The following is a 57,671-nucleotide window of genomic DNA, read 5'->3' on the forward strand; positions in this document are numbered from 1 at the left end:
AAAAGCTCAAATGAATGTTCCCACGTTTTTTCTTGAATATCCCCAAAATTCAAAGAATAGATAATACACTCAGCGAAATTAAGTCCGCTTAGCTTTTCATTAATGCCTTCGTTTAAAAACTTGTAATAGTCCATCGTCGACACCCAACTTATTCCGCCTATCAGTCCAATTTTTTTCATATTATTATCACTAAAAAAAGGTTGTAATTTAAATTGATGACAAATCTTTTTACAAAAGTAATAAAGGCTTTACATTAATTACCGATTAAAATAAACTTGAAATAAATGGGTGAATACTGGTCAGTTTTTTGCCATTTATTTTAGATATTGTATTAAAAGCATCATTATCAGTTGAAAAGAAATGGTGATAGTAAAATATCATTATTGTATTGTAAAATCCTTATAATGAATCTGTTTATTATTTACAATAAGCGCTAGTATTTACGCTAACACATTAAAAAACTTCATCAAATATTCTATGAAATACAGACCTAAAAATAAGTATGTCTTTGGCGTATTGATGGCCATTTTAGTGTTGACTATTAATCAATTATTTATTCAATATTGGTTAAATCAGAAAAATGAAGATTCAAGAATAATTAATCTGTCGGGTAGACAACGGATGTTAAGTCAAAAAATAAATCTTGAATATTTTCAATTGTTAAATCAGGAAGTAAGTTATAATGAACTGATACAAACATTTAAAAATTGGCAAGCAGTTCATTTTGCCCTGTTGAATGGAAATAAAGCATTGTCCGTGCATCCACTTACTAATGGAGATACCAGAAAAATATTAATCGGGCTTTCTAAAAATATTGACTATATCCATCAGATTTTAAATGAAAAACCTGCTATAGACTTAAATATTATTCAAAAAATCAGCAAAAATCAAGCTGATTTTTTAGTGCAAATGGATGAGGTCGTGAAAAGTTTGGAAGAAGATTCGGATAGAAAATTGAGGTTTATTGTCATTATCGAAATTACTTTAGCCATCCTTTCTATTTTTATTATTGCCGCCGAAGTAATTTATGTGTATCAACCCATCGAAAAACAATTGCTTAAAACAATTGATGAACTTGAAAATTCAGAAAGTAAATTATTAGCCATTTTAGATAGCTCAACCGATATCAATATTTTTATTAGTCCAGACCTAAAAGTGCTTAATTTCAATAAATCGGCAGAAGAAAATGTTTTACTCTTGCATCAACAACAATTAAAAGTTGGCGAAGATTTTACCCCATTTATTACTTCAAGTACTTACGAATCCTTCTATGATGCTTTTGGAGAAGCCTTGCATGGTGAAATTACCATCACCGAAACAGAATTAACATTCAACGGGAAAAAGATTTGGTTTAAAATCAGGTTCTTTCCTGTATACGATGCTCATTCAAAAATCATGGGCGTAACCTTTAATGCTACCAGTATAGACGAAAGAAAAAAAGCAGAAATCAAGGTAAATGAACAATTGAACATCCTAAAAGAAATTGCTTGGGAACAATCTCATTTAGTGAGAAGTCCGCTCGTGAATATTTTGGGAATTTCCACATTGCTGACAGACAAAGAATATCAGATAACCGAGGAAGAGCAACAACTCTTTTTGACCCAACTAGGCGACGAAGCCAACCGATTAGATGTTATCATCAAAGACATCGTTCATAAAACATATTATGTTTATCATGAATAACTCATCTTTTTGAGGAGTGAAAAAATATTTTAAAAAATAATATCCTTTTCCAACCTTCTCTTTTTAATTACCGTCTATAGTTAAAATACTACTATTTCATCAAAAAAAATGATGATAGCAGTACAAGTGTTTTTATTTTTGTCGGATTACAATAATGTTTATCCTCTTAATCTTATCATTCAACTTATCATGAAAAAGTATTCTTTTTTATCAGTGGCGATGCTTGCATTTGCCTTAATTTTTAGTTCCTGTCAACAAAAAGAATTAGAAATTGTCTCTAAACCAGACCCGAACAATCCTACTGTTCCAAACCCAACTAACCCTTCCGATAGCCTTTTCTCAGTAAATATCAATGCTAAAATGGAAGTTGGTGCTATTGCTTATGATAGTACATCAGCCAACATCATTGTTACCTCTTGGGATAAAAATAATGTAGCCTATGAAAGAGAAGTAGCAATAGGAGCGGGCAAAAGCAAAGTTTATCTAACGAAAGCCCATCAGAAATTCAGATTTAAATTTTTGAAATGGGGTATTAGCAACGAGTTGACGTTTACAAAAGAGGAACTCAAAGAAGGAGATGTGATTAACTTTGGAGGAAAAGCTACTAAAAAGCAATTAACCTCAGAAGAGAGTTCAATGGAAGCAGCGGGCGTAACTAAACCTTATTCAAAAACAAATTATTCGTATTATGCAACAGGCTTAGTAAAACAAATTGACTATTATCAAGCTGATGCTACAACATCTGTTTTAAGGTTTACATTCAAAACTGTCTATAGCTATGATGATAATGGTTTGTTAACTAAAGTTGAGTATTTTGATGCTTCTAATAAATCATTTGGCACGTCAATATTGACTTATAATACCAATGGCAAAGTTGCTACCATCAAAGAAAAGAAATACGACCAAACGGTAATGGCTAATTTCAAATACAACTTATTTAATGGTGTTGAAAATATAACAGCTGAATATGCTTTTGATAATGGTGCTAAAATGAGCTATGCGATAAAGTATAAAAACGGAAACATCGTTGAGGATATCGCCAACGGTAGTACTGGCGGTAGCGAAAGTGGAAAATATGAGTATGATTCAAATATTAACCCTTATGCTCAGATGAACTTATACAGCTTGTTTTTGACGAACCTTTCTAAGAATAATAATATTAAGGAAGATAAAGCTTTCTCAGGAAGCATTCCGTCAAATATTCCTTACAAGTTTGAATACAAGTACGATGCCAATGGATATCCTACCGAGTTTGAAAAGAGTTTCAAAACATACACAAGTAATAATCATTTATTCAAAATAAAAACGGTGTATAATTACTAATTGTAATAATGATTTAGGAAGCCTTCGTGATAAACGAGGGCTTCTTTGTTTGTAGCCTATTGAGTATTGAAATCCCTACAAAACTGAATTTAAGCCCCACAGGATACAATCTTAGCGAAAACTCAATGAGCGACTGAAATTTATCAGGCATAATTTGTAACTTCAATTTTCATCAAATACTAAAATCAAATTTTCATCCATATGAAAAAAATTACTTTTATCGTATTAACACTTCTCGGTTTTCAAGTTTCGGCTCAGAAGATTGTTCAGCGCGACCCCATGATTGAACAATTGGTTTCAGAAGTAAATGCTGATAGCCTAAAAGCCCATATTAATAAGTTAGTAAGCTTTGGCACACGCCATACGCTAAGTACTACTACCGAACCTAAAAGGGGGATTGGTGCTGCCAGAAATTGGGTGTTAAGTCGTTTTCAAGAATTTGCCAAACAATCTGAAGGTAGAATGACGGCCAAAATAGATTCATGGGTGTTGAAACCAGACGGAAAGCGAGTGGATAAAGACCAAGACATGGGCAATGTAATGGGAATACTAAAAGGAACTGACCCAAATGATGACCGTATTTTCTTAGTTTCTGGGCATATCGATAGTAGAGTAACCAATGTAATGAACCGTGAATCGGATGCACCTGGAGCGAATGATGATGGCTCAGGAACAGCGACAGTAATAGAATTGGCAAGGGTGATGTCTAAAGCTAAATTCTCTGCCACAGTAATTTTTCTGGTAGTAAGTGGGGAAGAACAAGGACTTTTGGGTGCAGACTATCTATCACAAAAAGCCTTTGATGAAAAATGGAATATTGAAGGCATGATGAACAATGATATTGTGGGCTCGAATAATAGTAGCGATACCAGAATTATTGATAACACACGTGTAAGGATTTTTAGTGAAGGCCTACCTGCTTTTGAGATAGATAAAAAAGCAACAAGCATCCGTAATATGGGGCAAGAAAACGACGGGAAGGCTCGACAGTTGGCTCGGTATGCAAAGGAAGTAGGTGAACGTTATGTTGACAATTTAGAGGTGGTAATGGTATATCGTAATGATAGATTTTTACGTGGAGGAGACCATACTCCATTTGTTAACCGTGGTTTCCCTGCGGTAAGAGTAACGGAGATGAACGAAAATTTTGAACACCAACACCAAGATTTAAGAACGGACAAAGGTATTCAGTATGGAGATTTCCCAGAGTTCATGGATTTTGAATATCTCAGAAAAAACACGGCGATGAACTTGGCTACGCTATCGAATTTAGCGAAAGCACCAGCGATGGTTCAAAACTTGACGATAGATACTAAAAACTTGACCAACTCAACGACGCTGTTTTGGCAGACACCCAAAACAGGCAAAGTAAAAGGGTATTATGTATTGATTCGGGAGACTTATCAGCCTTTCTGGCAAAAGAAAATCTTTACTACTAAAAATGGTATCAATTTGCCTTATTCGAAAGACCACTATTTCTTTGCTGTACAAGCAGTAGGAGAGGATGGAAACGAAAGCTTACCACTTTTGCCGAAAGTAGGCATGTAGACTTTATTGATTAGTCGTCTAATGATTGAAGATGGGTAATTCCTTCCTCAAAATCAGATATTACCTCAAAGTAGCTCGTTTTTGAACTTTTCAGCGCTCCAAAATTATATGGAATAGTTTTTTATAAACTATAGCTATATAAATTAATGGAACTCATGGAAAATCAACAAAAACACGGTACTAAGAAAAAGGAGGTTCTTTCAAAAGTTGAAAAGAATGGAGGAGAAAAGCCCAACAAAGTAATTGTTGAGGAAGAAGAAAAAACATGGGATGGCCCTCTAGGAGAAGCCGTGCGCCATGCCAATTCCGCTCAGATATATGCTGTGCCTAAGGCTATACCCAGAACTGAGACCATCGAAACTGGTAATCAAAAGCCTTTAAGTAATCCTGATGAAGCTAGGCCACAAACACAAAAGCCAACCGTTATTCAACAGCCTGTTGCTAATGATGATGAAGAGCCTAGTTCTGAAGACCTTAAGAAACAAAGTATCAAGCATTCAGAAGATACTAATGTAAGCGACAAGCGTGGCTACAATGAATTAAAGACTAAAAAAGAATGATTGATTAAGCGTATTAATCATTCTAAATAGATAGTGAGCAATAGTTTTATTGCTCACTATTTAATTATTCCATGAAAAAACATTGATTTTTAGGATAATTATTAAACCTTTCAAAGATTCAATGTAATTTCAAGGGATAATTTTAAAATTTATGCCAATCATTAAACACGCTGATTATCAAGCTCCTTTTTGGCTACCGAATGGTCACTCACAGACTATTTTCCCTTCAGTTTTTCGTAAAATTAAAACTGTAAATTATCTGCGTGAAAGAATTATTACTCCTGACAACGATTTCTTGGATTTAGATTGGGCTAAGGCTCATCTGAAAAATGGTACAACAGACAAGGCTAGTAAAAAACTTGTTGTGTTATCGCATGGTTTAGAAGGCGATTCTAACAGACAATACATTACTGGAATGGTACAAATCTTTACAGAAAATGGATTTGATTGCCTAGCATGGAATTTCAGAAGTTGCTCGGGAGAGCTCAATAAAACTACTAGATTTTATCACAGTGGTGCTACTGATGACCTTGATTTAGTAATAAAATGTGCTATTCAGAAAGGCTACGAAGATATTTATTTAATAGGATTTAGTTTAGGAGGGAATCTTACCCTGAAATATTTAGGCGAACAAGCAGAAAAACTGTCTTCAAAAATCAAAAAAGCAGTTACATTTTCTGTACCTTTGCACCTCTCAAGCAGTAGTCAGACAATCGGATGGCTTTATACCAGACGATTTAATGATTCCTTGAAAAAGAAAATCTTGGAAAAGGCAAAACTTTTTCCAGATCAAATACAAACTTCTAACATCTCGAAAATCAAAACATTAAAAGATTTCGATGATTGTTACACTTCACAACTACATGGTTTCCAAGACGCAGAAGACTATTACGAGCGTAATAGTTCCTTGTACTTCTTGGACAAAATCCAGATTCCAACATTAATTATTAATGCTCAGAATGACCCTTTTTTATCAAAGGCATGTTTCCCTTTTGAAAAGGCTAATTCTTTAGAACAAGTATTTTTCCAAGCCCCCAAAGACGGTGGGCATTGTGGATTTTATCAAGATAATTACCAAGGAACCTTATGGTCTGAAAAAAGAGCTTTAGAGTGGATAAGTAATAATTAGATTTAAAACAATCAAGATAAACTGCCCAAAATCGGTAGTTAAGGACAATATGATTACCAAAACAGTCGAACAAAAAATAAATTACGTCATTGATTTTGACAGTACCTTCACAAAAGTGGAAGGATTAGATGAATTAGCTGCAATTGCTTTGACTGGTCATAAAGACCAAGATAAAATTGTAGGAGAAATCAAAGCCATTACTGATAAAGGTATGCTTGGAGAAATGGGTTTTGCTGACTCCCTTAAAGCGAGAATAAACCTTTTGCCAGCAAATAGTGACCATGTGGCTACTTTAATTGAATTTTTGAGCGGAAAAATCTCCGAATCATTCCTCAGAAATGAAACTTTTATTCGTGAAAACGCTGCTAATATTTATATTGTCTCTTCAGGATTCAAGGATTTTATCGTTCCAGTAGCTACTCAAATAGGCATTTTAGCGGAGAATGTATATGCTAATACCTTCACTTACGATGCTGATGGAAACATTACGGGCTATGATGGTACAAACCTTTTATCGCAAGATAAAGGCAAAGTAAAGTTGTTAGAAGACTTGAAATTAGAAGGAGAGATTTATGCAATCGGCGATGGTTATACAGACTACGAAATGCGTGAAGCTGGCTTTGCTTCTAAATTTTTCGCTTTTACTGAAAACGTAGAACGCCAAAAAGTGACTGATAAAGCGGATGAAGTGGTAGCATCTTTTGATGAGTTTTTATATATCAATGGTCTTACGCGCTCACAATCTTATCCAAAATCTAAAATCAAAGTACTTTTACTAGAAAACGTACACCCGAAGGCTGTTGAGGCTTTTAAAATTGAAGGGTTTCAGGTAGAATTATTGAAAGGTGCTTTAGATGAAGATGAATTAATCGAGAAAATCAAAGGTGTTTCTATTTTAGGCTTACGTTCTAAAACTAACTTGACAAAAAGAGTTTTAGAACACCCTAATGCTAGTCGTTTAATGACAGTTGGTGCTTTTTGTATTGGAACAAACCAAATTAATTTGGACGAATGCGAACGCCGTGGTATTGCAGTATTCAATGCTCCCTACTCAAATACTCGTTCGGTAGTAGAAATGGCTATTGGTGAAATGATTATCCTTACCCGTGATTTGTTGACAAAATCAAACAAAATGCACGAAGGTATTTGGGATAAATCTGCTAAAAATTCTTATGAAATCAGAGGTAAAAAATTAGGCTTAGTAGGTTATGGAAGTATCGGTACTCAGCTTTCTGTTATTGCAGAAGCAATGGGTATGCAAGTATATTTCTACGATGCCGTTGATAAATTGGCTTTAGGAAATGCTAAAAAATGCAAGACTTTAGAAGAGCTTTTAAATATTTCTGATTTTATTTCAATGCATGTGGATGGTCGCAAAACAAATGCGAACATTATAGGCGAGAAGGAATTTGAAATGATGAAAGATAATGTAATTTTTATCAACCTTTCTCGTGGACACGTCGTAGAAATTCCTGCTTTAGTAAATGCGTTAAAATCTGGAAAAGTTTGGGGTGCAGCAGTGGACGTTTTCCCTTATGAACCAAAAACTAACGACGAAGCATTTATCAATGAATTGCGAGGTTTGCCAAGAGTAATTCTGACACCGCACGTTGGAGGTTCAACAGAAGAAGCACAAGCTAACATCGGTGAGTTTGTACCGAGTAAGTTATTACAATTTATGAACAACGGAAGTACGTATGGTTCTGTAAACTTCCCAGAGTTGCAATTACCAGCGTTAGAAAATGCACACCGTTTGTTACATATTCACCAAAATGTACCGGGTATTTTGGCGAAAATCAACAATATTTTTGCTAAATACAATGTCAATATACAAGGACAATATCTGAAAACTACCACCGAAATCGGTTATGTAATTACAGATATTTCAAAAGAATATGCCGACGAAATTGTTGAAGAATTAAAAGGAATTGACAACACGATTAAGTTTAGAATGTTGTATTAATTAAGCTATAACGAAAAGGTAGTTTTAAAAGAACTACCTTTTTTGTATTCATAGGCTTAGGGCTAATGCCTCCTCATAATTCGGTTTGGTCAAACAAAAGATAATTTCGTATTTTTACAAAGCAAATCACGTAGAAAAGCATCGATGAGAAAAACATACTTTACCCCCGGCCCAGCCGAATTATTCCCTACTGTTGAACAACATTATAAAGATGCCTTTGACCTTCAATTAGGGTCGATTTCACATCGCTCTGCTCAATTTCGTAGTATTTATCAGCATACGGTTGAACAGTTGCGTATTTTGATAAATATTCCTGAATCAAATGGAATCTTCTTTACGGGTTCAGCTACCGAAATTTGGGAAAGAGTTATTCAAAACACGGTTGAACATGAAAGCTTCCATTTAGTAAATGGTTCGTTTTCAAAGAAGTTTTTCGATTTCTCGAAAGAATTAAATAAGTATGCTCATAAGCATGAAAAACCTTTTGGTGAAGGGTTTGATTATTCGGAAATTACTGTTCCTGAATATGCTGAATTAATCTGCACTACTGCTAACGAAACAGCTTCGGGAGTACAAATGCGTCCAGCCGAAATTCATAAATTGAAGCGTGCTAACAAGGATAAATTTTTGGCGGTAGATATGGTTTCTTCGGCGCCTTATCCTGACCTAGATTTTAATATTATTGATACTGCTCTATTTTCGGTACAGAAATCATTCGGAATGCCCGCTGGTTTGGGCTGTTGGATTGTCAATCCTGCGTTGCTTGAAAAGGCTAACCGTATGAAAACGCATGAAAATCAAATCGGTACTTATCATAGTTTACCTTCTCTATTCAAGAATTTTGAGAAATTTGAAACACCTGAAACGCCTAATGTGATGGCGATTTATGTGTTGGGGAAAGTAGCAGAAGATATGAATAAGATTGGTATCGAAACCATCAGAAAAGAGACTGAGAAGAAAGCTAAGCTATTGTATAGTTTTGCAGAAAAAGCGGAGAACTTAGAAGTTTTCGTTAAAAATCCAGAACATCGCTCACAGACGGTCATCGTAGTAAATGTAAAAGGGAAGTCTGCGGCTGATATTATTAAAGAAGTACAAGCGGAGGCTAATTTTGTGATAGGTGCAGGGTATGGAGATTTCAAAGCTTCTCAATTAAGAATTGCCAATTTTGCGGCAGTGAATATTGGACAAGTAGAAGCCCTCATTGAAGTGATGAAAACTAAAGTATAGCATGATAAAGTCTTTGAATATATTCAAAGACTTTATTCTTTTTATAGACCTTCTTTTTGAGTAAGACATTTTTATAACATAGAAATTTTCAATCAAACCCCAAATACTATTATTCAATGGATTCAGTCGCTCAAACTTATACCTTTCGTTGGGGAATTATCGGTTGTGGAAAAATAGCCGAAAAATTTGCTGACGATTTGGTCGCTTATGTTCCTAATGCTACTTTACATGCTGTAGCTTCGCGTGATTTAGCAAGAGCCAAAGATTTTGGTGCAAAATATAATACTCCTCATGCTTTTGGTAGTTACGAAGAAATGCTAAAAAGCGGTTTGATTGATGTAGTTTATATTGCTACGCCTCATGCACAGCATCATGCCAATACGTTGCTTTGTTTAGAGGCGGGGGTACCTGTTTTATGCGAAAAGGCCTTTGCGATTAATACCCAGATGGTACAAGAAATGATTACTAAATCTCAAGAAAAAAACCTTTTCTTGATGGAGGCTATCTGGACAAGATTTCATCCTGCGATTAATCAGATTGAAGACATTATTAAAGCAGGTACAATAGGCGAAATCAAGCATATTGTAGCCGATTTTGGTTTCTTGGCTAATTATGATGAAACTGCACGCTTGTTCAACCCAGCACTGACAGGGGGTTCTTTATACGATATTGGTATCTATCCTCTGTTTATTAGTAAGTTGTTATTGGGTAAGCCATCGGAAGTAAAAGCAGTAGCTACTTTTGCACCAACTGGTGTAGATATGAATTGCTCGGTTGCCTTAGCTTTCCCGAATGGTGCTACTGCTTCATTGTTTTCTACCTTGGCTGCCAAGACGGATACTACTTGTACGATATATGGCACCAAAGGTAAGATATTTATTTCGGGTCGTTTTCATGAGACATTTGGCTTTACGTTGGAAGTAACTAACGAAGAACCCCAAGTATTCTCGACAGAAAGAAACGGCTGGGGATATAGCTATGAAGCCATTGATGTACAGCGTTGTTTAACAGAAGGAAGAATAGAAAACGACCGCCTTCCTTTACAATTTAGTTTAGAATTGATGGAGTTGATGTGCGAAATCAGAAGCCAAATTGGATTAAAATATCCACAGGAGTCTTAATATTGCTATTCATCACATTTATGTAAAAACCTCCATGAAAAATGCTCATTTTCATGGAGGTTTTTTATTGCTACTAAATAAAATTTAACATGGGATTATTAAGAAATATTTTCGGACCCAGCAAAGAAGAAGTCTGGGTACAATTAGAACAAGAAATTAATGCACAGTTTATCAAGAAGAAGAGTTTTCTGATAGATGATTCTAAGGTAGTGCTTGAACACAAAAATTGGACGATAGTATTAGATGTTTTTCATCGCTCAACAGGAAAAAGTTCTACGCCTTATACTAGAATGCGTTGTGCTTATGTCAATAAAGATGATTTTCGTTTCAAGATTTTCAAAGAAGGTTTCTTTAATGATATAGCTAAATACTTTGGTATGCAAGATATTGAGATTGAAGATGAAATCTTTGATAATGTCTTTATATTAAAAAGTAAAAACCCTGAACAAATCAAAGCATTGTTTAAGGATGAAAGTATCAAAAAAGATTTTCTAGCGCTCTCTAATTTATCACTATTTCAAGTTAGTGTTAAAGACGATGAGGGATACTTTGGACAACATTTTCCTGAAGGAGTTGACGAACTTTATTTGGAAGTGATGGGTATTCTTAAGGATATAGAACAACTAAAAATCATGTTTAAGCTCTTTGCTGAAATCATGGATAGGCTTTGTGAAATCGGTTCGGCTTATGAAACTCGCCCTGAAATAGAATTGAAGTAAAGAAAATAAAACAAAACAGGGTGCCCAAATGAGCACCCTGTTTTTGTTAATGAGAATTCAAAATTACTGAGGATTTTGAACAACAAGACCATTAGTGTTGTTGATTTCATCCTGAGGAAGTAAGAATTGCCATCTTTTATCTCCTGCCGGAACATCCATTACACCATTTGTATATGAAACGTTGTGGTTACCGCCATTTCTATTTAAAGCACCGTTAGTTCTTTTTATGTCATAGAAACGGAAACCTTCACCCCAAAGTTCTACACGACGTTGTACCATGATTTCTTCAATTAAATCTGCACCTGTCTTCGTAGATTTTGTGTATTTAGTATCACGGTTTACAGCCAAAGTATATAAAGCATCTGCAGCTCCAGCATTGTTTCCTTGACGAGCTAATGCTTCTGCTTCAATCAAATACATCTCTGCAGCTCTCATGTATGGTACGTCACCGATACTTAAGTTTACGTCAGCTACTCTGAATTTTTTAGGGTGATATTTATAACGTTGGAAAGTTGATGCTGGCAATGGGAAATCAGTAGTGTTAGTTCCTGTCGGATCCCAAAGTTTCTTTCTTACATCTGTTGCTGAAATTTTATCATACAATACAGAATACATCACTTTTGGTGTTGATCTGATTGCAGTTGAGCTATAGTTGTTAGACATATAAGCAAAGAACGAATAGAAATAATTCGTTTGGTCAGCTACAATTCTTGATGCCCACATCCATTCACCATTTGAATAGTTGTTGAAACCACCTAAATAATCTGTGTTCGACATTAAAGGGTAAGCTGTTCTTGCTTCTTTCGCTAATTGAGCAGCCGTTGCATAGTCTTGTTGTGTTAAAGCAATACGTGCTTTAATACCTTTTGCTATGTTAACATCAAAGTGAGATTTATCTAAACGAGTATAACCTGTAAACAAAGAGATAGCTTCAGTGATATCCTTGTTTATTTGAGTATATACTTCCGCTACAGTGCTACGTGGTGTTGCAGTAGTACCAGGAATAAGTACTAAAGGTACACCTAGACCGCTGTTAGCAGCACCTGCTACGAATCTTTCACCAAACAATTGAATCATTTGGAAATACGCCCATGCTCTGTATGTCAATGCTTCTGCTTTGATAGCTTTTTTGTCAGCGTCAGTACCCGAAGCTTTGTCAACATTCGCAATAATCATATTGGCATTACCAATAATCATATAATAGAATGTATAGTTATAGTAAGAAATAGAACTTGTTGCTGTTCTATGACTAATCCACTGATATTCAGATCTCAACCAAGTATTAGAAACGTTTGGAAATACAACGTCTTCTCCTAGGATGTCAATGTATAACATATTACCTGATTGACCACCCTGTGCTTGTACAGAGAAAATCTGTGAATACATTAATCTATGAATACCATTCAAGGCAGCCCAAGCATTTTTAGTTGTACTAAAAGCATCTACTGTGGCAACTTGGTCTGTAGGGGCTGTTTCAAGATAATTATCTTCACAAGCGGAGAAGGACATCAATGCGATTAATCCTAGTACTCCATTTTTTATAATGTTTTTCATCTTTATTTTTTTAAATCAGTACCTAATTAAAATTTGATTTTTGCTCCTATAGACATTACACGGTTAAAGTTGTAAGTGTTGTCTACTGTTCCGTTGAAAGAACCAGAAACGTTCATACCTTTTCTAGCTGAGAAAAGTGCTAAGTTTTCGCCAGCAAAATAAATACTAGCTTCTTTTGCACCAATTGCAGCCAATACAGAAGTAGGCAATTTGTAGTTTAGGGTAACATTATTTAATTGTAAGTAAGATGCATCTGTTAAATATCTTGTGCTTGTACCAGTCAAGTTAGTGATGTTTCCGTTATCAAAACGAGGAACTGAAGTATCGTCCCCTGATTTTTGCCAACGATTTAAAGCATCTACGTGCATTGCTGTTCCGTAAGAACCACCGTGCATTAACGATTGATAAGCACTGTCATATACTTTACCACCTACTTGGAAAGTGAATTGTACACCTAACGAGAAGTTTTTGTAAGATAAGTTATGTGACATCGAACCATAGAAATCAGGAATTGAAGAATATCCTGTATAACGTAAATTAGCTTCTGAAAGTACTGTAGTAACAGTATCAGCACCAATTACTTTTCCGTTGGTTGTTAAGATATTTGTTTTGTAAAGAGAAGACCCTGTTTCTTTATCTACACCATAGAATTGACGCATGTAGAAGTCATAAATAGAGTGACCAACACTGTATGCTTTAGAACCTGAAATAATCAACGCTTGGTTGTCTGGCATCTTAGTGATTTTGTTTGTGAAAGTAGTTAAGTTCAATGTTGTTGAATAACTAAAATCTCCCTTCTTATAAATATCACCATTCAATTGAAGTTCAAAACCTCTGTTGTAAAGATTACCAATGTTTTGGTTAACTGTAAATCCACCAGATGTTGTACCACCATTTGATAACGCTAAAGGCACACTGAAAATCAAGCCTGAAGTTTCACGGTTGAAGTATTCAGCACTACCTGATAATTTACCTTTGAACAAGCTGAAATCAGCACCAAGGTCAAAATTGTTTGAAGTTTCCCAAGTAAGGCTATTATTAGCAATTGAACCTTGGATAAAACCTGGCTCAGCATTGTTGTTTCTACCTAAGTTATATAACGCTTGGTAAGGATAGTATCCTAAACCTCCGTCGTTACCAACGATACCATAAGAAGCTCTAACTTTCAATTGATTAACCCATGATACATCGAAGAAATCTTCTTTTTCAATGTTATAAGCACCACCTAATGACCAGAAGTTAGCCCATCTTACATCTTTAGCAAAACGAGAGTTACCATCTCTTCTTAAAGAAGCATTTAAGATATACTTACCGTCGAAATCATAGTTAAAACGAGTAAAGAAACTTTCGATACCATAGTTGTCTTCATAAGAACTTACACCAAGTACTGTTGCAAAGTTCGCAAGTTCTGTAATACCGTCAACGATAATACCTGATCTACCACCATATAAATAGTTGTATTTATATGAATAGTTTTCATGACCACCCAATACGTTTACGTGGTGTTTACCAAATGTTTTGTCAAATTCTAACAACTGGTTCCAAGTAGAGCTAGTTGTACGATAAAGATAATGACTTGCACGACCAGCTGGAGCACCGTCACCAACGATAGGATTATCATACGTACGGTAGTGAGTATCTTGTAAGTCAAAGCTTAAGTTAGTAGTTGCCTTTAAGCTTGGTAAAATTGTAAGCGTTGCAAAAGTTCTTGCACCAATCGTTCCACGAATTTGGTTACGGTTGTTCAATTCATTTTCCCAGATAGCATGACGACCACTTGAGAAAGGTCTTACATCACCCATGTCATAGATTCTGTTTCCACTACCATCTAATGTATATGAACCATCAGCACCATGTTTGTAAACAGGATAGATAGGAGCAATAAAACGTGAATAATAGAATGGGTTAACAAAACCTGTTCCACCGTCTGCCGCTGCATCAAGGTTTGAACGGCTATAGCTACCATTCAAGTTTAAGCCAGTTTTAAGCCATTTTGTAGCTTCTGTATTTACACTTACACGACCTGTAATTCTTTCGAAATCTGATTTCAATAAATAACCTTCTTCTTTTGTATAACCTAACGATACAAAGTAGTCAGACTTAGCAGTTCCTCCATCATAGTTGATGTTATAGTTACGTCTGCTTTTTCCTCCTTGTTGAATAGCCTTAGCCCAGTCTAAATCTTCTGGATATAATAACTGAGCATTAGGGTTTAATACACCATTTACATCAACAATTTGATTTTTAGCAACATTGAATGGGTTATAAGCAAGCAAATCAGCAATACCTGAATATGTTCTACCACCGTAAGTAGTAGTCAAACCTGAAGCAATACTGCTTGCATCAGCTACTGGAACTTTAGCAGAACCATACACTAATGTGTTGCGATATACTTCCCACATCAAAGGATAATATTGTTGTGTACTTACTGTTTCATATTCTGGCAAACCTCTTGAGATAATACCTGCAGAAACGTTTGCGCTAAAGTTACTACGACCTACTTTACCTTTTTTAGTAGTAATCATGATTACCCCGTTCGATCCTCTTGAACCGTAAATAGCAGTTGTAGAGGCATCTTTTAATACAGACATTGTTTCAATGTCATCAGGGTTTAACGTTGCTGTTGAAGCATCAAAAGGAACACCATCCACTACGTAAAGTGCAGAGTTAGATGCAGAAATAGAACCAAAACCTCTTACACGAATAGTAGGAGCTGAACCTGGAGCACCACTACCTAAAGTAGTTTGAACACCTGGAGCCACACCAATCAATGCATTCAGCGCATTAGAAACTGGTCTTTTTTCAATGTCGCTCGATTTGATTTGAGCTGAAGAACCAACGTGCATGGTTTTGTTAACAGTACCATAACCTACTACTAAAACTTCGTTTAGTAACGCAGCGTCAGACTCTAAGCTAACATTGATAACACTTCTGCCTTCAATAGCAACTTCTGTTTTTACAAAACCTACCGAACTGATTAGAAGTTTGGCTGAACCGCCTGGAACAGCAATGGTAAACTTACCTTCTTTGTCGGTAACTGTACCTTTTGTAGTTCCTTTTACTAAAATGCTTACGCCCGGGAGAAAAGACCCGTCCTCTTTAGAGGTTACAACTCCTTTGACTCTAATTTCTTGGCTAAATGCATAGCCACTAGTCAACATGAAGATGAACAATACGATAAAACTTCGTAAAGACTTACTCATAGTTTGTCTGTGTTTTAGTTGTTGATAAATTATTTTGATAAAACAAAGGACAAACTTATTAATAAATTATTATAAAATGCAAGTAAAAATATGACAAAAGACAGAAATAAGGGTTGAAATTTCATTTTTTCTTAAAAAAGACATAATGATGGTCTTTTTTAACCCACATTTTCCTAAATAATAAACATTTCTAAATTTCAAGGGTATTTTTAATCGAGTGTTCAGATGCTTTACAAAAATTATCAAAAAGTGCACAAATATTGGTAGGTTGCGTAGGATTATTTGATGAGTTTTTTATAACGTATTGAATATACGTAAAACTAAAAATGACATTATTTAGCAATTTTACACCTTTATTTTTTGTGAAATTTTATAAATATCAAAAGCTACTTTTTGCAAATCTATAAATTGCTCAGCAATCAAAAGGGTATCGTCATCTTCTTTAAAATGGTGTTTCAAAGGCAAAATTTTCATGTCAGTATTGATAATATTTTCTTCATTGATTAATATCATCATTGACTCGTGCAGAAGCTTTTCAGAATTCGAGGCAATTTCTTCAAGTCTTTCCATTGCAGGGATATGTCCAGTATGTTCCATTACATATAACGCTAACGTAGCCACATAAGAAGACATCAAATGATTTAACACAGTAAATTTATGCACTTCTTTGATACTCAGTTGTTTACTTTTAGGTTCTGAGAACATCCTTTGGAAGGTAGATGCTAAATTTGCACTACGAACGTATACTTCTTTGCGAATAATTTTATAAGGAATTTTATCATATCGTTGTCCGAAATAATACGTAGTTACCTGATGATAATAAGCCAAATTGACCTCAATCATTTCTACTAAAACCGTTTTAAGTTTCTGATGTTCCCAGCTTGGTAAGAACACATGGCTAGCCACATAAGCGATGCTTCCGCCAATGATGGTATCATAGACTCTTTCAATGAAAATTGCTCTACTCCCCATACCTAAGAAATCGTATAGAATTAGGATAAACGGAGTCATGAATAATACGCTGACTACATAGTTTTTACGTTGAAAGCTATACGCACCCAACATACAAATTAATAAGATAGCAAAAAGTGCGGAGCCGTCCTCTACCCAAGCAAGGATGCTCATGCCTATAATGGCACCGATAATCGTACCAATCAAACGGTGATAATTACGTTCTTTCGTTAGGCTAAAGGCTGGTTTCATGATGACCATAATTGTCAGCAAAATCCAGTTGCTATGCAGAAAATTATAGGATTGGGCAATGATAAAACCAATCAGCATTACTACGGCCACCCTGATAGCATGGCGAAATATCTCTGATTTTAGCGCAAGATTCTCTCTAAATAAACTAAAATCATATTCTTCATGAGAAATAAAATAAGCTGATTGGGTCTGACTTTTTGTGAGTTTTCTGGCTTTTCTATCTTTAAAATGTCCGTTTATTTTCTTGATTCTATGATAAATATTTTCCACATTTACTTCAATATTCTTTAAAGCCTGTACACCAGTTTCTTTAAATTCACTGCCGTATTCTCCTCTTTCTAGGGCTTCAATTTCCAGTTTTAAATCCCTGATTTCACGCGGTAAGCGGAGGGAAATTTGTGGTTTTGCATCTGCTTTTAGGGCATATCCTACCTCCTCTAATTGGTCAGACATGTGTAATAATACTATCTCAAATTGCTTTAAAATCCCTATTTCATCGAATTGCTTATGAAGCGTTTGGTAGCTATAAAAAGTAGACATAATTTGTTCGAACAAGTCCATTACATCTACAAAAACGATTACTAAAAACCGCCCTTGTTGAGTAGACTCCCGAACAATTTCTCGGCTTTTAAAAAGCAAATCACGCACAGCATTTTGCTTTTCATTCACTAATACTTGGCATTCTAGTAGTTTTTTGTAGTTCTCGTCATAATCCATTCCTTCTTTATAAAAACCTGCTTTGATTCTCATAAAATGAGCGACTTCAATTACACAATCGCCTAATGACTGTTGGGCTAGTCGATAGGGCATAATTTTATACAAAGAAATACTAAGGGCAGAATACCACAAACCACCAACTGCAATATAAGCTGTGTAGAGTAGGATGTCTGTAATAGAACGAATATCACCAATGCCCAAAGTCATGACCAACAAGGCTGCGGTACCAATGGATGCAATACGGTTTCCATATACGTACAACATGGAAAATAGAAAGCTAAAGCTTAGAATAATAAAGCCTAGCACGTACACGGAAATATTGGCAAAGCCAGTGAGCAAAGAGACAATAGAAACGACGAGCGTAGTAACCAACATCGCATTGCGACGATGCGTAATAGGACCAGGGGTATCGGCAATACTGGCACATAAAGCACCTAAGGAAACAGTAATACCTATTTGTAATAAACCAAACTGAGATAAAATTAAGCTAGGAACCAATGCACCAAAAGTAATCCTGAGCCCGTCACCGAAGTAGGAACTCAAGACAAAATTCTTGATTTCATTGGTTGTTTGTTGTGTTTTTGAGGTCATGTCTTGTTACTTATTAAGTGATTTAGCGAGTGGTAGCTTTTCATTAAAAGAGTCGATTCAATAACCCTAAGGCTCTTATTTTTGGTTTTTGCGCTACAATCCTAAAGTCTCAAAATCAGTTTTTGTAAAAATAGATAAAATATTCAAGAATCTATCACTAAGATTGATACTTGCATTTTGATTATGACATACATTTGATATATTGCTTTAAAAATACTAACCTCGCTTCCCAAAGACCATGGATAAGAAAACTATTATACTCATTTGTTTCATTGTTTTTAAGTTTATCCTTCAATATAATTTAATCCATCCTATTTATGATTTACACCGAGATGAATACCTGCATCTCGACCAAGCACATCATTTAGCGTGGGGATATTTATCGGTTCCACCCGTTACTTCTTGGTTTTCGTTCATCATTTTGCAATTGGGCAATGGTATATTTTGGGTGAAATTTTTCCCTGCACTTTTTGGTGTATTGAACATGGTGGTGGTCTGGAAAGCCATAGAAACGTTAAAGGGAGGTCTTTTCGCCTTAATTTTAGGGGCTTGTGCTGTTACTTTTTCTGTCATCTTACGAATAAATACCCTTTATCAACCCAATTCCTTAGATATTCTTTGTTGGACTTTCCTATATTTTTCTCTGTTAAAATACTTCAGTACTTCTCAAAACAAATGGTTGTGGATAGCGGCTGTTACTTTTGCTTTTGGCTTTTTGAATAAGTATAATATTGTATTTTTATTAATAGGCTTTATTCCTGCTTTAGTATTGAGCGCCCATCGGAAAGTATTTAAAAACCCACATTTATACATTGCCATATTCATTGCGTTTTTGCTCGTACTTCCTAATTTAATTTGGCAGGTAAATAACAATTACCCTGTTTTTCATCATCTGGCTTTGCTTAAAAAATATCAATTAGTCAATGTCAGTAGAGTGGGTTTCCTCAAAGAACAACTATTCTTTTTTACAACTTCGCTTTTTGTGTTAATAGCCGCACTCATTTCTTTTTTTAGGTACAAGCCCTTTAAAGAATACCGAATGTTCTTTTGGGCATTTGTGTTTAGCTTATCAACCTTTGTGTATTTACAAGCGAAAGACTATTATGCTATTGGTTTATACCCAATTTTATTGGCTTTTGGCTCGGTATATTTAGAAAATGTATTGAATGAAGGCTGGAAAATATACCTTCGTCCAATAACGATTTTGATTATTTTGCTACTGTTTATACCGATGTACAGAATTGCATTTCCCAATGTTACACCCACGGAAATACAAGGGAGATTGGCTAGCTATAAAAAGTTTGGCATGTTAAGATGGGAAGATGGTAAAGACCATACGATGCCACAAGATTTTGCAGATATGTTAAGCTGGAAAGAACTAGCCCAAAAAGTAGATAGTGTTTATGCGGGTATCGCAGACAAAGAACATACATTGGTACTTTGTGATAATTATGGACAAGCAGGAGCTATCAATTATTATTCAAAATTCCCAACGATTGGTGCTGTTACTGTTAATGCTGATTACATCAATTGGTATCCGCCTTTGGATAAAGTTGAGATTAAAAACATCATCTTGATACAATTTTCTGACGATGATGATAAAAATCGTGAAAAAGAAAAACCGCTTTTTCAATCAGTAGCATTAACGGGCAAACTAGAAAACCCCTTTGCACGTGAATACGGAACAAGTATCTATCTGTTAAAAGATGCCAAAGTACCAATCAATCATTTTCTGATTGAAGATATCAAAGAGGAAATGAAAGATTGGAATGATTAACGAAGGACTGACAATGTAACATCAATAATATCTTGATAAACAGCCTTATTAGCCCCTGACTTTGCGGCAACTCTGATGCCTGAAATGGTATTGAACAGGAAGCGAGCTAAGGCTCTTGCATCATTTTGGTTGGTGATTTCACCCAAATCTTGCCCTTTTTTTACAAGATTATAGAAGGCGTCTTCTATGTCTTGCATATTGTCTTTGACTATTTTATGAATCTCTGGGTCGTGGGGTGCTAGCTCTATCGTACTGTTTGTCATAAAACAGCCTTTGCTACAAATTGTATTAAGGCTATCATTCGCAAGCATTTCTAAGAGCTGCTGGATGGTTTGTAGGGGACTGACAGATTGTTTTACCATATCAATCAGTCCTCCTGCGGCTTGTTTTCTGTATTGTTCTAAGGCAGCAATATACAACTGATGTTTATCCCCAAAAGTATCGTAGATGCTCGAACGACTTAAGCCCAAAGAATCTACAACATCCTGCATCGAAGCACCATTATAACCCTTGAACCAAAACAAATCTATTGCTTTGTTTAAGATTTCTATTTCATTAAACTCCTTTGTCCTTGCCATGATATTGATCGTTTAAAAATAATACGAATAGCTTTGCTGAATATTTTCAAGCAAAGCTATTTAAATGGAATGAACATTCCAAATTTAGGCAAAAAATTAGATTACTACTGGGTTTACCAATAAACCACCATCAACAACAAGTTCGGTACCAGTGATAAATGAAGAGTCAGAAGAAGCTAAGAAGACCACAGCTTTACCAATTTCGCTTGATTGTCCGAAACGGTTCAATAAGATTTTTTTGCCTAGTATTTCGCCAAAACCAGCTACTTCTTCATGTCCTAAACCTAATTTTCCATAAAGTGGTGTTTCAACAGGACCAGGAGAGATAGCATTTACACGTATTTTTCTTGGCGCTAATTCAGTCGCAAATACTCTATTGAATGCCAAGATAGTAGCTTTACTACCAGCATAAACACTAGAATTTGGCATACCAACATGGGCGTTGATAGAAGTATTGAATATAATAGAAGCACCGTCGTTTAAAATAGGTAAGAATTTTTGTAGCGTAAAGAAAACGCCTTTCACGTTAACATCCATGATGGTATCATAATGTTCTTCAGAGGCAGATTCTAAAGGAGCGAAAGCTGCAATACCAGCATTCAAGAAGATAATATCCACTTTACCATAAGTTGCTTTTACTTCTTCAACCAATTTATCAATCGATTTCAAATCTGCTTGGTCAGCCACGATTGCCTTCGCATTAAGCTCAGTAGCGGCGGTTTCAAGGGTTGTTTTATTTCTACCTGTAATAATTACTGTAGCACCTTCTACACTTAATTCTTGAGCTGCTGCATATCCGATTCCGCTGTTACCTCCAGTAACGATGGCGATTTTATTTGATAATTTGTTCATTTTTTGGTTGCTTTAAATTCCAGATTTCCTATCTGGAATGTTTGTTCCGTAAAGGTAATATATTTGGAATGAACATTCCAAATAAAATGAGAAAAAAAATGAAAAATATTTTTCCACCTTTTTCCCTAACTTGAAAAATGCTTATTCCTGCACTGTAAGAGCCATTAAGCCAATGATGACATCATTGCAAAGAGAGATTACTTGAATAGATTTAATCGTTTTTGGTAGAATGGGAAATTGATAAACGTTGGCCGCTCCACCTTCAATAGCCATATTACTAAAACCTTTGATACTGGTATGCTTTGCATTTTCTTTGATGAAGTCACCCGTTTTCAATAACAAACGAGTTGGACGCTCAGTTTGTGAATATTGAAAAGCCTTGCCATCATAAAAATAGTCTTGTTCAATGGGCCACCAATTGTTTGGGTTGTGTAATTCAAAAGAAGTTTGTTCTCCGCTTTCATAGTCAATAACTACCTTGCCGTTTGCCATTTGGCTTTGCATAGGATTGGTAGTACCAGCCATTAATAAATGCACAGCATGACCCTGTATTTTTTGTTTAGGACGTATATGCAGTGTATCGGGAAAATTATCCCATTTACTAGCCAAAGCAATATTCACCTGATTGGTATCAGAGGGTGTAGCAAATGGAATTTGCTGATAATGAATGAATCCATTTTGTTGTTTTGCTTTTTGACGAAGTCCTGAGTCATCAATAATAGCTTCCACCAAAGGGTAACACCAATTACCAATACCTTGAACAGGCAATTGCAACGTAGCACTTTGTGGGCGAGGAGACAGGTACTTATTTTTAAAAATACGAGTCACTTTTTCGTTGAAAGAGCTACTTAAATCTATGGAATGATATACATTACTTTTTACGGTTTCTTCATGGTTTAAAATAGCCTGTTCTATGTTGGGTATTGCACGTTTTAAGACATTGTTAACGGCCTTATTTTCTTCAAATAATACTTTTACTAAAAATGCTTTACCTTTTAAGGTCTTTATTTCAAGGATTGGCTCATTATTGCCGTTTTGTGTCCAAGCATATTTTGCAGGTTTTCCATTAAGTGAGATAGATTTTACTTTTTGAAACTCCGTTGAAATCCTTAAAGTTAATTCAGATGATTTATTCCAAAAGGTTTTAATGTCGTATTCGTATAGTTTAGCGTTTTTCTTGAAGTTAAATTCAATGTCAGCCGTTTTTAGCTTGGCATAAGCCCATTCATTCGGAAGACCTGGTTCAATCAATAATTTGCCTTCTAATAACTGCGGTCTTATTCCGAATAAACCTTCTACTAAGCTCCTGCCAGCCATGCCGATGCCGTCAGCAAAGTCTCTGTACAGTTCGCCCCTGATGGCATCCAGACTGGATAATTGTTCAAAACCACCAGGTGAAGCAGAAGTATAAAGACTTTCGATGAGTGTATTTCGCCAAATTTCATAGGCTAAGTTTTTATTACCTGCCTGCCAACAAGCTAATGAAGTATGGAGGTTTTCACCCAAGGCCACATTGTTGATACTCCAAGTATAGGGTTGCCAATTGGTAGTACTCAGCTGATAAAAATCTTGCTTAAGCTCAGGGATGCGGAAAGGAATATGAGGAATGTTTTTTTCAACATATTTTGTCATCTGATATTGTTGTTTCGGCGAAGCCGCCTGCGCATCAATAGCATGGTAAATCGTCCAAAGCCCCGCAGAAGGATGTACCAATTGTAAGCCCAAAGCATCTTTGTATTCAGCAAAACAGCCTGTTTCATCCAACCAAAGTTTTTCTTGTAGCGCTTTATAAATCTTATCAGCTTCATCTTGATAAGGCTTTGCATTTTCACCCAACAATTTAGCTAATAAAGCTGCTGAACGAAATGCTCGGTAATTGTAAGCTGTAGAGTGAGTAACGCCACCACCACTGTACTGCAAAGCGTCGCTAGCCCAAATACAGCAATAAGCATCAAAAAGTCCGTCGTCGTCAGCATCAAAATTATGTTTTTCCCAAGCGAGATGTTTTTTGATAACTGGCCACATTTCACGGAGATAGGTAGTATCTCCCGTCCAATTGAAATGATTTAAGAGTTGGTCGATATACACCAAATTCATATCATAATGGTGTGCTCGAATATCGCCATTCGGATTTCTGCAAATGTATCCTTCTGTAAAAATACCTTTACCAATTTTCTCAACTTGTCGAGCTAAGTGCATGGCAGAGTCAGGGGAAGAATCTGTTAAAGGAAAAGCTTCACCCACTTGTGATTTGGCATAAGAAGAAAAGTGCGTTTGGGCTCTGTCATGTTGCCCAAGCACATCAGCGATATAAGGACCACGCCAAGCAGGCAAACGCATTCGCCAAGCCACGGCACCGTGCATATAAGTAGGACTATCCCAAATGGCATCAGCGGCCAAACTAAGGGCTTGTCCCATAGGATTGAATAAGGTATCTGGCGTTTGAATTTGTATAGTATTAACAATTTTTTGGCGAAGCGTTTCATTCTGTTTTGCAAACGAAGGAATTGCTGAATAATCAAAAGCTACATTTCCTTTTTGGATATAGAGATATTGTTCCGTGTCTTTTAAATCACCAATACCCGCCAAACAAGGATTTGAAACTTTACTACGATAAGCATTTATCTCAAAAGGAGATTTTTGAGCGACTGCATCTGTGATAGATAAAGTATAATTTTCAGGAAATAGTCCCGCTACTACTTGGGTCGAATCTTTCGGTAAATATTGTATGTTAAAAGAGTTTCTAGCTATGTTGATTTTATTGTTACTACAGTTTTCTGCTTTTAAATAAAAGCTACTCTCTGGGTCTGCTCCAATATCACCATCTCTTGAAAACTTTTTACCCGTAATCCCTCCAAACAAAACAGTCAGTTGTGTATCCTTGGGTTTGTTTCCTTCAACATGATACGCTATTAATAGGGCTTCTTGTGTATAAGTAGCTGTGACTTTCAATACCAAAGTAGCGTCACCCAATAATTCATCTTGAATTTTGTAAAGCATCGCTCCATCCTGATACACCGTCTGTATTTTTTGAGCTTCCGAGAGCCACTTGCTTTTTGTACCATTCAATAGTCCAATTTTGCAATTTCCGCCCATGCCGGGTAAGTACAGCGCAAACTCTGGAAAATCACCAGCTTCTACCCTAAAAGCTGAATTGCCACCATATAAAGCTCGGTTGAATTTCTGTTTGGGATTTACACAAACAAAACCATTTCCATTGAAGGGTTTATAATGAAGATTTTTAACGACTGCATTTGTTTGTGCAATAATTTTAAATGAGGTTACTAAGAAGAAAACTAAGAATAGTACTTTTTTCATGAGTTACTAGTATTAAGAGGAGTTGTGGACTTATGTTATAAAACTAAAGTCGGTATTTGCTTACTCAATATTCCAAAGATTTGAGCAATTGACCCTCTTGTTCACTCACGTCTTTTCATTTTCCGTGGTCTGTGGCACACAGAACATAGTGGTAGTGGTGTTCTGTGTGCCACAGACCACGGTGATAGTGGTAATCCTTGCAGTTACCGTTTGAGTTTATGCCTCATCTAAAGTTAATTCCTTGCTATCCTATTTTCTGTGATAATGATTATCTTTATTGAGTTATTTTTTGACTTTCTCCAACAGTTTTCAGTATATTCACAGTTACTTTCTTATTTTTCTACTGTTACTACTTCCTGTTTTCTTTCGTCTTTACGAAACAAAGAATAATTAATATAAAGTTAAATTTCCTTAACGGCCCAAGACTGGGGCTTGAATTATATCTACCCGACTTTTTTAAATGTAATGTCCAATGCACATGAATTCAGACCTATATAGAACAAAATAACTATCAGATCAAGAAAATTTATAATTATGTCAAACGAGCATTCACAACTTTATCTTAGTGCCAAAAAAGTATGGAATACAGTGGTAAAAGAAGAGCCTGGATACCCACTCGAATTAAAATTGAAGTTAGAGTTACACAAGCAACTCCTTAATCTCTTTCAGCCAGGAACGTATTACTATTATGTGTTTAATATTTTTCAAGCAGACTTTGATTTTGTGAGTTCTGGCGTTACCAATGTGCTGGGTTATATGCCTGAAGAAATGGATATTCACTTTTTCTTAGACATAATACATCCCGACGACAAACCTTACTTTTTACAATTTGAGCAACGAATTACAGAGTTTTTCAAGGACTTGCCCTTTGAAAAAATATCAAAATATAAAATGCAGTACGACCTTAGAATGCGTACTAAAGACAATCGCTATATACGACTGCTACACCAAGCGGTGCAAATAGATTTTGATGAAACGAACTATTATCGTACGTTGGATGTAGACACCGATATTTCGCACATAAAACAAGACGGCGTTCCTTCGTTTTCCATCATAGGACTTGACGGTGAACCATCATACTATAATATTACCGAAACGAATACCCTTACGCTATCTGATATCCCGTTTACACCAAGAGAAAGAGAAATTTTAAAAATGATTGTAGAAAATAAAAGCAGTAAAGAAATAGCCGATAGGCTTTTTATAAGCTCGCATACCGTAAGTACACATCGCAAAAACCTACTAAAAAAAGCCAATTGCAAAACACCAGTAGAATTAGTAGGGAAAGCGTTGCAGGAGGGGTGGATATGATTTATTCGTTTTCGGCAACTGCAAGGGTTGCCGCTTTTTCCGTGGTCTGTGGCACAGAGAACACTTGTACGAATGTGTTCTGTGTGCCACAGACCACGGAGGGGAGCATACAAAACACTTGTATCATTGTGTGTTTTATACCTTTGCAGTCGGAGACTGCAATTTTATTTGTGGTTCTAAGTCGGAAAAGACTTAGAACAGCAAGGGGAGTAGAATAACACTTCAAGACCTTACCTACCAAAGTGAAGAAAAATCGGATAGGTCTATGGAATGAACTCCATTAATACTAATTTCCAGCTGATAACTATGTAATATTTCTTTTATATCATCTGGCAATACATCAACCTGTATTGGCTTTTCAGGATATGTCACTAAATGATATTCGGTATTAATAGGAACATTATCAATAGTTTTATCAAACGTATAAAATCCTTTATTTGCCCATTTTATGTAATATTTCACATGATTTTCATAATCTTTTTTAGAACGATTTTTTTTTCTTTCCTGTGGCAAGGGATTTAATTCACCTACTGTAATTTCGGGTAATTTATCAAAATACATATTTAAGAGATTTAAATATTCATAATTATCCAAAATTAATTTAGGAATAAGTCCTCCTGATGAAGAAAAGTGTATTAAATACCTTTCTCTTGACACCAAATACCAGTCAATATCATACGCTTCTGGGTAGTCTATCAAATCTTTTTTGTCAATCATTGAAATATAGGTTTACAATTGTCGCAAGTTGGTTTTACTTCCATTGTTCTTGGAGTAATAGTTGAACGCCAAAGTATATCAGATGTTTTTGCTGCTAGATTCTCTTTTAGTATCTCATTCTCTCGGTTGGCGTAGTGAAACATTACGTTAAGCGATAGGCGTGTAAAGTCCTATCTAACGTATTTTTGTGTTAATTTTTACAACCCCTATTTTCCAATTTACGTTTTTATTCTCTTTGTATTTATAGCTGATTATAAAGACATCGTCATTTAATGAACCTTTTTCAAAGAGATAATCAGCAAATAAATAATTGCTGTTCAGTAAAGACTTCTCTAATCTTCCTTTCGGTAGAGAAATTTTGTAAATTTTATTTGTGGTTAGATTGGTAAATAAAATCGTATTCCAATCTTTCAATGTCACAATGAATGGATAGCTTTCTTTTAGGTCAGTGATAAACAAAGAAGTCCCCAAATTTTGAATTTCAATTCCATTATTTTTATCAAATAAAATATATTTTGAAGGGTCACAACAACCAGAAATAACTTTATTCTCAATTAAAAATGAGCTTTTGAATTCTGTCCAATTAATAAACCCTAATCTTCCTGTTAGCTCCATTGAATTTTTATCAAGGTCGAAAATTTTTCTGATTCTTTTCTTATTTTGATACGTCAGCCAAGAAGAGTTACAGTCAAAACTCCAATATACTGTTGCTCCATTTTTGAATACAGTTTTTTGACATGAAATAATATTTTTCAATTCAGGCTTTTCTTTGCAGTTACAATTTTGACTAAAAATTTGTGCTGAAAATAAAGTCAATATGATTGTTAACGCAATTTTCATAATATGGTGGATAAACAAATACAAGCTTTGATAATGTAAAGACCTTATACTTTTGCAGTCGGAGACAGCAATTTTATTTGTCGTTCTAAGTCGAAAAAAGACTTAGAACAGCGAGGGGGTTCTAAGTCGGAAAAGACTTAGAACAGCAAGGGTTGCTCTCGCTTGGCGTAGTGGTTTCACTACGTCAGAGTATCAGGCGTTCTTAGAACGCAACGTCTAGTGGTATGCAGGGTACACAACTTGAAAAAATATCAAATGCGTTGCATTTTTGCAATGTAACATTGCAACACGCTCTGACGTAGTGAAACACTACGCCAAGCGAGGGTTACTTTATTATTGTATTAAATTTTCCTGTACCATTATATTTCCCCTCTCCAATAAAATATGGAGCCTTAGAACAATTTAAACAATTATCTTCTTCCATTTTATGAATAAGAGTTAAAATTCTGTCTTCTTCATGACTGTATGTTTCTCTAATGTCATCAATATCAAAGAAAAAAAAACTTGGTTTATAATTTCTATTTATTCCAAATGTTTCTTGATAAAAAACTTGTATAAAACGAGTGTACTTCTTAATCTCATTTTGTCTTGATATTAGAGTCTTACTATTATAATCTACTATATATTTTATCAAAGTATCCCGACTTTCCGGAGGGTTATCAACTACATAATATTCAGTATATCTGAGATAATCTTTATCTTTAATCTCTACTGTTAATTTGTAAATTTCACATTTTTGTTGACACCCAACAAAAATGAACAATCCCAAAAAAATAAATATTTTATTTTTCATATATCTCTCTCGCTTGGCGCAGTGTTGTTTCACTACGTCAGAGTGTCAGGTGTTCTTAGAACACAACGTCTAGTGGTATGCAGGGGACACAACTTAAAAAAATTATCAAATACGTTGCATTTTTGCAATGTAACATTGCAATACGCTCTGACGTAGTGAAACACTACGCCAAGCGAGGGTAACGCTTAGCATAATTCATCATATTTAACTTTATTTCTTGTCCATTTACCACCTACCATTTCTCGTTGAGCCTCTTCTCCATATTCAAGGTCAAAAATTTCATTTAAGGTGTTGTCATGTAAAACCAATTCTTCTAAAGCAACAATTTTTATATCCTCTGGTAGTTGGTCACCTGTTAAAAATTGCCAATCTCCATCACTATCGTGAACCACATGTAAAATCGGTTTTTGTTCATCAAGCCATTGTTTTGTTGTAAAAGTCGAAAGGTTTTTCTCTTCTCTAAATTTAAAATCAGCATTTCTGTCGAGTAAAGGTTGTTTATAAATAAATTCTTCTTCAAAGTCTGCTTCCCACGGAAATTTGTCATTGCGGTCTGTCCAAATAAGGTGCAAAGCTTCAAATTTTTTGCCGTAATAATAATTTGAAGCTACTCCAAAATAGCCGTCTATGTTTCTTTGGTCAACGTTTAAAAATGTCGCTTTATTACTCTCAAATATTTCAGTGTAAATTTTTCCTATCTCTATAATTTCCCCATTTTTTATTATTTCAGCAACATCATTAATTATTTCATGTCCAAGGTCATTTGGCAGTCCAAAACAAATTATCTCTGGGTGATTGTAAGTCTGTGACAAACCAATACTATAAGCAAAAGAAGGAGAATAACTTGTTGAACTCACCATAATAACTTGCAGACCAAATTTGTCAATATTTAATTTGGTCTGTTCAACTAAGTCGTCTTTATTGATGCCGTTATGTTCTTTGTCTGTTGTCATTTGGTTATTTTGTACTACTCTCGCTTGGCGCAGTGTTGTTTCACTACGTCAGAGTGTCAGGTGTTCTTAGAACACAACGTCTAGTAGTATGCAGGGTACACAACTTGAAAAAAACATAAAATGCGTTGCATTTTTGCAATGTAACATTGCAACACGCTCTGACGTAATGAAACACTACGCCAAGCGAGGGATAGCAATGACAGTAAAATATATTATTAGTTATTGACATTTATATTTCAATCCCTCTCAATTTGCGGTAAAGCTTTAATGCAAATAAGTCAGTCATTCCAGAAATGAAATCTAGTATTTTCATTACTTTGAGATATGGTGAATCAGTTTCATCAAAGTTGAATTGATTTGGTAGTAACTCTAAAATTTTGTTTTGCTCTTTTTCTCGTTCATGTTTTGGCGTTAAGGCCGATGTAACAAAATCTTCTACTAATGCACTCATAATTCTAAAGCCTGCTATTTCTAATTCAACAACTTTTCTATTGTTGTAAATATATTTATAATTAATTTTAGTCAATTCCTCAAAAAGAGGTTTAATTTCTAAAATATCTTCGATTAGGGTATTATCATACTCCCCTTTTAGTATAACATTTTTATTTTCGAAAAAAACGTCTGCACATTTATATGTTAATGTGTTTATACACTTAGCTCTTAAATAAGCAATACATTCATTTTTATCATCACTCAACTCAGTAATTTTACGATTAATATCTTCAATGTTTTCTTTTGGATTTTTAGATATAATTTCTAAAAATATATCTTTGACAATATCAAAACTTAAAATATTTAATCTGTGGGCATCTTCAAAATCTATAATGTTATAACAAATATCATCAGCAGCCTCAACCAAATACACAAAAGGGTGACGTTTAAAGGATAATAATTCATTTTCACTTTCTTCTATCATATTGAGTTCTTTACAAATGTCAAGAAATGTTTCCTCATCTGCTTTGAAGTATCCATATTTCTTCCTGTGTTTACTCCCCTTTTTCCCTTGACTTGCTAATGATTCACAAGGATATTTTATAATTGAACCAATTGTTGAATATGTTAATCTAAAACCTCCTTTAAATCTATTTTTTTGCTTTTGAGTAATTATTCTTAAAGCATTAGCATTACCTTCAAAAGTGATTAAATCTTTCCATTCATTATCAGAAAATAATTTTTTGAAATTTATATCTTCAGATTTAGTAGTATCTCTCTTTTTAAAATATTTAGAAATTGCTTCCTCGCCAGAATGCCCAAAAGCTGGATTACCTAAATCGTGAGCTAAACATGCAGCACTAATTACATTTTTTAAATTATTTCTATAAAAACTTTTAGCTTTAGGATTTGAAGAAATCTCTTTAATATCCATTAATTTTCTCCCTACAATTTTTCCTAAAGACCTACCTACACTTGCAACTTCTAAAGAATGAGTAAGCCTATTATGTACAAAAACTTCTTCTGGTAATGGAAAAACTTGGGTTTTATTTTGTAGTCTTCTAAATGGACTAGAAAATATTATTCGATCCCAATCCCTTTCATATTCTGTACGAATGTCAGGGTCACTAGAAGAAAAGCCAAATCTTTTCTCTGAAAAGCAGTTGTTCCAAGTTAAACTCATATTTGTTAATATGTAAATTGATTTCAGCGAGTTTTAGTCAATTGCTTGTAACTCGTAATTTGTAATATGATATTTATATTTCTTTCGGGATTAAAAACTAAAGGATAGCACAATAATTAATTATAATCTAACTTACCAAAACCTTCCCAGCTTCACAAATTATCACATGATAAATTTTCCAAAACTTATTATACGGTAAGTATAGCCCGTTCTTTCCCGCACAAACCGTGCTAAATCGCACATAAATTACTTTTATAATTTTATATAATTGTTTGATAATCAATTGTTTATTATTTGGCATTGTCTTTGGAATACTATTAGCAAATCTAACAGTATTATGGACAAAGAAATTTCTCAAAACCTTATTAATCAACGGAAATCTAAAAAGTGGCTTATCGGTTTGTTGTTTGTGTCAGCGTTAATTGCGATACTCTACTTTTTTAGAAATTCTCTTCAATCTTCTATTGAAGCTTCAAAAATCAGAACGGCTGTGGCTGAAATGGGCAGTATCGAAAATACCTTAACGGCATCGGGGGAAGTAATCCCTGCTTTTGAACAAACGATTACTAGTCCGATAAAAGCAAGTATCAAAAAAGTGTTTTTTACCACTGGGGCATCATTAAAGGCTGGTCAGCCTATCATGGATTTAGATAAATCGCTGACGATGATAGAGTTGGAGAAACTAAAAGATCAATTGGCTTTAAAGCAAAATAGCATTGGAAAGCTGAAAATGGATTTAGATAAAAAAATCTATGATGCTGACATAAGCGATAAAATAAAATCCTTGACTATTAATCGCCTTAGAGCGGATTTAGAAGACACCAAGCGCTTGCTAAAAGTAGGAGGGAGAACCCAAGAGGACGTAACCAAAGCTGAAAACCTTCTGAAGATTGCTGAATTAGAAAAAGCACAATTAGAAAACGAATTGAATTATCACCGAAAGTCTGTTGGAGCAAATGTGCGTGAGTCTGAATTGAATGCTGAAATAGAAAGCAAGAATTTGAAAGAACTTCAACACAAAATCACGATGGCAGATATCATTGCCGACCGTTCAGGCGTGCTTACTTGGGTAAATGATAAAATCGGTTCAGCCGTCAACGAAGGAGAAATGCTAGCTAAATTGGCCGATTTGGGCAGTTTTAGAATAGAAGGTTCTTGTTCAGATACTTATTCCGACCAATTGAAAATAGGGATGCCCGTGATTGTAAAAATCAATGAAGTGTCACTACGTGGAATGGTGGTGCAAATAAAACCTTCAGTAGCCAATGGCATCGTTCAGTTTTCAGTGGCTTTAGAGGATAGTAAGCACGCTTCGCTACGTCCAAATATGAAGGTGGAGGTTTTTATGGTTACTAATCGCATTGCTAATGCCGTTCGTGTGGCTAATGGACCTGCGTTTAATGGAAAAAGAAAAACCTCTGTATTTGTATTAGAGAAAGGCATTGCCAAAAGGAGAGAAGTAGAAATCGGGCTTTCCAATTTTGATTTTGTAGAGATAAAAAGTGGTATTCAGGCAGGCGAAAAAGTAATTATTTCGGATTTGAGCAAGTATGAGCATTTGAACGAAATTAAAATTGAGCAATAATGAAAAACACTTTACGATACATCTTATTGTTTATTAGCAATTTATCGTTGGCTCAGCAAACACAATTAAGCTTAGACGAAGCCGTGCAAATGGCTAAGGATAAATCCATTGCTGCTAAACAAGCATCCACGCAGAAAGAAACAGATTTTTGGCGGTTCAAATCGTTTCAGGCTGATTTTAAACCGCAATTGAGTTTAAGCGGAGCATTACCAAGTTTTACGCGCTCGTTTATTCAAGTGCTTCAACCTGATGGTACCATAGCTTTTCAATCGGTTTCTAATAATAATTCAACCTTAACGCTATCGCTTAGCCAAAGTATTGCTAAAACAGGAGGAACGATTTATGTGCAAAAGCAACTTCAACGCTTTGATGATTTCGAGAGAAATACGACGCTTTATAATGGCATACCTGTAGCATTTGGATTGACGCAACCGCTTTTTAGATTCAATGCCATGAAATGGGATAAACAGATAGAGCCGTTGAAATATTCAGAAAGTCAGCAACTATTTTTGGAGTCCTTAGAAAAAGTATCCTTGAATGTGAGTAGTTACTATTTTGACTTATTGATTGCTCAGGTCAATTTACAAATTGCCGAGAAGAATAGAAGTAATAACGATACGCTGTATAAAATTGCATCGAAAAGACTAGAGTTGGGCAAGATTTCAGAAAATGATATCCTTCAATTGCGTTTATCAGTGCTGAATGCTCAGAAAGATTTAGCTTCTGCCAAACAGCAAGCGGAGGTAGCCACGCTACAATTGAAATCATACATTGGATATAGAGAAAGCACAAAATTAGACCTTGATATTCCTTTTCAGATTAAAGTCTTTGAGATTGATGCTCAAAGAGCTATCAAAGAGGCTTTAAATAGTCGTTCTGATGCAATTGCCTTTAGGCGAAGAATCTTAGAGTCTGAGCGAGATTTGAATAAGGCTAAAAGCGAGAATGGGTTGAATGCTTCTTTGAATGTAGCTTTTGGTTTATCTAATCGTGGAGCAAGGCCTTTGGATATTTATAAAAATGCCCAAGACCGTGAGTTTGTCGAAATACAATTTACGTTGCCGATTATGGATTGGGGTAGGTCTAAGGCTCGTACTGAAACCGCGAAAGCCAATTTACAACTAACACAGCAAAGTGTGGAACAAGATAAACTGACTTTTGAGCAACAGATTTATACACAGGTAACGCTTTTTGAAATGCTCCAAAAGCAAGTGAAACTCACCGCAGAAACGGATGAAATAGCCAATAAAAGGTATCAGATTGCCCAAGATAGGTACATTTTGGCAGATTTGAGCATCACAGATTTAAGCATAGCCTTGCAAGAAAAAGACCGCGCCAAAAGAGATTATATCATTGCCCTAAGGGACTATTGGCAAGCATATTATACATTACGTTATTATACTTTATACGATTTTGAACAAAATGAATCTTTAAATCTTAGAAAATAATCATGATTAAACTAACAAACATCGAGAAAGTCTACCAGACTAGTAGTATTGAAACATTGGCATTGAACAATATCAATATAGATATCAAAAAAGGGGAATTTGTCTCTATCATGGGGCCATCGGGGTGTGGCAAAAGTACACTTTTGAACATCATGGGTTTATTAGATGAGCCTTCAACAGGTACGATAGCCATTGATAGCAAACCTGTAGAAAAATTCACGGATAAGGATTTGGCTTTTCTACGCAACCAGAAAATAGGGTTTATTTTTCAAAGCTTTCACCTTATTAACGACTTGTCGATTTTAGATAATGTTGAAATTCCTTTGTTGTATCGTACTTCAACCAGCAAAAGTCGTAGAGATGCGGCAAAAGAGGCGTTAGAAAAAGTAGGGTTGAGCAACAGGATGAAACACTTTCCGAATCAGCTTTCAGGTGGACAAAAACAGCGTGTTGCTATTGCCAGGGCTATCGTTGGAAACCCTGAAATCATTTTAGCAGATGAGCCAACAGGTAATTTGGATAGTGCGATGGGGAATGAAATATTGAATATCCTCTTAGAATTAAATAATGCAGGCAGTACCATTGTAATGGTTACGCACGACGAAAACATGGCGAAGAAAACCCACCGCTTAATTCGCCTTTTTGATGGTTCTCAAGTATCTTAATTTAACCTCTAAAATATAAAAATCATGCTGTTCAATTATATTAAAATTGCATGGAAAGTCCTGCTTAGGCATCCATTTTATACTTTTATTACGCTGTTTGGTATAACCCTAACTTTAACGGTATTGATGGTCATTACTTCTTTCCTAGACCATTTGGTGGGAAGTCATTATCCTGAAAATAAGCGAGATAGGTCGCTATATATCATGAGTATGGCGTTGCGAGATTCTGCTAGAACTTCAATGAATGGAGGGCCTGTATCTTATAGTTTTATCAAAGAGCATATCAAATCTTTGAAAACACCTGAAAAAGTAGGTTTTTCTACTTTTGTAAGCTTTGCCAATTCGTACTTGAATGGCAAAAAAATCAAAGTAAATACAAAATTCTGTGACGCTACTTTTTGGGAAGTGACTGACTATGAATTTTTGGAAGGAAAGCCCTTTAACGAACAAAATATTGCTAATGGCGAACATGTAGTAGTGATTACAGATGCCATGAAAAGACAGTTTTTTGAAGACGAAACCGTTTCAGCTATTGGTAAAAGCATTGAAATTGACAACGAAAAGTTTAGAGTCATTGGCGTGGTAAAAGCTGCACCAGTAACCCGTTTTTTGACTTTTTCAGATGTATTTTTTCCTTATAATCTGCCAAAAAGTAATTACCAAAAAACAGGTTTACGAGGCAATTTTACTGCCATATTTTTGGCTAAAAATAAAGGTGATTTTAAGGCAATTCAAGATGAATTTGATGCTTCTGTCAGAAGAATTCCTTTACCAATTATGGATTTTGGTCAAAAGTTTGATATCATCGATATCAAAGCACAGCCTTATGTAGATACTGTTTTGTATAGCTTTATGAACGGTGGTCGAGACATTTATGTCTATATCGGTATCTTCTTTATTTTATTAATGTTGATGGGTTTGCCCGCCATCAATTTAGTGAATCTGAACGTGAGTAGAATCATGGAAAGAGCTTCTGAAATCGGTATTCGTAAGGCTTTTGGAGCACCATCTAGTTCTTTGGCTTGGCAATTTATTATTGAAAATATCTTTATCACCATGATTGGAGGTTCTTTTGCCTTAATACTTACACTAATCATCATCAGTATTTTCAATGAAAGTGGTTTAATTCTTCATGCCGACCTAACGATTAATTTTAGTGTATTTGGCGTCAGTTTATTGGTTTGTTTGATTTTTGGCCTACTCTCAGGCGTAGTACCAGCCATCAGAATGTCAAAAATGAAAGTAATTGATGCACTGAAAAGCTCGTAGAGGCTATCAGCTGTCGGACTTCGGCTATCGGAATCTTAGCTTTGAGCAATGAGCAATGAGTTTTTTAATTCGACAAATAACAAGAATCACTAACTCACTCATTCACAACTAAGAACAATCACTCACTCACAATTCACTCAATCACTCATTAATATGCTACAGCATTTATTTAAACTCATCTGGAATAAAAAACGCCACCATACTTTATTGATGGTAGAGATTTGGATTTCCTTTTTAGTACTTTTTGGCGTGATGTCGCTGATTAGTTACAATTTCAAAAACTATTTAGAACCTATTGGTTTTGAATATGAAAATGTGTGGGCTTTAGACTTGAATAAAAACCAAGATACCACAGCCATCCTTGGAAAATTAAATACAATTTACCAGAAAATTGAATCATATCCAGAAGTAGAAGTAGTTTCAAGGATGTCTAATAACTCACCTTTTTCTTTTAGTAACAGTAATGGTAATATTAGTTATAAAAAGACTTCTGTTCATGGGGATTATTATCATACAGATGAAGCTTTTGCAAAGGCTTTGGGTATGAAAACTATCCTTGGGAATTGGTATAAAAAAGCAGGAGTAGTGGATAAATTCAGACCTGTGGTGATTAATAAAAAAGCACAAGAAGGTTTGTTTGGAGAAGTAAATCCGATTGGAAAAATTATAGGCGATGACCAAAAAATAGTAGGTGTAATCGAAAATTTCAAAGCCAAAGGTGAATTTGATAATAATGAACCTTGTATTTTTACCTTGATAGATGATAAATACGATTATGATAAAGTACTGATTAAAGTAAAAGTTGGGACAGATGCTAACTTTGAAGCTAAACTTACCAAAGATATTGGCGGAATTGCTAAAGAGTGGACTACCGAAGTAAGTTATCTGACAGACCAACGCCACAATCAACATAATTTAGCTTTAGTGCCTGTCATTATTTTTATGATTATTGCTGTATTTTTATTAGTCAATGTAGCGATGGGCTTATTCGGAATTTTGAATTTAAACATTGCCAAACGTCGTGAAGAAATAGGTGTACGCAGGGCTATGGGTGCTACAGCAGGCAATATCAAAATTCAGTTTGTTGGCGAAATGTGGGTAATTGCTACTTTCGGAATGCTAATTGGAATACTATTCGCCATACAATTCCCTTTGATGAATGTATTTAATTTAGAAGCTAGTATTTATTGGATGGCAATAGCACTTTCTATCGTAATTTTATACGGCATCGTAACGCTGTGTGCTTATCACCCAAGCAGACAAGCCGCCAAAATACAACCAGCAATGGCTTTGCATGAGCAGTAAATTAGCCGTGAGCTATGAGTTTTGAGCCATGAGATTTTTAAGCGTTTAAAGCTCATTGTTCAAAGCTCAAAAATATGAATAATAGAATTTAGCTTTGAGTCGTGAGCGTTGAGAATTCAAGAGTTTAACGCTCAATGCTCATAGAAAGCTAAAATAAAAAAACTCAAGGCTCACAGCTCACAGCTTAACGCTCATAGAAAGCTAAAATAAAAAAACTCAAGTCTCAAAGCTCATTGCTCACAGCTAAAATATATGAACAAAATATTAGTCATTGATGACGATATAGCCGTACAGACATCCCTTTCGTTGATGCTTCGGCAAGAAGGCTTTCAGGTGAAGACAACCTCTTCACCTGTTTTGGCTATGGATGTTATCGAAGAATTTCAACCACATTTAATTATACTAGACCTTAACTTCTCGATTGAAACTTCTGGAGATGAAGGGATAAAAGCATTGAAAATTATCCGTGGAGCTTTTCCTGATATTGCTATTATCTTATTGACAGGCTGGGGAACTATCAATTTGGCTGTTGAAGGAATGAAATTGGGGGCTAAAGATTTCATGACTAAACCGTGGCAAAACGATTATATCATCCAGTCGATTAACACGATTCTGAATCTTTCTCAGCAAAAAGTACAATCGCTCAATCGTAAGAAGTTAGACCAAAAATATCAGTTTGAGCACATCGTGGGCGAAGACCCAAAGCTCTTAGAAATCCTTGAAACGATTGGTAGAGTAGGCATTACAGATGCCCCTGTGTTGATTACGGGCGAAAGCGGAACAGGTAAAGAATTGATTGCGGAGGCTATCCATCAAAATAGTAAAAGAAAAAACAAGCCTTTTATTAAAGTAAATCTAGGAGGCGTTTCGGCTAGTTTATTTGAAAGTGAATTGTTTGGTCACATGCGCGGAGCTTTTACAGATGCTAAATCTGATAGAATAGGACGTTTTGAGTTGGCGAATAAAGGCACAATATTCTTAGATGAAATTGGTGATTTAGATTTATCCAGTCAGGTGAAATTATTAAGGGTATTGCAAGATAGAACCTTTGAACCATTGGGGAGTAGTAAAAGCAAAACAGTAGATGTAAGAGTAATTTGTGCGACCAATCGTAATTTGGAAGAAATGGTGGCTAACAATACTTTTAGGGAAGATTTATTTTATCGAATCAACCTCATCTCAGTAAAATTGCCCGCTTTACGAGAAAGACCCGATGACATTGCTTCACTCGCCATTTATTTTGTCAATAACCTAAAAACTATTTACGAGCGTCCATATTTAACAATTGCTCCTAAAGCTATCAATTGGCTGAAATCTTTACCTTTACCAGGCAATATACGTCAACTGAAAAATTTAGTTGAAAAAACAATTTTACTGACACCTAAAGATGAACTAGCGATTGAAGATTTTCAAAAGAATATTTCTATCAATACCATACAAAATAGTAAAAATATGCTACCAGAAGTAGGAACGATGACGTTAGATGAAATAGAGTTATTAATGATTCAAAGAGCAATGGCTTTTCATCAAAATAAAATATCAAAAGTAGCTCGTTCGCTAGGCATTACTCGCTTTGCTTTGTACAGAAGGTTGGAAAAATTTAATATACCGTTTGTGGAGTAATTGTGAATGAGTGAGTTGTGAGTTAGTGATTTATTTCATTTAGGGGCAAATTTATGACTGATTATTACATAATTATAAAATAATCAACTAAAAACTCGCTAATTCACAATTCACTAACTCACAACTCATAAAAAATCACTAATTCACTAACTCACTCAATCACAACTATTCTCTTGTCCTTAAAAGTAAAATATATCATTTTTGTTACGCTCATTCATGCCGTTATTATCTTTTTAACGTTTCGGCTTTTGAATGAAAACAAGCTCTATTTTATCCTTTCTGAACTATTAGTTCTTGCCTCATTAATCATTGCTGTTCAGCTGTATCAAGACTTTATTCAGCCACTGAAATTCTTGTTGATGGGAGCAGAAGCTATTAAAGACCAAGATTTTGCGGTAAAATTCAAACCAGTGGGCAAGTACGAAATGGATGAACTGATAGCTGTGTATAATGCCATGATAGACCAACTCCGTCAAGAACGCCTACAAGTAATTGAACAACATTTTTTTCTGGAAAAACTCATTCAAGCTTCGCCAATAGCCATTATCATTTTAGACTTTGACGGAAATATCGTTAAGACTAACCCCAAGGCACAAGAGCTTTTTTCTTTGCCTGAATATTTATCAAATACTTTAGCATTAAGTCAGATTCCCCATCCTATTATTCCTCATTTACTATTATTAGCAAACAAAGAAGCACAAACAGTACAATTAAATGGCTTGGCTACTTATAAGATACAACGCTCGTTTTTTATGGATAGGGGCTTTGCACGTCCATTTTTACTCATTGAAGAATTAACCACCGAAATTCTAGCGACGGAAAAGAAAGCCTATGGCAAGGTAATTCGGATGATGGCTCATGAAGTCAACAATTCAATAGGGGCAGTAAACTCTATTCTGGAAGTAACCAAAAAATATATTGAAGATGATGATTTATCAAATGCGTTAAGGGTAGCCACTGAACGCAACGACCGTTTGAATCTTTTTATGAGGCGTTTTGCTGATATTGTCCGTCTGCCTTTGCCTAATAAAGAAGAAAGGAATATCGCTAGCATTATCAAAAATGCTGTTCAACTGATGCGACTACAAATAGAGCAAAAAGGTATTTCGATAATTAGTAATTATAAGGGCGAAGGAAGAGCTATATTAGTAGATGTAGGGCAAATAGAGCAAGTATTGGTGAATGTCTTAAAAAATGCCATTGAGGCCTGTGAGGGAAGTAGTGATAAAACCATTAAAATTAGCCTTGATGATACTCAAATCGTCATTGCTAATAATGGAAAGCCTATTCCCAAAGCCATTGAACAGCAGTTGTTTACTCCATTTTTTAGTGATAAACCAGAAGGACAAGGCATTGGTCTAATGCTTTGCAGAGAGATACTGAATAATCACGGCTTCAATTTTTCTTTACAAACAAAACCTGACGGTTGGACAGAATTTGTAATTGAATATCATTTGTAATACTTCAAAATCATAAAAAAAAGCGGTCTAAAACTAGTTTAGACCGCTTTTTTGTGATTGACATTCCCCGAATTCCTACTGTTTGAGCGGAGCGAGTTTAGGAATTCTTGATTTTTTTGTTACTTTTTGTATCAAGACAAAAAGTAAGGACAAGAATAAATTCAGAACTCTTTAAAACTCATTATACAAAAAAAAATCGGGATGACTCATGCTTGTATGCTAAAGAAAAACGAAAATTATTTCGCCAAAGCAGCTTTAAGATTTTCATCTAATGCAGCCAAGAATTCTTCAGTATATAAATAATGCTCGCCATGATTCACTTTATTTCCGTGAATACAAACTGCTAAGTCTTTAGTCATTTTACCAGATTCAACTGTTTCAACACAAACTTTTTCTAAAGTTTGGCAGAAGTTGATTAACTCATCGTTACCATCTAATTTACCACGGAACTCTAAACCACGAGTCCAAGCAAAGATAGAAGCGATAGGGTTAGTTGAAGTTGGTTTCCCTTTTTGGTGGTCACGATAGTGACGAGTAACCGTTCCGTGTGCTGCTTCAGCTTCCATTGTTTTTCCGTCTGGAGTAATCAATACTGAAGTCATCAAACCTAATGAACCGAAACCTTGCGCAACTGTGTCAGACTGAACGTCTCCATCATAGTTTTTACAAGCCCAAACGAAATTACCATTCCATTTCAATGCAGAAGCTACCATATCATCAATCAAACGGTGTTCGTAAGTTATGCCTGCTGCTTCGTATTTTGCTTTGTAATCTGCTTGGTAAATTTCTTCGAAGATATCTTTGAAACGACCATCGTATTTTTTCAAGATGGTGTTTTTAGTAGATAAATATAAAGGCCATCCTTTGCTTAATGCCATGTTGAAACATGAGTGAGCAAAACCACGGATAGACTCGTCAGTGTTGTACATTGTTAATGCTACACCGTCGTTTTTGAAGTTGAATACTTCAAAAGTTTGTGGTTCAGAACCATCTTCAGGCGTGAAAGTAACTGTTAATTTTCCTTTTCCTTTTGTTAAGAAGTCAGTAGCACGGTATTGATCACCAAAAGCGTGACGACCAATCATGATTGGAGCTGTCCAGTTTGGTACTAATCTTGGAACGTTAGAACAAACGATTGGCTCACGGAAAACAGTACCATCCAAAATATTACGAATTGTTCCGTTTGGCGATTTCCACATTTGTTTCAAGCCGAACTCTTCAACACGTTGTTCGTCTGGAGTGATTGTAGCACATTTGATACCAACGCCATATTCTTTGATAGCATTTGCTGCATCAATCGTAACTTGGTCATTAGTTTCGTCACGGTATTCCATGCCTAAATCGTAGTATTTAATATCTACATCTAAGTAAGGAGTAATCAACTTATCCTTAATGAATTTCCAGATAATTCGAGTCATTTCGTCGCCATCTAATTCAACGACAGGGTTCGCAACTTTAATTTTTTCCATTGTGAAATATGCTAATTGGGAATTTTGAACTTTAATTGTTTGAATTAATTCAAATTTCTTTTATTTAAAGAATGATTTTGGGGCAAAGGTAATCAATGAATTAATACGGAATGTGTTTTGTTTCTCTAAATTCTATATAGATTGGTCAAGGCTTGAAAAAAATCCAATTTTAAGTACCTGAAAATAAAAATATTGGAAATTAGGGTTGTTAATAAACCGAAAATTCAGTTTTTGATTTAAAATACATCATTACTGATATAAATACCTTTAGAAAAAGCCTTTTAACCAAAATAGTAACAAAGGCTTTGAAAAGAATAAGAATTAATCTACTTACTTTGTATTTTATTTAAAACAGAATGGTTTTAATCAATTGTGTTTGTGGAAGTCAGAAAAATAAATCCTAGCGATACTTGGTCTATCCGACAAAGCGTAATGTGGCCAGATAAACCGTTGGCTTATGTGCAATTGGAAGAAGATGAAAGAGGATTGCATTTTGGAGTATTCGAAAATGCTGAATTGCTTTCTGTTGTATCCTTATTTTTAGAAGAAGAAAATGCCCAGTTTAGAAAATTTGCTACAAAAGTAGCTCATCAAGGTAAAGGTTATGGTTCTGTATTACTTCAATCATTGATTCAAGCATGTGAAAAACAACATATAAAGAATCTCTGGTGTAATGCTAGAGTAAGTGCTTATCCGTTTTATCAAAAATTTGGTTTTGAAATCGTGTCGGAAACTTGGACAAAAGATGGAATCGAGTTTGTGAAGATGAGTAAAATATTTTAATCTTTACGACACCAGTGGGAATCGAACCCACATCAAGCGTTTATGTTTTGAGTAAAACACTGACAACCCAAATTTAATTTTAATTAAAAATGACTGATTATATATTAAGAATTGATTGTACCGACGAAAAGGGACTTGTTCATAAAATTACAGGAGTACTTTTTTTTAATAACCTTAATATTGAACGTACCGACGAGTTTGTAGATGTTGATAACAATCTTTTTTTCATGCGTGTAGCTTTTTCTGGCGACTGTGACCCTGAAAGAATTGAAGATGGACTAAGGGGAATCCTGCCAAGTACCGCTAATATCGACCTTACTACTAAACAAGTAAAAGATGTAGTGGTATTGGTTACCAAAGAACACCACTGCCTTTCAGATTTATTGATTAGAAATGAATTCAACGATTTGCCATTTAATATTTTAGCAGTCATTGGCAATCATGAGGTACTGCGTCCGCTTACTGAGAAATTTAATATACCATTTCATCATGTTCCAGCGGAGGGAATTACCCGTGCTGAACATGAAAAACAGATTGAAGAATTGGTAAAAAGCTACTCACCAGACTATCTGATTCTTGCTAAATTTATGCGTATCCTCACGCCAGAATTTACAAAGAAGTTCAGTAAGAAAGTTGTCAATATTCACCATTCATTTTTACCTGCTTTTATCGGAGCCAATCCGTATAAACAAGCACATCACAGAGGCGTAAAAATCATTGGTGCAACAGCGCATTTTGTCACAGATGATTTAGATGAAGGACCAATTATTTTTCAAGACATCACAAGAGTAGACCACACCAAAAATGCTTTAGAGATGGCTCAGGCGGGGCGTGATGTAGAGAAAATAGTCTTGGCCAAAGCCTTGAAATTTGTTTTTGAAGACCGTGTGTTTATTCATGGGAATAAGACGATTATTTTTGAGTAAAAAGTTAAATCAAACTACATTGAAATTATCAATCATCGTAGCCGTTGCTGAAAACGGCGTTATCGGGCATAATAATCAACTAATTTGGCGATTGCCTGAAGATTTAAAGATGTTTAAACGACTTACAACTGGGCATCCAGTGATTATGGGGCGTAAGACGTTTGAATCTATCGGTAAGCCCTTGCCAAATCGTACTTCTATCATCATTACCCAAAATCCTGAGTTTCAAGTGGAAGGCTGTATCACTGTTCATTCTTTGGAAGATGCTATCGAAGCAGCTAGTGAGATAGAAGATAACGAAGCCTTTATCATTGGAGGTGCAGAGATTTATCGCCTGTCCTTGCCTTTTACAGATAAAATCTATCTGACAGAAGTGCATCATGCTTTTGAAGGAGATACTTTCTTTCCAGAACTTGATAAAAATGTTTGGGAAGAAGTAAGTAGGATAGACCACGAAACCGACGAAAAGCATTTATATAAATACTCTTTTGTGGAATTAGAGAAATAATTTGGAAATTTGAAGATGTGTTGATTTGAAAATTAATGTTTACGCTTTTAGTGCGTTAACACTTTTCAAGATTTTCTTTAAACTAAACGAATATTTTAAATGATAGAAATAGCCGACAAAGCCATTGATATTCAAGCTTGTATTGATGCCGCACAGTCAGAACGTGCGGGAGCAGTAGATGTATTTATTGGAACCGTCAGAAATCATAATAATGCCAAAGAAGTAGTAAGACTAATCTTTGAAACGTATGATACAATGGCGGTAAAAAAAATGCAAGAATTAGCCGACCAAGCCAGAGAAAAATGGGAGATTGAAAAAATTGTAATAGTCCATCGCAAAGGAACGTTAGAAATTGGTGATGTGGCCGTGGTAATTGCTGTTTCTACACCACACCGAGCTGCGTCTTTTGAAGCTTGTCAATGGCTAATCGATACCCTCAAACAAGTAGTACCTATCTGGAAAAGAGAAGTTTATAAAGATGGTGAAGAGTGGCTAGAAGCCCACCCTTGATTTATAAAATCATCAGGTTACAACCACGAATATCCGAATTGTCAAATCTGCCTAATACCCTAAATTGTCCAGTTTCAGGTATAAACGAGCCTAGGTCTTTGGTTTCAATAAATGAGCAAGAATCCACATTGGCTAAGTCAATAACGTTGATACCTCCTCTGGTTTGATGCTCAACATTGAAAGGGTCGTTTACATCTCTTAATAAGATTTTCATCGAAGCTGGCAAATCAAAAATGCCCTCACCAAAAGAATAGCCTTGAGATAATAATTCGGTCATGCCATATTCTGAATGAATTTTATCGACATAAAAGGCATTCGTCAGTATTTCATGTACTTCTTCGCGGAGCAATTCTTTTCTTCGTCCTTTCATACCGCCTGTTTCCATCACCGTTAAGTGTTGAAATATTTGAAGAAAAGATAAATCTAAACCAGCTTCTGCAAAATCCAGCAAACCAAAGGTAACCCCGATTAACAATATTTTTTTTGAAGAATCCTCTGAGGCAATTCTTTTTAAGGTAGTCGCTAGTTCATTGTAATTATTGAGATAAAACCCTGAATCTTGCGATTTACTTTGTTTGATAAAATGCTCGACCATATATACCAAAGAAGAATTGTTTCGCTCAAGATAGGAAGGGAGCAATGCAAGAATTTGAAATTCAGCGAGTTTACCATAGAATTTTTCAAAAATCTGTTCCGCAATTTGCAAATAGAAATCAGGGTCGGCTACCAAGTGTCTTGATGTATTTTGCCCTGTCGTTCCGCTACTTTCAAAAATTACTTTTGGTTGTACTTCACCGCTGAGGATAGTCTGAGTCTTGAAAAACTCAATCGGTAAAAATGGAATGTCTTTGATTGATTGAACCTTTGATACATCAACTTGTAGATATTTTAAGTACTTTGCATACGTAACGTTATTTTGGGCTTGAAAACGGAAAATGTTTAGTGCCAAGTCATCAAAATTTTGTGTATTTACGTTGAGTACGCTTGCTTTTAATTGTGCTGATGTTATCATTTTTGGGGCGATTCGTGAAATCAATCTAATATCGTTCCGCAAAATTAAGCAAATCATTAACTTTACAGAACAATAAAACAACAAGGAAGCGAGGAAAATCGTTATACCGTTAAAATGTTTTTAAATGCTATGAGAAAGAACTTATACATCTTTAGTTTTTTAGTGCTTATGTTTTCTTGTACGGGCGTACCAGATTTTAGTAATATACCCAGTATTTCATATAATAATCTTCGTATTATCACCACAGAGAAACCAACTCAGTTGGGGGTTACCAAGAAAGACTCTGTGATTATTTCTATTAACTTTCAAGATGGTGATGGTGACTTAGGGTTTAATGCTCAGGAGTTTGCAGCGTTGCAAAAAAAATATGGTTTAGATGTCAGAACTTACCTGATTGATTTATATGTAAAAAAGAATGGCAAGTTTATATTGAGCGACCCTAGTGTGAAATTTGGAGGGAATATTTTATTTCATTTAAAAGATGGCACTAAGGCTGGCCCTATCGAAGGAGTAGTAGATTACTCTGTTAATTTTGAATACCTTAACTTCGCAGGGATTCCTAATCTAACTGGTAAAAAGGATACAGTGAAGTTTGAAGTTACGATTAAAGACAGGGCGATGAACACAAGTAATACTACTGAAACCCCAGAGATTGTTATTTTTAAATAAAATCAACTATAAAATATTACGCTCAAAATTGGCATGGCTTCGGTCATGCCAATTTTGTTTTAGCTTAATCAAGCTTTGTAACTGCCTTTTTACTCTATTTTTTTTATCTTTGACAATAAACATAGAAAACTTTTCCAAAAATTAACCAATCAACATTCAAGACCCACAATATTCGTGAAAAAACTGCTTTATATTGCCTTCATCATTATTTATGCTGTGAATACACCTGTATTCGCACAAAAAAAGAAAGTTAGCTTAGAAGACATTTGGACTAAATATACTTTCAACCAAAAACAAGTACAGAATGTCAATTGGATGAAAGATGGTGCATTTTATACTGCCCTTGATAATGGCAAAGTTATCAAGTATCAAGTGACAGATGGTTCAGCAGTAGAGACAATCTTTAATGAAGCCGTAAGTGTAGAGAATCTAGGAAAAAAAATAGTAATAGATGACTACGCACTTTCTGCGGATGAACAAAAATTATTGATAAGTACAGAGTCTGAGCCTATTTATCGTCGTAGTTCGAAAGAAGAAAATTTTGTATATGATTTAAAAACAAAGAAACTTGTTCAGCTTTCTGGCGGAGGTAAACAAATGTTTGCTACTTTTTCTCCTGACGGTTCTAAAGTAGCTTTTGTGCGTCAAAACAACTTGTTTATTGTTGATTTAGCTACGATGACAGAGCAAAAAATTACGAATGATGGTAAATGGAATCAAATTATCAATGGTGCTTGCGACTGGGTTTATGAAGAAGAATTCTCTTTTGCTCGTGCCTTTCAATGGTCGCCAGATAGCAAGAAAATAGCCTATTATACTTTTGATGAGACCAATGTGCCAGAATATAATTTGCAAATGTGGGGTAAGTTATATCCTACAGACTACCGTTATAAGTATCCGAAAGCAGGAGAAGCTAATTCAAAAGTAGCTATTTCTGTATATCACCTAAATGAAGTGAAAAGTACTAAAATGGATATTGGTTTCGATACTGATATTTATGTGCCAAGGATTCGTTGGACACAGGATGCTAATGTATTGTCTATCGCAAAATTGAATCGTTTACAAAACCATTTGGATATTCTGCATGCTGATGCTTTAACGGGCAATACTAAAGTAATCCACACAGAAGAAAGCAGAACGTATGTAGATGTTGAACATTTTGCAGATGATTTAACCTATTTGTCTGACGGAAAATCATTTATCGCATCTTCGGAAAAAGATGGTTTCAAACACCTTTATCATTATGATATTACAGGTAAATTGATACAGCAAATCACTACTGGGAAATGGGAAGTAGATGATTTTTATGGGATAGATGAAAAGACAAAAACACTTTATTTTACATCTACCGAATTATCTAATACTGAACGCCAGCTATTTAGTATTGCTTTAGATGGGAAAAACAAGAAACAGCTTTCGCAAGAGAAGGGTATGAATAGTGCTAATTTCAGCAATGATTTTAAATACTACATCCTCAATCATTCGGCAGCGAACAGCCCAGTAAAAGTAAGTTTACACAAAGCCCTCTCGGGACAGTTAGTAAAAGTATTAGAAGACAATGCTGAACTAAGAAAAACCCTTGAAACTTATGATTTAGCCAAAAAGGAGTTTATGACCATTACAACATCTGAAAACATTGAGTTGAACGCATGGATGATTAAACCTACTAATTTTGACCCTAAGAAAAAATATCCAGTATTCATGTTTTTATATGGCGGACCAGGAAGTCAGCAGGTATTAAATCAGTTTGATAGTTTTAATTCATTTTGGTATCAGCATTTAGCGCAGAAAGGATACATTGTTGCTTGTGTAGATAACCGTGGGACTGGTGGGAAAGGAGCAGATTTTAAGAAATGTACCTACCTAAACCTAGGAAAACTAGAGGTAAAAGACCAGATAGAAGCTGCAAAATATTGGGGAAGTTTGCCTTATGTAGATAAAACTAGAATCGGGATTCAGGGATGGAGTTATGGTGGATATATGTCATCAAACTGTTTGTTCCAAGGTGCTGATTATTTCAAAGCCGCCATCGCTGTTGCTCCTGTTACTAACTGGCGTTTTTATGATAGTATTTATACTGAAAGATTCTTGAGAACTCCTCAAGAGAATGCAAAAGGCTATGATGAAAACTCGCCAGTAACCTATGCTAAAAACTTAAAAGGGAATTTCTTGTTAGTACATGGAACGGGTGATGATAACGTACATTTTCAAAATTCAATAGCCCTAGAAGAAGCATTGATTAAAGCTAATAAACAGTTTCAATCGTTTTATTATCCAAATAAGAATCATGGTATTTATGGAGGGAACACTCGTTTCCACCTTTATACGATGATGACTAATTTTATTGAGAAGAATTTATAAAGGCTATCAGTCTTCAGCTTTTGACTGTCGATAACCTAATAATTATCTCTAGCGGGTGACTTAAGTCACTCGCTAGAGATAAAGAATTTTGAGAATAGTATTATTATACCTTTTAATCATTACCTGACTATGAACCTTCGTTTTTTATTACTTGTAGCTTGTCTACTTTGCCTGCATAATACTTTTGCACAAAATATTACTAGTTCTGAAGAACAAGGACAAATAAAGCAAGTGATTGCTGATGAGGCTAATTATTTTAATGCAAGAAATGTTGAAAAGTGGAGTCTTTGTTATCGACAAACGGCACAAACTTATTGGGCTATAGTGGATAAAGAATTAACAGCACAACAAGAGAATTGGGATAATATCAGCAAGTTTGTTAATACTTATTTCAGTCAAAATCCTAAAGCGACTAAAGCAAGCTATACCAGAGAGAATTTTAATTTTAGGAAAGTAAATCCAACCTATGTATGGCTAAGCTTTGACCAAACAAAAACCATAGACGGTAAAAAGGTAGTAACCAAAGAACTGAGAATAATGGAATTAATAAAAGGCGAGTGGAAAATCGTAAACCGAACAGGATTTTCAGTCAATACCGAGAAAAAAGAAGAAAAAACCACCAAACAGTAGCACGACTTTCTAAGTCGTGTAATATCAAAAAGGGCAAATTCATTAAAATGAATTTGCCCTTTTTGATAGCTAAAGCCCAAAACTATATCACTGGCGTAGCAAATATTTTTACGTCGTCTACCGTAATTAATTCATTACACATAATTACTAATCTTTCCACAACGTTTCTTAATTCACGCACATTCCCTGTCCAAGGCAAAGTTTGTAAATACTCCATTGCTTCTTTTTCAATTTGCTTAGTTGGTTGTCCGTATTCATCGGCCACATCATCAAGAAATTTATCCACTAACAAAGGAATATCATCTGGACGTTGTTTAAGTGGAGGAACATATATCGGAATCACACTTAAACGGTGGTATAAATCTTCACGGAAACGCCCTTCTGCAATTTCTACCTGTAAGTTTTTATTCGTAGCTGCAAAAACACGTACATTGATTTTGATTTCTTTATCGCCACCTACTCGCGTAATTTTATGTTCTTGCAAAGCCCTTAACACTTTTGACTGTGCCGAAAGCGACATATCACCAATCTCATCTAAGAAAAGTGTTCCGCCATCTGCTTGTTCAAACTTACCAATTCTTTGTTTAACAGCAGAAGTAAAAGAGCCTTTTTCATGACCGAACAATTCTGATTCGATTAATTCAGCAGGAATGGCCGCACAGTTTACTTCAATCAAAGGCATTCCTACTCTATTACTTTTTTCATGCAGACGCTTAGCAACCATTTCTTTACCCGCTCCGTTAGGACCAGTAATTAATACACGTGCTTCGGTAGGGCCCACACGGTCTGCAATATCTTTTACTTTTTGAATAGCGACAGATTCTCCAACAATTTCATTCAAACGGTAAACTTTTTTCTTCAAAACTTTTGTCTCTATGATCATTTTACCACGCTCCACTGCATTTCTTACAGTTACTAAAAGGCGGTTCAAATCAGGGGGTTTAGATATAAAATCGAAGGCACCACGTTTAGTGGCTTCTACTGCGGTTTCCACATTTCCAAAAGCTGAAATCATGATGAATTGTGTGGAACGTCCCAGTTCAGTTGCTTTTTGAAGTAACTCTAGTCCATCGATTTTAGGCATACGAATATCGCAAAGGACAACATCATAGTCGTTTTGCTTGAACATCTCTAATCCTTGCTCACCGTCATTTGCTTCGTCAATCTTATAGCCTTCATACTCCAATATGTCTCGCAGAGCACCTCGAATCGCTTTTTCATCATCAATAATTAATAATTTCGCCATGAATTGGAATTGGGGATTTTGTGCAGCTTCAATTTAAAGGTATTTACGCTGTGAATTTAAGAAGGAATCGTTAAAAATACTTAATTTTATCCTCTTTACTTTGCTGTTTCTATCAAATTTATTATCAAAAATGCAAAATTTGCATCAAGAATTAAATTTGGCTATTATTTATTTGTCTTTTTTTTACTTCAATTAAATTCAATTCCTCACGATTAAGTATTTCTTTCTTTAAATAATACATTCATTTTTGATTTAAGTCGTCTATCCGACCATGTAAATCCTTTGAAACGGTCAAATTTGCAAGGCAATCATCATCCATAACTACTTTCAAATGATAATGTTCAAAAAAAAATGATGGGTTAACTGGTACGAAAATTTTGATATAGAATTTTAGAAGAGCTAAGCTGGTATAATGAAATTTTAAAATGAAATAGTTAAATTTAAGCTCAATGAAAAAAGCTATGAAAAAAATCTTAATCTGTTTGCTCTTCGTAAATATTAGCACCTATGCACAACAATGGAAACCCGTAACCGCAGGGGTTTCATTTAAAATTAAAATGTTAGGCTCTACCATCAATGGCAAATTCAAAGGCTTTTCAGGAGTGTTGAAATTCGATGTCAATGATTTGAATAATGCAAGTTTAATGGCTTTTGTAGAAGCCGCTACTTTAAATACCGACAATAATATCCGGAACAGACATTTAAAAGAGAAGGAAGATTTTTTTAATGTATCTAAATACCCATTTATCACAATGAAGTCTACCAAAATAGAAAAAGTAGGAAATGACTTTGTTGGATATTTTGATTTGACGATTAAAGAAACTACCAAAAATGTCAAAATACCATTTACATTCAAAAAGGAGGGAAATAATGCTACTTTTTTAGGAAGTACCACCATCAACAGGAGAGAGTGGGCCGTAGGAGGAGGAACACTTGGAATGAGTGACGATGTGACATTTACAATTTTAGTCAATGCCGTAGCTCAGTAGCTGGAGAATGTTTACCATTTATTGCTTTCAATTCACATAAAACTATAAAAAGATGCTCCAAAAAATTAACATTGATATTATCAAACAGCTTGCTGATTTGATGGAGAGTTTAGAAAACGAAGTCTATCAGGATAATCTTGCCCCACTGCATTATCATTCTGTAGGACAACACGTAAGGCATATTACTGAATTTTATTTATGCCTTTTAAAAGGATACGAAACAGGAATGGTAAACTATGATGCGCGTGAACGAGATATACGTATAGAGGGCGATAAGGATTTTGCTTTAGAAATATTAGAGACTGTAACCAATCGCTTGGATTTTTACCAGCACGATAGAGCATTAACGCTTCAATCAGCATTTGGTTTCGAACAGGCAATAGATATTTCAAGTAGCTTTTTTCGCGAACTTACTTACCTGATAGAACATACTATCCATCATTTGGCGATTATCAAAATTGGGTTGAATGAAGTGTACCCCACTATCCAAATTTCCTCTGACTTTGGCGTAGCTCATTCTACCATTCAACATCGTAAAATGGCTGAAGCCTAAAACCGATTAAAATTTCATGTAAATCAATACCAACTCATTTATTAAAAATGTGTGTACTTACTTATTTGCCTAATAAAAATGGTTTTTTCTTGACCAATAACCGAGACGAAGTCCTAACACGCCCAAAAGCAATACCCCCTAAGAAATATGTGATTAACGGGAAACAGGTTTTCTTCCCGAAAGATGCATTGGCAGGAGGGACGTGGTTTGCCACTTCGGATGATTTTACACTTTGTTTATTAAACGGAGCATTTGAAAAACATCAGCACAATCCTCCTTATAAGCAAAGCAGAGGGCAGGTAATTTTGGATTTTTTTAAGTTTGATTCGACGGATGATTTTTTGGCACAATACGAATTTGAAGGAATAGAGAATTTTACGTTGATTGTTATTCATAGTGACAAGGAAAACATAAAGTTATGCGAGTTTCGTTGGGATGGCAAAGTGTTGCATTATGTCCAAAAAGATGCGACTAAGGCACACATTTGGTCATCGGCTACATTATATAGTGATGAAATCAGACACAAGCGAGAGCAATGGTTTGATGATTTCCAAGAGAAATATCCTAATTGTGGTCCTGAGCAAGTAATTGATTTTCATTTATATGGAGGAACGGGCGACGAAGAGAATGATATGCGTATAAACCGAGAAAATCTGTTAGTAACACAATGCGTATTTCAAGTAGTAAAACAAAACCAATATTTATCTTTCTCTTTTCATGATTTGCTTTCAGAACAAGCTTTAAAGTATAGAGTACTGTAAGGTATTGATACTTGTTGTTTAGTACCTTACTTATAAGCTACTAAATATAGCTATCTTTGTATTGTAAAATGTAAGCTCAAGAAAATCAGGAATGAATACAAAATATTTAATGATTGCTAGTGCCGTTGTGATGGGACTAAGTGGCATCTCATGCACATTTTTCCCACAAGAAATTATTGCTTTCATAGGTGGAAGTGAAACGACATTTCCTGTTTTAATCTTACAAGTACTTGGAGCATTATACCTTGGTTTTGCCATGATGAACTGGATGGCTAAAATCGTTTTAATTGGTGGCATTTATGCTCGACCATTAGCAATGGGTAATTTAATGCATTTTGCTATAGCAGGCATTGCTTTATTAAAAGCAGCAATGCAATATCCTGCTCTTTCTTACCTATGGCTTATTTGTTTGATATATGTATTGTTTGCGTTATTATTTACTTACGTTTTCGTTACAAGCCCAGTAAAGAAGTAAGTTTTGTATAAATACGTATCAATGATAATAGCAATAGAATTACGCAACGGTTAAAGATTTCTCAAAAATATTTTTTGATATTTTACCAATGATTTCTCCTTTTACTTGTACAAATACGTCTTCTTTGTCTTTAATCAATTGTAGTCTTCCTTTGAAAATAGAGGCATATTCATTGGCGATGAATTGATTCAGGTTTTTTCTGTTTTCAATTCTGCAAACAAACTCCTGCTCATCTTTTATAACTACTAAACGGAGTTTTTCTTTATGAGGGACCACATTCAATACAAATGAGGAACTCAGGGATATATTCATGATTTCAATTTTAAAATCGTTTTAAACTATTAATAACTCTGCCCGGTTTAAATTTTGAGGTAGTGACTTTCTACTAAATTCTATATTACTCCATTCTATTTCCCAAAATGATTTTTATTTTCTACTGAAGAGTATAAACTTCTACCACTCTTTAAAATGATAAGAGTATGAGATTGAATTTTCATGGCAATAAAAATATGTTTTAAATCATTGAAAACAAAAAATATTCTGAGTAGTTTTCAAGTTGATATTAAAAATTGCCTTAATCTTTTAAAATATGAAAACGTCACAAATCCCATCAAAAAAAATCTTTTTAACTTTTTTGGTTTTATTAGGTTGGTTTGCCTTAATTCTCCAATATTATGTAATGATAACAACCAAAAAAGAAGATATGTCTGAATTAACGATTAGGTTTTTTAGCTATTTTACCATTCTTAGCAACCTACTCGTTTCTATTAGTTCTACGGTATTATTATTAAAACCTAATATTGCCTTGACCAAATTTTTATCGCTTCCCAAAACATTAACAGCCACCACAGTCTATATCGTTATTGTCAGCATAATTTATAATACAATGTTACGCTTCGTTTGGCATCCAGAAGGCTTATTTAAAGTTGCCGACGAATTACTACATTTAATTATACCCCTGATTTTTTTTATTTATTGGCTCATATATGTCAAGAAAGACGAACTTCAATGGAGTGATTTTCGCCCTTGGCTAATTTTTCCTTTCCTTTATATGATTTTTATTTTGCTGAGCGGCGCTTTCTCAGGATTCTATCCATATCCGTTTATTAATGTTACTCAGCTTGGCTACATAAAAGTATTCATCAATGCCTTCTTTATAACCATCGTCTTTATAATGGTTTCTTGTCTATTTATAGGCATTGGCAAGCTGATGACTAGAAATATCGCCTTGAAATAAGTAATATGATAGAAATATTTGTAATCAGGCTTTTTTGTAACTTCGACCCTAAAATATTTCATCTATGAAAAACGTAATCTACCGTTTATTGCTAAATCTTATTTTCCTTGGGTCATTGCTATGCTCTTTTGAGAATTTTGCTCAACAAGAACAATTATATATTACCTATCCAATGATGCCGTTGAATGTAAACCCAGCTTATGCGGGTAGTCGAGAGGTAGTGAGTATGGCAGCATTGTATCGTCGTCGTCCATTATTTAGTACGGTAGGTGCTGCCGCTACTAATCAACAGTATTTTAATTTTGATATGCCCATTGCGCAAGATAAAATGGCGATAGGTTTTCAGGCATACAGTGCCGACCAATTGATTGGTAACAATACAGGAGGTATTATTGGAAACTTAGGATTGTACGGAGACTTTGCCTATCGTTTTACGTTACCCAATGATGGCAAATTAGCAGTAGGCGTACAGGTGGGCGTTACGCAAGTACCCGCTTATATCTCATCAACTGGCGGAGGTATTGGTACGACAGGATTTAATTCAAGTATTGGTTTAGGACTTTATTACCACAATGATGATTATTACGCAGGTATTTCTTTGTTGAATTTGAATGCTAATAAAAATGAATTCAATCAACCTTCGTTTATTACAGCAGGATATGTTTTTGATATTGATGATGACCTGCAGTTGAAGACGGGTATATTGGTCAGAAGGCTTTCAAACAATTATACTACTCTAACAGATGTTGACCTTAACGCAACAGCATGGATTAATAAGCGTTTTGGATTAGGAGTATGGTATCAAAATACAGGGTCTGAATTTTCAAACAATGCTTTTTTAGGTTCTTTACAGATTCAATTCAGTAAAATTCAACTTGGATATGCTTATGACTTTACGGGCAATTCAAACGGAGCAGTGGGGGCGAAAGAAGGCTTTCATCAGATAATGTTACGCTATGAATTTGATTCAGGCAATGGTAAATCGGGTGTTTTTAGGTATTTCTGAAATAATCTTGTTATTAAACGAGCATTTATTATCTACAAAAGCTCAGAAATATACCGAAATCCTAAAAAAGCTGAACCAATAGTGTAAAATAATTAATTTTTGAAGTTATTATTGTACTTTGTAAAGAAATATATCCTTTTGGAATCATTAAAAGCTGTGCTATATAAATTTGGCATTCTTTCAATAAAAAACAAATAATTTTTATGTTTTAATTTGAAAGCTTAGCTTAACTTTGCCGTTAGAATAGAATAAGAACAAAAAAGAAACAAATAACGATAGTCCCAATTCTGGTTACGTCACATTATAATGGATCAATTTTCATACATTGCCAATGCTGATACGGCAGCGATTTCTGACCTTTATGAGTCATATTCAAAAGACCCTAATTCGGTAGATACAAGTTGGCAAAACTTTTTCAAAGGTTTTGATTTTCACGCAAATTGGAGTGACTCTGAAGGAGTGTCCAATGGTATAAAAAGTGAAGGCATTTCTTCGCCTGATACTTCAAACGTTCAGAAAGAAATGGCTGTAATTAGTTTAATTAAAGCCTTTCGTTCTCGTGGACACCTTCTAGCAAAAACCAATCCGATTCGTAATCGTAAAAACCGTCAGCCCCGTTTAGATTTGAAAGATTATTCTCTTTCAGAAGCTGATTTAGATACTAATTTTCAAGCTGGAAATTTCTTAGGCATTGGTGCTGTTTCTTTACGCAAGATTCTAGAATCGCTTAATAAGATTTATGCAGGCTCTATCGGTTTTGAATATGCTTATATCCGTGAGCCAGAAGTGAAAGAATGGTTACGTGCTAAAATCGAAAGAGAAGCCTTATCATTCAATCCTTCTATAGATGAAAAGAAACAAATCTTAACAAAACTGAACGAAGCAGTAGTTTTCGAGAACTTCTTGGGAACCAAATATTTAGGTCAGAAACGATTTGGTTTGGAAGGTGGTGAAAGTACTATTCCTGCATTGGATGCTATCATCAACCGTTCAGCAGAATTAGGCGTGAAAGAAGCCATGATAGGTATGGCACACCGTGGTCGTTTGAACGTGCTTGCCAACATCATGCACAAATCTTACGATGCTATTTTTGATGGTTTTGAAGGCAATCTTCCTGACCAAATTCATGGCGATGGTGACGTGAAATATCACTTAGGATATTCTTCAAAACATATTTCTCCATCTGGTGTTGAAATTTCGTTGAAATTAGCACCTAACCCTTCACACCTTGAGGCTGTAAATCCTTTAGTAGAAGGTTTTTGTCGTGCCAGAGCGGATGCTCACTACGAAGGAGATTACGATAAAATTTTGCCAATTTTGATTCATGGTGATGCCGCCGTTGCTGGTCAAGGTATTGTTTATGAAGTAACACAAATGGCAAAACTGAAAGGTTACGAAGTAGGAGGTACTATCCACTTTGTGATTAATAACCAAGTAGGGTTTACAACTGACTTTGAGGATGCTCGTTCATCAATCTATTGTACAGACGTTGCTAAAATCATTGATGCACCAGTATTCCACGTAAATGGTGATGACCCTGAAGCAGTAGTTTTTGTATCTAAAATGGCCGCAGAATTCCGTCAGCAATTCAATCGTGATGTATTTATTGATATGGTTTGTTACCGTAGAAATGGTCACAACGAATCTGATGAACCTCGCTTTACTCAGCCAACACTTTATGCAAATATTACTAACCACTTAAATCCAAGAGAGTTATATACTCAAAACTTGATTGCTAAGGGTGATATTGATGCAAAATTGGCTTCAGAGATGGATTCTGAATTCAAGAGTGAATTACAAGCTCGTTTGGATTTAGTAAAACAAAAAATTCGTCCTGAATACCATCCTTTAAAATTGGATAACCGTTGGGCTGAATTGCGTTA

At 35.1% G+C, this 57,671-nt stretch carries 48 protein-coding genes (2 of these 48 running past the window's edge); 32 read left to right on the forward strand and 16 right to left on the reverse strand.

What is annotated here, in order from left to right; genetic code table 11:
* Window positions 1-179, reverse strand: partial view of an aspartate/glutamate racemase family protein gene (locus AC1RNE_RS16315; protein WP_492802268.1) — the beginning only. 502 nt of this gene lie to the left of the window's left edge; only the first 179 of its 681 coding nucleotides appear in the window; its start codon is at window positions 177-179; its stop codon lies off the left edge, out of view.
* 298 nt (window positions 180-477) lie between these two features.
* On the opposite strand from AC1RNE_RS16315, the gene AC1RNE_RS16320 reads away from it, so the two are divergent.
* From AC1RNE_RS16320 to AC1RNE_RS16360, 9 genes are all read left to right on the forward strand, one after another.
* A complete protein-coding gene (locus AC1RNE_RS16320; protein WP_492802269.1) occupies window positions 478-1,683 on the forward strand; it encodes a type IV pili methyl-accepting chemotaxis transducer N-terminal domain-containing protein in 1,206 nt (401 codons plus the stop codon).
* 189 nt (window positions 1,684-1,872) lie between these two features.
* Complete coding sequence (locus tag AC1RNE_RS16325; RefSeq protein WP_492802271.1) at window positions 1,873-3,006, forward strand: hypothetical protein; 1,134 nt, start codon at window positions 1,873-1,875, stop codon at window positions 3,004-3,006.
* Between the two features lie 201 nt (window positions 3,007-3,207).
* Window positions 3,208-4,554 (forward strand): M28 family peptidase, encoded by a 1,347-nt coding sequence (locus AC1RNE_RS16330; protein WP_492802272.1) that lies wholly within the window; start codon window positions 3,208-3,210, stop codon window positions 4,552-4,554.
* A 155-nt stretch (window positions 4,555-4,709) separates the two neighbouring features.
* Window positions 4,710-5,114 (forward strand): hypothetical protein, encoded by a 405-nt coding sequence (locus tag AC1RNE_RS16335; RefSeq protein ID WP_492802273.1) that lies wholly within the window; start codon window positions 4,710-4,712, stop codon window positions 5,112-5,114.
* A gap of 151 nt (window positions 5,115-5,265) precedes the next feature.
* Window positions 5,266-6,243: a YheT family hydrolase gene (locus tag AC1RNE_RS16340; protein WP_492802274.1), complete on the forward strand. Its 978-nt coding sequence runs from the start codon at window positions 5,266-5,268 to the stop codon at window positions 6,241-6,243.
* 49 nt (window positions 6,244-6,292) lie between these two features.
* On the forward strand, window positions 6,293-8,206 hold the full coding sequence (gene serA, locus AC1RNE_RS16345; protein ID WP_492802275.1) for a phosphoglycerate dehydrogenase: 1,914 nt from the start codon (window positions 6,293-6,295) through the stop codon (window positions 8,204-8,206).
* A 144-nt stretch (window positions 8,207-8,350) separates the two neighbouring features.
* Entirely contained in the window at window positions 8,351-9,436 is a 1,086-nt protein-coding gene (locus AC1RNE_RS16350; protein ID WP_492802276.1) for an aminotransferase class V-fold PLP-dependent enzyme, read from the forward strand.
* Between the two features lie 116 nt (window positions 9,437-9,552).
* Window positions 9,553-10,557, forward strand: coding sequence for a Gfo/Idh/MocA family protein (locus AC1RNE_RS16355; protein ID WP_492802277.1), 1,005 nt, complete (start codon window positions 9,553-9,555; stop codon window positions 10,555-10,557).
* A gap of 89 nt (window positions 10,558-10,646) precedes the next feature.
* Window positions 10,647-11,276 carry a DUF3137 domain-containing protein gene (locus AC1RNE_RS16360; protein WP_492802279.1) on the forward strand — a complete coding sequence of 210 codons (630 nt, stop codon included), beginning with the start codon at window positions 10,647-10,649 and terminating at the stop codon, window positions 11,274-11,276.
* A gap of 63 nt (window positions 11,277-11,339) precedes the next feature.
* Here AC1RNE_RS16360 and AC1RNE_RS16365 read toward each other — a convergent pair whose 3' ends face one another.
* The 3 genes from AC1RNE_RS16365 to AC1RNE_RS16375 form a co-directional block, all read right to left on the reverse strand.
* Window positions 11,340-12,830 carry a RagB/SusD family nutrient uptake outer membrane protein gene (locus tag AC1RNE_RS16365; protein WP_492802281.1) on the reverse strand — a complete coding sequence of 497 codons (1,491 nt, stop codon included), beginning with the start codon at window positions 12,828-12,830 and terminating at the stop codon, window positions 11,340-11,342.
* Window positions 12,831-12,856: 26 nt separating this feature from the next.
* On the reverse strand, window positions 12,857-16,033 hold the full coding sequence (locus AC1RNE_RS16370) for a SusC/RagA family TonB-linked outer membrane protein (RefSeq protein WP_492802283.1): 3,177 nt from the start codon (window positions 16,031-16,033) through the stop codon (window positions 12,857-12,859).
* 345 nt (window positions 16,034-16,378) lie between these two features.
* Window positions 16,379-18,544 carry an FUSC family protein gene (locus AC1RNE_RS16375; protein ID WP_492802285.1) on the reverse strand — a complete coding sequence of 722 codons (2,166 nt, stop codon included), beginning with the start codon at window positions 18,542-18,544 and terminating at the stop codon, window positions 16,379-16,381.
* Between the two features lie 238 nt (window positions 18,545-18,782).
* Here AC1RNE_RS16375 and AC1RNE_RS16380 point away from each other — a divergent pair, with 238 nt between their 5' ends.
* Window positions 18,783-20,321: a glycosyltransferase family 39 protein gene (locus AC1RNE_RS16380; RefSeq protein WP_492802287.1), complete on the forward strand. Its 1,539-nt coding sequence runs from the start codon at window positions 18,783-18,785 to the stop codon at window positions 20,319-20,321.
* Here the strand turns inward: AC1RNE_RS16380 and AC1RNE_RS16385 are convergent.
* The 3 genes from AC1RNE_RS16385 to AC1RNE_RS16395 form a co-directional block, all read right to left on the reverse strand.
* Window positions 20,318-20,899 (reverse strand): TetR/AcrR family transcriptional regulator, encoded by a 582-nt coding sequence (locus AC1RNE_RS16385; protein WP_492802288.1) that lies wholly within the window; start codon window positions 20,897-20,899, stop codon window positions 20,318-20,320. The two genes, AC1RNE_RS16380 and AC1RNE_RS16385, sit on opposite strands and share 4 nt — an antisense overlap.
* Window positions 20,900-20,995: 96 nt before the next feature.
* Window positions 20,996-21,751, reverse strand: a complete 756-nt coding sequence (locus AC1RNE_RS16390) for an SDR family oxidoreductase (protein WP_492802290.1) — start codon at window positions 21,749-21,751, stop codon at window positions 20,996-20,998.
* 141 nt (window positions 21,752-21,892) lie between these two features.
* On the reverse strand, window positions 21,893-25,069 hold the full coding sequence (locus tag AC1RNE_RS16395; protein ID WP_492802291.1) for a DUF4450 domain-containing protein: 3,177 nt from the start codon (window positions 25,067-25,069) through the stop codon (window positions 21,893-21,895).
* 534 nt (window positions 25,070-25,603) lie between these two features.
* Between AC1RNE_RS16395 and AC1RNE_RS16400 the strand changes: the two genes are divergently transcribed.
* A complete protein-coding gene (locus AC1RNE_RS16400; protein WP_492802292.1) occupies window positions 25,604-26,380 on the forward strand; it encodes a LuxR C-terminal-related transcriptional regulator in 777 nt (258 codons plus the stop codon).
* A gap of 234 nt (window positions 26,381-26,614) precedes the next feature.
* Here AC1RNE_RS16400 and AC1RNE_RS16405 read toward each other — a convergent pair whose 3' ends face one another.
* From AC1RNE_RS16405 to dgt, 5 genes are all read right to left on the reverse strand, one after another.
* Window positions 26,615-27,097, reverse strand: coding sequence for a hypothetical protein (locus AC1RNE_RS16405; protein ID WP_492802294.1), 483 nt, complete (start codon window positions 27,095-27,097; stop codon window positions 26,615-26,617).
* Between the two features lie 174 nt (window positions 27,098-27,271).
* Window positions 27,272-27,937: a hypothetical protein gene (locus AC1RNE_RS16410; protein WP_492802296.1), complete on the reverse strand. Its 666-nt coding sequence runs from the start codon at window positions 27,935-27,937 to the stop codon at window positions 27,272-27,274.
* A 325-nt stretch (window positions 27,938-28,262) separates the two neighbouring features.
* Window positions 28,263-28,730 (reverse strand): hypothetical protein, encoded by a 468-nt coding sequence (locus AC1RNE_RS16415; protein ID WP_492802298.1) that lies wholly within the window; start codon window positions 28,728-28,730, stop codon window positions 28,263-28,265.
* Window positions 28,731-28,915: 185 nt separating this feature from the next.
* Entirely contained in the window at window positions 28,916-29,683 is a 768-nt protein-coding gene (locus AC1RNE_RS16420; RefSeq protein WP_492802300.1) for a DUF4262 domain-containing protein, read from the reverse strand.
* 229 nt (window positions 29,684-29,912) lie between these two features.
* Complete coding sequence (dgt, locus tag AC1RNE_RS16425) at window positions 29,913-31,298, reverse strand: dGTP triphosphohydrolase (protein ID WP_492802302.1); 1,386 nt, start codon at window positions 31,296-31,298, stop codon at window positions 29,913-29,915.
* A gap of 337 nt (window positions 31,299-31,635) precedes the next feature.
* Here dgt and AC1RNE_RS16430 point away from each other — a divergent pair, with 337 nt between their 5' ends.
* The 7 genes from AC1RNE_RS16430 to AC1RNE_RS16460 all read left to right on the forward strand — a co-directional run bounded on the left by AC1RNE_RS16430 (window position 31,636) and on the right by AC1RNE_RS16460 (window position 40,653).
* On the forward strand, window positions 31,636-32,883 hold the full coding sequence (locus tag AC1RNE_RS16430) for an efflux RND transporter periplasmic adaptor subunit (RefSeq protein ID WP_492802304.1): 1,248 nt from the start codon (window positions 31,636-31,638) through the stop codon (window positions 32,881-32,883).
* The gene (locus AC1RNE_RS16435; RefSeq protein ID WP_492802306.1) at window positions 32,883-34,331 is read left to right on the forward strand and encodes a TolC family protein; all 1,449 of its coding nucleotides are present in this window, start codon (window positions 32,883-32,885) and stop codon (window positions 34,329-34,331) included. Before AC1RNE_RS16430 ends, AC1RNE_RS16435 begins: the two co-directional genes overlap by 1 nt.
* 2 nt (window positions 34,332-34,333) lie before the next feature.
* Window positions 34,334-34,996, forward strand: a complete 663-nt coding sequence (locus AC1RNE_RS16440) for an ABC transporter ATP-binding protein (protein WP_492802308.1) — start codon at window positions 34,334-34,336, stop codon at window positions 34,994-34,996.
* A gap of 24 nt (window positions 34,997-35,020) precedes the next feature.
* Window positions 35,021-36,265 carry an ABC transporter permease gene (locus AC1RNE_RS16445; protein ID WP_492802309.1) on the forward strand — a complete coding sequence of 415 codons (1,245 nt, stop codon included), beginning with the start codon at window positions 35,021-35,023 and terminating at the stop codon, window positions 36,263-36,265.
* A gap of 153 nt (window positions 36,266-36,418) precedes the next feature.
* Complete coding sequence (locus AC1RNE_RS16450) at window positions 36,419-37,570, forward strand: ABC transporter permease (protein ID WP_492802311.1); 1,152 nt, start codon at window positions 36,419-36,421, stop codon at window positions 37,568-37,570.
* 252 nt (window positions 37,571-37,822) lie between these two features.
* A complete protein-coding gene (locus AC1RNE_RS16455) occupies window positions 37,823-39,193 on the forward strand; it encodes a sigma-54-dependent transcriptional regulator (RefSeq protein ID WP_492802313.1) in 1,371 nt (456 codons plus the stop codon).
* 248 nt (window positions 39,194-39,441) lie between these two features.
* A complete protein-coding gene (locus AC1RNE_RS16460) occupies window positions 39,442-40,653 on the forward strand; it encodes a sensor histidine kinase (protein ID WP_492802315.1) in 1,212 nt (403 codons plus the stop codon).
* A 236-nt stretch (window positions 40,654-40,889) separates the two neighbouring features.
* On the opposite strand, the gene AC1RNE_RS16465 is transcribed toward AC1RNE_RS16460, so the two are convergent.
* Window positions 40,890-42,122: an isocitrate dehydrogenase (NADP(+)) gene (locus tag AC1RNE_RS16465; protein ID WP_492802317.1), complete on the reverse strand. Its 1,233-nt coding sequence runs from the start codon at window positions 42,120-42,122 to the stop codon at window positions 40,890-40,892.
* 378 nt (window positions 42,123-42,500) lie between these two features.
* On the opposite strand from AC1RNE_RS16465, the gene AC1RNE_RS16470 reads away from it, so the two are divergent.
* From AC1RNE_RS16470 to AC1RNE_RS16485, 4 genes are all read left to right on the forward strand, one after another.
* The gene (locus AC1RNE_RS16470) at window positions 42,501-42,905 is read left to right on the forward strand and encodes a GNAT family N-acetyltransferase (protein WP_492802319.1); all 405 of its coding nucleotides are present in this window, start codon (window positions 42,501-42,503) and stop codon (window positions 42,903-42,905) included.
* An 89-nt stretch (window positions 42,906-42,994) separates the two neighbouring features.
* Window positions 42,995-43,831: a formyltetrahydrofolate deformylase gene (gene purU, locus AC1RNE_RS16475; protein WP_492802321.1), complete on the forward strand. Its 837-nt coding sequence runs from the start codon at window positions 42,995-42,997 to the stop codon at window positions 43,829-43,831.
* Window positions 43,832-43,850: 19 nt separating this feature from the next.
* Window positions 43,851-44,339 (forward strand): dihydrofolate reductase, encoded by a 489-nt coding sequence (locus AC1RNE_RS16480; protein WP_492802323.1) that lies wholly within the window; start codon window positions 43,851-43,853, stop codon window positions 44,337-44,339.
* 99 nt (window positions 44,340-44,438) lie between these two features.
* Window positions 44,439-44,849, forward strand: a complete 411-nt coding sequence (locus AC1RNE_RS16485; protein WP_492802324.1) for a molybdenum cofactor biosynthesis protein MoaE — start codon at window positions 44,439-44,441, stop codon at window positions 44,847-44,849.
* A 1-nt stretch (window position 44,850) separates the two neighbouring features.
* Here AC1RNE_RS16485 and AC1RNE_RS16490 read toward each other — a convergent pair whose 3' ends face one another.
* Entirely contained in the window at window positions 44,851-45,861 is a 1,011-nt protein-coding gene (locus tag AC1RNE_RS16490; protein WP_492802326.1) for a LuxE/PaaK family acyltransferase, read from the reverse strand.
* 129 nt (window positions 45,862-45,990) lie between these two features.
* Here AC1RNE_RS16490 and AC1RNE_RS16495 point away from each other — a divergent pair, with 129 nt between their 5' ends.
* From AC1RNE_RS16495 to AC1RNE_RS16505, 3 genes are all read left to right on the forward strand, one after another.
* A complete protein-coding gene (locus tag AC1RNE_RS16495) occupies window positions 45,991-46,530 on the forward strand; it encodes a hypothetical protein (protein WP_492802328.1) in 540 nt (179 codons plus the stop codon).
* Between the two features lie 174 nt (window positions 46,531-46,704).
* Complete coding sequence (locus tag AC1RNE_RS16500; RefSeq protein WP_492802330.1) at window positions 46,705-48,891, forward strand: S9 family peptidase; 2,187 nt, start codon at window positions 46,705-46,707, stop codon at window positions 48,889-48,891.
* Between the two features lie 129 nt (window positions 48,892-49,020).
* Complete coding sequence (locus AC1RNE_RS16505) at window positions 49,021-49,521, forward strand: hypothetical protein (protein WP_492802332.1); 501 nt, start codon at window positions 49,021-49,023, stop codon at window positions 49,519-49,521.
* 82 nt (window positions 49,522-49,603) lie between these two features.
* Here the strand turns inward: AC1RNE_RS16505 and AC1RNE_RS16510 are convergent, their stop codons facing one another.
* Window positions 49,604-50,767 carry a sigma-54-dependent transcriptional regulator gene (locus AC1RNE_RS16510; protein WP_492802334.1) on the reverse strand — a complete coding sequence of 388 codons (1,164 nt, stop codon included), beginning with the start codon at window positions 50,765-50,767 and terminating at the stop codon, window positions 49,604-49,606.
* Window positions 50,768-51,228: 461 nt separating this feature from the next.
* Between AC1RNE_RS16510 and AC1RNE_RS16515 the strand changes: the two genes are divergently transcribed.
* The 4 genes from AC1RNE_RS16515 (at window position 51,229) to AC1RNE_RS16530 (ending at window position 53,545) form a co-directional block, all read left to right on the forward strand.
* Window positions 51,229-51,756, forward strand: a complete 528-nt coding sequence (locus AC1RNE_RS16515; RefSeq protein WP_492802335.1) for a YceI family protein — start codon at window positions 51,229-51,231, stop codon at window positions 51,754-51,756.
* A 52-nt stretch (window positions 51,757-51,808) separates the two neighbouring features.
* Window positions 51,809-52,309 (forward strand): hypothetical protein, encoded by a 501-nt coding sequence (locus AC1RNE_RS16520; RefSeq protein ID WP_492802337.1) that lies wholly within the window; start codon window positions 51,809-51,811, stop codon window positions 52,307-52,309.
* Window positions 52,310-52,356: 47 nt separating this feature from the next.
* Entirely contained in the window at window positions 52,357-53,070 is a 714-nt protein-coding gene (locus AC1RNE_RS16525) for an NRDE family protein (RefSeq protein ID WP_492802339.1), read from the forward strand.
* A gap of 91 nt (window positions 53,071-53,161) precedes the next feature.
* Window positions 53,162-53,545, forward strand: a complete 384-nt coding sequence (locus tag AC1RNE_RS16530) for a hypothetical protein (RefSeq protein WP_492802341.1) — start codon at window positions 53,162-53,164, stop codon at window positions 53,543-53,545.
* 39 nt (window positions 53,546-53,584) lie between these two features.
* On the opposite strand, the gene AC1RNE_RS16535 is transcribed toward AC1RNE_RS16530, so the two are convergent.
* The gene (locus AC1RNE_RS16535) at window positions 53,585-53,857 is read right to left on the reverse strand and encodes a hypothetical protein (RefSeq protein ID WP_492802343.1); all 273 of its coding nucleotides are present in this window, start codon (window positions 53,855-53,857) and stop codon (window positions 53,585-53,587) included.
* A 277-nt stretch (window positions 53,858-54,134) separates the two neighbouring features.
* Between AC1RNE_RS16535 and AC1RNE_RS16540 the strand changes: the two genes are divergently transcribed.
* The 3 genes from AC1RNE_RS16540 to AC1RNE_RS16550 all read left to right on the forward strand — a co-directional run.
* On the forward strand, window positions 54,135-54,782 hold the full coding sequence (locus tag AC1RNE_RS16540; RefSeq protein ID WP_492802344.1) for a Pr6Pr family membrane protein: 648 nt from the start codon (window positions 54,135-54,137) through the stop codon (window positions 54,780-54,782).
* A gap of 64 nt (window positions 54,783-54,846) precedes the next feature.
* Complete coding sequence (locus AC1RNE_RS16545) at window positions 54,847-55,788, forward strand: PorP/SprF family type IX secretion system membrane protein (protein WP_492802346.1); 942 nt, start codon at window positions 54,847-54,849, stop codon at window positions 55,786-55,788.
* 306 nt (window positions 55,789-56,094) lie between these two features.
* A protein-coding gene (locus AC1RNE_RS16550) for a 2-oxoglutarate dehydrogenase E1 component (RefSeq protein ID WP_492802347.1) crosses the window boundary here: on the forward strand, window positions 56,095-57,671 show its 5' portion. Its footprint extends 1,171 nt past the window's final position; the window shows 1,577 of its 2,748 coding nt (coding positions 1-1,577); it begins with the start codon at window positions 56,095-56,097; its stop codon lies beyond the right edge, outside the window.

This window comes from Arcicella sp. GW822-FHT02H01 (assembly GCF_058802005.1).

What these genes read in the sequence shown, in the direction of transcription:
- AC1RNE_RS16320 (WP_492802269.1), top strand. Translation starts at nt 478, where the DNA reads ATGAAATACAGACCTAAAAATAAGTATGTCTTTGGCGTATTGATGGCC.
- AC1RNE_RS16325 (WP_492802271.1), top strand. Translation starts at nt 1,873, where the DNA reads ATGAAAAAGTATTCTTTTTTATCAGTGGCGATGCTTGCATTTGCCTTA.
- AC1RNE_RS16330 (WP_492802272.1), top strand. Translation starts at nt 3,208, where the DNA reads ATGAAAAAAATTACTTTTATCGTATTAACACTTCTCGGTTTTCAAGTT.
- AC1RNE_RS16335 (WP_492802273.1), top strand. Translation starts at nt 4,710, where the DNA reads ATGGAAAATCAACAAAAACACGGTACTAAGAAAAAGGAGGTTCTTTCA.
- AC1RNE_RS16340 (WP_492802274.1), top strand. Translation starts at nt 5,266, where the DNA reads ATGCCAATCATTAAACACGCTGATTATCAAGCTCCTTTTTGGCTACCG.
- serA (WP_492802275.1), top strand. Translation starts at nt 6,293, where the DNA reads ATGATTACCAAAACAGTCGAACAAAAAATAAATTACGTCATTGATTTT.
- AC1RNE_RS16350 (WP_492802276.1), top strand. Translation starts at nt 8,351, where the DNA reads ATGAGAAAAACATACTTTACCCCCGGCCCAGCCGAATTATTCCCTACT.
- AC1RNE_RS16355 (WP_492802277.1), top strand. Translation starts at nt 9,553, where the DNA reads ATGGATTCAGTCGCTCAAACTTATACCTTTCGTTGGGGAATTATCGGT.
- AC1RNE_RS16360 (WP_492802279.1), top strand. Translation starts at nt 10,647, where the DNA reads ATGGGATTATTAAGAAATATTTTCGGACCCAGCAAAGAAGAAGTCTGG.
- AC1RNE_RS16365 (WP_492802281.1), bottom strand. Translation starts at nt 12,830, where the DNA reads ATGAAAAACATTATAAAAAATGGAGTACTAGGATTAATCGCATTGATG.
- AC1RNE_RS16370 (WP_492802283.1), bottom strand. Translation starts at nt 16,033, where the DNA reads ATGAGTAAGTCTTTACGAAGTTTTATCGTATTGTTCATCTTCATGTTG.
- AC1RNE_RS16375 (WP_492802285.1), bottom strand. Translation starts at nt 18,544, where the DNA reads ATGACCTCAAAAACACAACAAACAACCAATGAAATCAAGAATTTTGTC.
- AC1RNE_RS16380 (WP_492802287.1), top strand. Translation starts at nt 18,783, where the DNA reads ATGGATAAGAAAACTATTATACTCATTTGTTTCATTGTTTTTAAGTTT.
- AC1RNE_RS16385 (WP_492802288.1), bottom strand. Translation starts at nt 20,899, where the DNA reads ATGGCAAGGACAAAGGAGTTTAATGAAATAGAAATCTTAAACAAAGCA.
- AC1RNE_RS16390 (WP_492802290.1), bottom strand. Translation starts at nt 21,751, where the DNA reads ATGAACAAATTATCAAATAAAATCGCCATCGTTACTGGAGGTAACAGC.
- AC1RNE_RS16395 (WP_492802291.1), bottom strand. Translation starts at nt 25,069, where the DNA reads ATGAAAAAAGTACTATTCTTAGTTTTCTTCTTAGTAACCTCATTTAAA.
- AC1RNE_RS16400 (WP_492802292.1), top strand. Translation starts at nt 25,604, where the DNA reads ATGTCAAACGAGCATTCACAACTTTATCTTAGTGCCAAAAAAGTATGG.
- AC1RNE_RS16405 (WP_492802294.1), bottom strand. Translation starts at nt 27,097, where the DNA reads ATGATTGACAAAAAAGATTTGATAGACTACCCAGAAGCGTATGATATT.
- AC1RNE_RS16410 (WP_492802296.1), bottom strand. Translation starts at nt 27,937, where the DNA reads ATGAAAATTGCGTTAACAATCATATTGACTTTATTTTCAGCACAAATT.
- AC1RNE_RS16415 (WP_492802298.1), bottom strand. Translation starts at nt 28,730, where the DNA reads ATGAAAAATAAAATATTTATTTTTTTGGGATTGTTCATTTTTGTTGGG.
- AC1RNE_RS16420 (WP_492802300.1), bottom strand. Translation starts at nt 29,683, where the DNA reads ATGACAACAGACAAAGAACATAACGGCATCAATAAAGACGACTTAGTT.
- dgt (WP_492802302.1), bottom strand. Translation starts at nt 31,298, where the DNA reads ATGAGTTTAACTTGGAACAACTGCTTTTCAGAGAAAAGATTTGGCTTT.
- AC1RNE_RS16430 (WP_492802304.1), top strand. Translation starts at nt 31,636, where the DNA reads ATGGACAAAGAAATTTCTCAAAACCTTATTAATCAACGGAAATCTAAA.
- AC1RNE_RS16435 (WP_492802306.1), top strand. Translation starts at nt 32,883, where the DNA reads ATGAAAAACACTTTACGATACATCTTATTGTTTATTAGCAATTTATCG.
- AC1RNE_RS16440 (WP_492802308.1), top strand. Translation starts at nt 34,334, where the DNA reads ATGATTAAACTAACAAACATCGAGAAAGTCTACCAGACTAGTAGTATT.
- AC1RNE_RS16445 (WP_492802309.1), top strand. Translation starts at nt 35,021, where the DNA reads ATGCTGTTCAATTATATTAAAATTGCATGGAAAGTCCTGCTTAGGCAT.
- AC1RNE_RS16450 (WP_492802311.1), top strand. Translation starts at nt 36,419, where the DNA reads ATGCTACAGCATTTATTTAAACTCATCTGGAATAAAAAACGCCACCAT.
- AC1RNE_RS16455 (WP_492802313.1), top strand. Translation starts at nt 37,823, where the DNA reads ATGAACAAAATATTAGTCATTGATGACGATATAGCCGTACAGACATCC.
- AC1RNE_RS16465 (WP_492802317.1), bottom strand. Translation starts at nt 42,122, where the DNA reads ATGGAAAAAATTAAAGTTGCGAACCCTGTCGTTGAATTAGATGGCGAC.
- purU (WP_492802321.1), top strand. Translation starts at nt 42,995, where the DNA reads ATGACTGATTATATATTAAGAATTGATTGTACCGACGAAAAGGGACTT.
- AC1RNE_RS16485 (WP_492802324.1), top strand. Translation starts at nt 44,439, where the DNA reads ATGATAGAAATAGCCGACAAAGCCATTGATATTCAAGCTTGTATTGAT.
- AC1RNE_RS16490 (WP_492802326.1), bottom strand. Translation starts at nt 45,861, where the DNA reads ATGATAACATCAGCACAATTAAAAGCAAGCGTACTCAACGTAAATACA.
- AC1RNE_RS16495 (WP_492802328.1), top strand. Translation starts at nt 45,991, where the DNA reads ATGAGAAAGAACTTATACATCTTTAGTTTTTTAGTGCTTATGTTTTCT.
- AC1RNE_RS16505 (WP_492802332.1), top strand. Translation starts at nt 49,021, where the DNA reads ATGAACCTTCGTTTTTTATTACTTGTAGCTTGTCTACTTTGCCTGCAT.
- AC1RNE_RS16510 (WP_492802334.1), bottom strand. Translation starts at nt 50,767, where the DNA reads ATGGCGAAATTATTAATTATTGATGATGAAAAAGCGATTCGAGGTGCT.
- AC1RNE_RS16515 (WP_492802335.1), top strand. Translation starts at nt 51,229, where the DNA reads ATGAAAAAAATCTTAATCTGTTTGCTCTTCGTAAATATTAGCACCTAT.
- AC1RNE_RS16520 (WP_492802337.1), top strand. Translation starts at nt 51,809, where the DNA reads ATGCTCCAAAAAATTAACATTGATATTATCAAACAGCTTGCTGATTTG.
- AC1RNE_RS16525 (WP_492802339.1), top strand. Translation starts at nt 52,357, where the DNA reads ATGTGTGTACTTACTTATTTGCCTAATAAAAATGGTTTTTTCTTGACC.
- AC1RNE_RS16530 (WP_492802341.1), top strand. Translation starts at nt 53,162, where the DNA reads ATGAATACAAAATATTTAATGATTGCTAGTGCCGTTGTGATGGGACTA.
- AC1RNE_RS16535 (WP_492802343.1), bottom strand. Translation starts at nt 53,857, where the DNA reads ATGAATATATCCCTGAGTTCCTCATTTGTATTGAATGTGGTCCCTCAT.
- AC1RNE_RS16540 (WP_492802344.1), top strand. Translation starts at nt 54,135, where the DNA reads ATGAAAACGTCACAAATCCCATCAAAAAAAATCTTTTTAACTTTTTTG.
- AC1RNE_RS16545 (WP_492802346.1), top strand. Translation starts at nt 54,847, where the DNA reads ATGAAAAACGTAATCTACCGTTTATTGCTAAATCTTATTTTCCTTGGG.